Source organism: Aerococcaceae bacterium zg-252, assembly GCA_016237705.1.
GTDB classification, from domain to species: domain Bacteria; phylum Bacillota; class Bacilli; order Lactobacillales; family Aerococcaceae; genus Globicatella; species Globicatella yangjingiae.
In genome coordinates, this window is sequence record CP066204.1 from 1,033,700 (window position 1) to 1,091,370 (window position 57,671).

Sequence of the window (57,671 nt, forward strand, 5' to 3'; positions counted from 1 at the left end):
TTGCTTACTTTTCAGACGGATTCCTACGTATTCTTGATACAATTCATTCACTAAACGTTTCATTTCAAGTATCGTTTCCTGCCCTATTTGAATAGTCTGAATCGATTCTAGCGAATGAGTAGCTAAAATACGTGCAAAATGAATGGCACGTGGATGAATATTTAAACGATAACGATCTTCATCAAAGGATAATTCATTGATAATACCACTATGTTGAATACTAAAATCAAAGACACCAGTTGTTCGTTTAGAAAATTGACAATATTGCCAATTCAAATGTGCCCCAAATCTTGGTAACAATTGCAATTCTAAATAAATCATAATGACATCTGGATTATCAGCCTTATTTAAACGTTGCAAAGTAGAAATTAGTAAATGGAACAGTGCTTCATCCGGTAAAAAATCTTCGATGACAGCATCGATTAATTGAACAAAATAACTAGCATACGCTTGTAATGCCAAATCTGACTGTAATTGTCTAGGGAAAAATCTTGTTGTCCCCTCACGAATAAATGAAAATCCCGATTCATTTAAAGTGCCGATATAGTCATTAACACTCCAAGGGACTAATTGTGAAGCGAGTGAATGCGTGGCACTACGTCCATTTTTGATGAAAAACATTCGTTTACCATGGTGCTTAGTAAAAAGTTTTAACAATAAATCATGGTCACGATAAGGACGTTTGAATAAAACCACTGCATCAAAACGTTCTAACACGTGACCACCTACTTTCATTAATAATCTTCTTTTTTATAGCCAAAATCGCTAATATACGTTTGACGATTACGCCAATCTTTTTGGACTTTTACCCATAAGTCTAAATACACTTTATCATCTAACAAATGTTCAATATCACGGCGTGCCATTTGACCAATTTTTTTAATCATACTACCTTGAGCCCCGATAATAATGCCCTTTTGACTCTTACGTTCTACAATAATCGTCGCTTGTACTTCCACTTTATCATTTTCATTACGCTGCATACTTTGCACTTGAACGGCAACGGAATGCGGAATTTCTTCTTTTGTTAATAATAAAATTTTCTCACGAATAAATTCAGCGACAACAAAATATTCTGGGTGATCCATAATTTGATCCGCTGGATAATATTGTGGCCCTTGGGGTAAAATACCTTTAAGTGTATCTAACATCTCTGGCACATTATTGCCCTCAGTTGCACTAATTGGGAATATTTCATCAAATGATTGTTCTTCGATATAACTCTCAATAATGCCCAATAAATCATCTGGCTGCACCAAGTCAATTTTATTAATCAATAAAAATACTGGCACTTCCAAATTTTTCAAACGTTCCATAATCAAACGGTCACCAGGACCAATCTTTTGGCTCGCATTTACTACGAATAATACAGCATCGACCCCTTTTAAAGCACTATATGCTGTATTCACCATAAAGTCACCTAATGCGTGCTTAGGCTTATGAATACCTGGTGTGTCGATGAAAATAATTTGAGCTTCATCATCCGTATAAACACCTTGAATTCGATTGCGAGTGGTTTGGGCTTTATCTGACATAATCGCAATCTTTTGTCCAATCAAACGATTTAATAATGTTGATTTACCGACATTCGGTCGACCGATAATGGCGACAAATCCTGATTTAAAGTTTTTTTCTACCATAGTTCCCCCTGTTTATTAATTTATCCATGCGTGAAAGACTGTCATTAAATGTGGCACAAAAATAATCATACCAATAATAACAGCAATCAACGCACTCAATGTAACAGCAGCAGCTGCTATATCCTTACTTCGTTTAGCTAATTCATGCCATTGTGTTCCGACCACTAAATCGACCACATTTTCAATGGCACTATTTATCATTTCAAGTAATAAAACCAATCCGATTAATAAGATAATAATACACCATTCTATCGGAGAGAGTTTGAAAACTACACCTAATAATAATACGAATACTGTAATCAATAAATGTAAACGAAAGTTAAATTCCTGTTGCCATAAAGTTTGAAATCCGTCTTTAGCTGCCTTAAATGCTGAAATTCGATTGACATTTGCCCAATGTTTTGTCGGCTTATCGTGTAAGGCCATACTCACTTAATACCTCTTCTTGTATTGCGAACATTTCTTTTTCTTCTTCGGGCGTTTGGTGGTCATAGCCATTTAGATGTAAAAAGCCATGTACGACCAAAAATGCTAATTCACGTTCAAATGAATGTCCATAATCTTCAGCTTGTTCACCGATTTTTTGATATGAAATGATAATATCACCGTAGTGTTGTGGAATATCAAAGATTTCATCTTCTTGTTCATCTAATTTAAAGTCCCAATCTTCTTCGCCCTCATTAAGTGCAAAACTTAAAACATCAGTAGGACGGTCAATATTACGATACTGCTTATTCAAGGCATGAATCGTTTCATTGTCTACAATGGAAATATCCACTTCACTTTCTTGATTTAATTGTAATTTTTGTGCGGTTAAAGCAATCACGTCTTCAATTAATTGGTGATGTGATTCTTTTAAGTAATTTTCTTCATCTATTAAGTCGATAATCATGTAGACTTCCTTTCTTGTTTATAACATTATTCCGGATATTCGACACGTGTATGGAACATACCTGCCACGCCATTGATAAGTGATTGCTTGATGATTTTTAATTCATGAACGGTTAAACCACAATCAGCAAATTGATTCGCCTCAATTTTATTATGAATAATTTTCGATACTAAAGCGTCAATGGCTTCAATACTGTATTCTTTCAATGAACGTGACGCTGCCTCTACGGAATCAGCTAGCATAATAATCGCAATTTCTTTCGATTGCGGAATTGGACCAGGGTATGTAAACTCACTTATATCGACATCTGCATTTTGTTTTTTAGCTTGATAATAAAAATATTCGACACGTGTTGTGCCATGATGTTGGGCACAGACATCAATAATACTTTTTGGCATCTTGTATTCATTAAGCAGTTTAATTCCCTCATTGACATGGTCGATAATAATTTTGGCACTCTCATTCGGTGAAACCATTTGATGTGGTGAAACCATGCCGGCTGAAAGGTTTTCGACAAAAAAGAGTGGGTGCTTAATTTTACCGACATCGTGATAATAACTAGCGACACGTGTCAACAATGAATTACCACCAATAGCCTCCACTGCATTAGCACTCAAGTTTGCTACTAAAATACTATGATGATAGCTACCCGGTGCTGATTCAATAAGGTGTTTTAATAAGGGATGATTCAAGTTGGCTAATTGATTCAATGTTAATTCAGCTTGGTCATCTAGTAATTGTTCCCAATACGGTTTAATTAAAAATAAAATTAAATGCGTTAAACCAACACTCGTTAGCATAAAGAACACCATTCGAATTGTTTCTGCTTTAAGAAAATCGTATTTAAAAACTAATAATACCGGCACGATAACTACAATATGCCACAATAATGACGAACCAAATGAATAATTTTTTAAAGTATCATCCTGTTCAATACGTAGCATCGACGTTAGCATTGTATAAAAATAGAACAAAATCGTCAGCAATAAATTCATCGTATCTGTTTGTCTATTGATAAAAAAGAGTGAAATTAAACTAAAAAAGATAACTGCTAGTAATCCTGTTCTTCGGTCTGTCTTAGGTAAGATTAATACCGGAATCACACTTGCTGGAAATAGCAATACAGCATTTTTCATTCCATTCAATTGCGTAAATTGTAGCCCAGTTAATAAAGTAAAAGCCACCAAAAAGACTAACGCATACGCTGTTAAACGCATATTTCCGTCTTTAACGGTTTGGACTTGCTTATTATCCCAACGTGCAAACATCACATATAAGAAAATCGCATGAATCAATAGCACAGCAATAAACGCATAAACACTATAATTCGGTGTTTGCTTATCTAAAATACCATAAATATTTAATATGCGAATCATTTCAGCGTCGGCGACAAATCCCTCTTGCACCAATACTTGTCCTTGTAAAATATAACTACTCTGTACTTGGTTCGCTGCATTTTCACGTGCAACTTCTGTCGCCTCTTGGTCATAGACAACGGTTGGCACAATCAATTGCACGACCAATGCTTCTAAAATTTGACGCTGTGTCGGCTTAGTGGTTAGAGTAGCAATTTCTTTAGTCGTTGTTTCGAGTGCTGCTACCACACGTTCTGCCGTCATTTCAATGGCTAATTTTTCTGAAACAATATTCGTAATCATTCTTTGAATTGTGATAACTTCTTCATCAGTCGCAGTCAGTAAAGATAAATGGATATTGTCATTTAAGTTATTCGCAAACTGCTTAATCGACTCATCTTCGGATACAAATATTTGATGATATAATACAATAATTTTTTCCTTTTCATTGAGTTGTGCAAATTGCACTTCTTGAGTATCAGTACGCTCACCTACCCCAACTTGAGAAATAAATGATTCAGTGTTCGGCAATTGTTTCGCCCATTCTAAAATGGATTGGGTAGAATATTTTTCTTTTTTCAATTGACGAATACTACTGAAATACTTTTCAATCAGTGATAATTGTTCTTCTCGAATATTGGAGCGATATGAATAAATATCAGCGACACTGTCACGAGCACGCTGCTTATTTTCATTGGTGCGAAACTCATCAATCGTAGTATAAGGTGCACGTATCGTGACGTCCGCAACTTCATTGGCACGAATATTATAAACGACAGGTTTAACACTTGAATAGCCTAAAATAAAAAGTGCAAGTGTTAATAAACTAATAATAATGGGACGATAAATCATGCCCAGTTTTTGCTGAATATAATGCAGCGTTCGATTCACGTACTCCTCCTCCTTACATCTATTCGATTTCTTCTAAATCTTCTGTGGACTCCGTTACCTCTTGAATTGAGTTCATTTTGCTATATGCTTGAATAATAGCCCCTACAACAGGGTGTCTTACTACATCAAAGGCATCAAATGAAACAATCGCAATTTGTTTAATGTTTTTTAACTTGTAAGTGGCATCAATCAAACCTGACTTCACACCTTTTGGTAAATCGATTTGTGTCTGGTCACCATTGATAATCATTTTAGAGCCAAATCCTAAACGTGTTAAGAACATTTTCATTTGTGCAATTGTTGTATTTTGTGCCTCATCTAAAATAACAAACGCATCATCCAATGTTCGTCCACGCATATAGGCTAAAGGTGCAATTTCAATGATTCCACGATCCATTAAACGATTCGTTTGCTCCGTACCTAATACAGTATATAACGCATCGTACACTGGACGTAAATATGGGTCAACTTTCTCTTTTAAATCACCCGGTAAAAAACCTAAACTTTCGCCTGCCTCAACGGCTGGTCTTGTTAGAATAATTTTCTTCACTTTACCCTCTCGCAATGCCTGTACTGCTAATACGACCGCTAAAAAGGTTTTACCAGTCCCAGCTGGTCCAATACCGAAAGTAATATCATGTTGATTAATATGCTTAACGTACTGCAATTGCCCATAGTTTTTTGCACGAATCGCACGTCCGTCAGCTGCACGACCAATCACTTCTTCATATAAATTGATAAAAAATTCTAATTGATTGGATTTCGCCATTTTAATGGCAGTGACAATATCCATTGTTTTAGGGCTAATGTTACGTTCTAGTAGATGAACAATCATCAATAAAATATCACGAACATCGTACACAGCCTCTTCTTGCCCTGTAATGGTAATCATTTCACCACGTACAGATAAACTCACTGGATACTCCGACTCTAACATTTTTAAGTGTTGGTCTTGATTACCGATAACAGCAATCATCCAATCATGATTGGTAATAATCACTTGTTTTGAAATTTCTGGTTGCTTGTTCAAACAATCACCTCGTTTAAATTATTGTTATTTACTTAATAATTCCTTTACAACTTGGTTAACGACTTGACCATCAGCTTGCCCTTTTAATTGTGCCATTGCTTTACCCATAACAGCACCAAAATTTACTGCCGTCGCATCTTCAAATGAAGCAATAATTTCTTGAATTTTAAGTGTTACTTCTTCTTTTGATAATTGAACAGGTAAATAACGCTCTACAATTTTAATCTCATTCAATAATGGTTCGACTAAATCCATTCTTTCAGCTTTTTCAAATTCAACTAAAGAATCTTTCCGTTGTTTCATTTCACGTGCAATAATAGTTAATTCTTGTTCAGCTGTTAACGGTTCTGAATGTTCAAGTTGTTCCTTTTGCAATGCAGCTTTTAACATACGAACGACTTTTAATGTCTCCTTGTCTTGTGCTTTCATCGCTGCTTTTAAATCTTGTGTAATTTGTTCTGTTAATGTCATCTTTTCCCTCTCCTATTCATCTAAATATCGTGCTACAAAGCTACCATATTAACTTTGATTAAAGCTCGGCATTTAACTTGATTGAGCGTTAAAAATCAATTGTAATAAATACTAAACTTATTAATATTGTAACGTATTTTCAATGAAATGAACATAAATTCGATACATTTTTATCCTATTTTTTGCTAATTATATGTAAAAAGAACCAATTAAGCATGAAATTCATCATTCTTAATTGATTCCTTTGATTATCCTTGTTTTTCAAATTTTAATGTATAGTCATGACTAATCAGACCATTTGGTGCTAAGTAATTGATACCGTATTTTTCTGTTAATTCTCCTGTTGCCTCAACTGTATCAGCGATTCCAGCCCATGGTTCTAAGCAGACGAAACTATCTTTTTTAGGATAGGAAGACCAAATACCGACCAAATCCATGCCTGTTGGCGATAAGGTAATTTTCACTTGATTATCTGGGTCATTTAAAATTACATCGGTCCCTTTCGCAATGCGATAAATTTGTGCATCTTTTTTAAATGTCTTATGTAAAATTGGATTATTATCGACTGTCGCATAGCGTGCTTTTTTCAAATCAATTTGTTTACCAGCTAAAGGAATATTCAAGTAAGAACCTGCCGGTTTAAAAGTATAGCTCACATTTTGAAATTCAGGCTGCCCTTTTTCAGGACGATGATGCGATACATTAAAACCTGGGTGACCGCCTACACTATAATAGAGTGGTTCATTCGAACTTGGATTTAACACTTCATAACTAATCGATACTTTATTTTCAAATAAAATATAAGTAATTTGAAAACTAAATTCAAAAGGATAAACTGCTAATGTGTCATCATTGCTTTTTAAATAAAAAGTTGCAGAGGTATCAGTGACGGCTTGAGTATTAAATGCCATTCTACGAGCAAATCCATGTTGTGAAAGTTCATAAGTTTTTCCTTGATAAGTATATTTATCGTCTTTTAAAGCCCCTACGATTGGAAATAAAACTGGTGCTTGCCCAGCCCAAGAGCGTTTATTGCCTTGCCATAAAAATTCATAGCCAGTTTTATTATCTATTACTGATACCATTTCTGCCCCTAATTCACGAATCGTTAAAGTCAAATACTCATTTTTTAACGTTATCACCTGTCATTCTCCTCTACAAATTTTTTATTGCGATGACTACTAAACCGATAGAAAAAATAGTTTACTTATAAAATATAATGACTTAAATCACGATTTTCGACAATCTTATCTAATCGTTGTGTCACATATTTTTCCGTAATTTGAATTTCTCCCATTTGCATTTCAGCCGATTCAAATAATAATTCTTCTAACACAGTTTCCAAAATAGTATGTAAACGACGAGCTCCGATATTATCCGTTGTTTCATTTAATTGCACTGCATATTCTGCCATTTTATTAATCGCAGTCTCATCAAATGTTATTGTAACTCCCTCTGTTGCGAGTAAGGCTTGATATTGTTTAATAATCGCATTTTTCGGCTCTTGTAAAATACGAACAAAATCATCTTTCGTCAAATCATTAAGATTAACACGAATTGGGAAACGTCCTTGTAATTCTGGAATCAAATCGGACGGTTTCGATAAATGAAATGCCCCACTACCAATAAATAAAATATGATCTGTATTGATAATACCATACTTCGTTTGCACTTGACTACCTTCGACAATCGGTAAAATATCACGTTGAACACCTTGACGGCTAACTTCACCGGCATTTTGATTTTTAGTTGCGATTTTATCCATTTCATCAATGAAAATAATCCCATTTTCTTGTGCTAATTTTAAAGCTTTTTGATGAATATCTTCTTGATTGACAAGACGGTCTGCTTCTTCTTCAGTAAGTAATTCAACAGCTTCCTTAACCGTCACCGTACGTTCGATTTTCTTCTTAGGCTTTAAAGCATTTAAACTTTCTTGCATATCCATCATTTGTTCCATAGCTGGATTTAAACTATTCAATTGTAGCTTTTTCTCTTCTAGCTTAATCGTCACTTCATGTTTATCCAATAAACCGTCACGAATTTGTTGGCGAATTTGACGACGTGAACTTGCTACTTCGTCCGATACAATTTCTTCCGGCTCTTCATCGACTGCCGGTTGCATCATTTTAAACATATCACCAAACATACCTAATCCATTATTAGCCGGTGCTTTCTTTTCAACTTTTTGTCCTGGTCTTAATGCTTTCGCAATCTTCTCAATCGCTTTCGCTTGAGCTTGGTCTTTTACTAATTCATGTTGTTGTGCTTTCACGATACGGATACTATTTTCAACCAAATCACGCACCATTGATTCCACATCACGTCCAACATAGCCGACTTCTGTATATTTGGTAGCCTCCACCTTAACAAATGGTGCTTGAGCAATCGTTGCTAAACGGCGAGCGATTTCTGTTTTACCGACCCCAGTTGGTCCAATCATTAATAAGTTTTTAGGCTTAACTTCTTCACGCATCTCATCATCTAATTTTAAACGGCGAATTCGATTGCGTAATGCAATCGCTACGGCACGTTTTGCTTCATCTTGTCCGATAATATATTTATCTAATTCTTGTACAACTGTTCTTGGTGTTAATTGATTCATATTCTTCACTCCTTATTCTGGTTCGTTCGGCTTGGCTTGACATCCACTTCAAAAGTCCACTCTGTGCGTTGTAACGCACGCCGTTGACTTTCTCCAGTGATTCAAGCCATAGCAGCCTCACTCACACTATGTTTTATTCTAGTTCCAATGAGTTGAAATGTCGTTCGTTTTGGATAATTCCTTTATGCGTTTCTCATACGCACTCACTATGCTTTACGCTTCTTCGACAATAATTTGGTCATTGGTGAAAACATCAATTTCTCCGGCGATTTTTAATGCTTGATACGCAATATCTTTTGCAGTTAAATCACTTTCTTGACGGACTAATGCACGAGCAGCCGCTAATGCAAAATTGCCACCCGAACCAATCGTTAAAACACCGTCATCTGGTTCAATGACCTCACCAGTACCACTCACTAATAACATTGTTTCTTTATTCATAACAATTAATAAGGCTTCTAACTTTTGCAAACCTCTATCAGTACGCCATTGTTTCGCAACTTCAACTGCTGCTCTCGTCAACTGACCTTGATGTGCTTGTAATTTTTCTTCAAACATTTCAGATAGCGTAATCGCATCAGCAACCCCACCAGCAAACCCAATCACCACTTGATTCTTAAAAATGCGGCGTAATTTACGAGCACTGCCTTTCATAATTACTTTTTCGCCCATTGTTACTTGACCGTCACCAGCCATTGCTAATTGATTGCCTTTTTTAACAGCACATATTGTTGTCATTTTATTCTTCCTTTCATTCTTTCGTTTTTCGTATTGCACGTGGATGTGCATTTAAGTAAGTTTCTCTCATTTGTTGCGTTGATAAATGCGTGTAAATTTGGGTCGAACTCAAATTTTCATGTCCCAACATCTCTTGCACACTTCGCATATCAGCCCCATTATTTAATAAGTGCGTAGCAAATGTATGTCGTAGTTTATGTGGATACATCGAAACATGCAAGCCAGCAGCTTGTTTGAGTGATTCCAAAATTTTTCGTACTTGCTCACTCCTGAGTGGCTGCCCTTTTTCAGTAATAAACAAGTGTCCAATATTATCTTGCGTTAAATAGCGTGGTCGCCACTCTTTTACATACAACTTAATCGCAGCATTCGCACTATCGCTCATCGGCACAATGCGTTCTTTGTTACCTTTACCGATGACTCGTATCATTTGAACGGATTGATTTACTTGTTTTAATTGCAAGTGACATAACTCACTGACACGCAACCCCGAACCATATAATAGTTCTAAAATCGCTCGGTCTCTTACAATAGTGTCAGTATCCAATTGATAGGCAGTATCCAATAATTGTGTCATCTCTTCTTCGTAGAAAAATTCTGGTAAACGTTGCTTTTTGCTCTTATAATGAATTAATTCCAATGGATTATAATCAATCGCATCTTCTCTCATCGCATATTTGAAAAAGGAACGTAAACTTGATAGTTTTCGAGCAATAGTATTTGAACTAAGCTGTAATTCATTCATTCTCGCAAGATATAGACGCATATCTTGATAATCAATTAAATGGATACTAGTATCACCTGTCTGCTCGAGAAATTGATAAAAATCGTATAAATCTTTTCGATATGCCGTCACAGTATGGTCAGAGTATCGGCGTTCATTTGTCAGATAATCAATAAATGATTCAATTAACTGTTCCATTGTTACGTCACTCCTTTTCTCACTTGGGCAAAATGCTCTCGCTCACACTATGTTGTATTCAGGCTCGTTCGAGCTGCCTTGACGTCCACTTCGTAAAATGCTAGGAGTGCTCGTGCACTCCGTCGCTTTTTTCTCCAGTGATTCAAGGCAAAACGCTCTCACTCACACTATATTGTATTATACATCAAGTTTGGTCAAAATTCCATAAAACTGAATTTCTACGCTCATTCAGCAATACTTTTCTTCTTGTTTCACCATAAGCATTCATTCTTATTATTGAATTAAATCCTTATTACTAATGCCTCCACACTCGTCGCATTCTAATATTTCCCAAACATTGCTTTAATCACGATTTGGAAATGTTTTTCAGTGGAAATACAAGATATAACATCATGAAGCCTTTGAGATGTAACATAGATACAAAAAAAGGCTCGTACTTTCAATTTAAAACTGAAAATACAAAGCCCTAAGTAATAAGCAGTTCACACGTCACTGCTGTACACATTTTTTCTAAAATTCTAAATAGTAATTCCTAGTCTAAACTTCAATTCTTAAAAAAGTCACATCTGTTTTACTATAGTGAGATTCTTACTGGCATTGCAGGAATTTTTGCACTATTGTAGAGATTGACCCGATACCAACCGGTGCAACCCAGTTCTGCGGTGATATATGAAATGTTCTGAATAGGTAACCCCTCCAGAATAACAGTATCTCCTTGAGCTTTTGCTGTTATTTCTTCCATATTCAAGTATCCAGCATTTGTCAGAAGTCTTAGACCTCCCAGCTTATTAGGGGATATTTCGACTCCATCAGGAGTATTCCCAGCAAGATATAGCCCATCGCCAGTATTTTCAAAATGCATAATCAGCTTTTCATCAAACTTTTCTAGCCTGGTCAGCGTTGGAGCTTCACATAAAATATCCTCCCCATAAACCTTCGCCATAGCTTGCAACGCTAGTCGGTAACCCACTGGCTGCTTTTTCTTTGGGTGAATATCCCACTCCATGCCAATATCTGAGATAACTGCCATACCAGTACCAGAAACGGTCTGAGATACTAGATGCTGTGCCTTTCGAATAGTGACATAAGATTCGCCTACGCACTGCATCCATTGACCGAAAGGTGCCAACTGAACGAATAGAAACGGTAATTCATCCTGCCAAAGGTGACGAAAGCAGCGTATCAATGCCGGGAACAATGTTTCGTAAAGCTCAGGGTGTTTGTCCCCATCCGACTCTCCTTGATAAAATAAGAACCCTCGAATTCCATAAGGAGCAACCTGACACAGCATGCTTTCATATAGACCACAAGGCCTTGTCTCGATTTTTGGTCCAATCACTGGCATTTGTGCAGAAAAATCGAAGGTACTCATATCAATTTCCTGTCCAGTAAGGGTCTTGATAATTTCTGAAAAAGGCATTCCCTGCATCAGCATATCAGAGACGGTATCCATAAATGGATCTACCTTCCAAGAAGCGGGATTGATTTCAAATTCGGCATTATAGCTTGCTAAATCCAAATTGGCAATAGCTTTTTGATATTCATCTAGATATATCTGTCCGCCTCCTTCACGAATCGCTTCCTCGCTCATCCAGGCACAAGCGGGGGTACCGCCCCAATTACAGCCTATAATCCCCACAGGGCAATCATACTTCACTTGAATTTCCTTGGCAAAGTAGTACCCCACAGCGGAAAACCATTTTAAATCCTCCGGGATAGCTTTTCTCCACTGAGCAAAATTCTTTCCGTAATCAGCCTCGTCAATTTGTCCTAGATAAGAAACCTCAGGATAGTCAAAAAAACGGATATTATGATTAGTACAGGTCTCTTTTTCTACAGGAAAATCTGCGTCATATCGCATGAAAAACTCCATGTTGGACTGTCCAGCAGCAAGCCAGACTTCACCTACTTGAACGTCTTTCCATTCTATAACCTCATTTCCTGCGCTAATAACAACGATTTCAGAAAAAGAAGTATGTAGCGGTGCCAAAGTGACGCACCACTTACCACTATCATCGGCAATGTCGCTCGCTGTCTGCCCTTGAATCGTAATGGCAACCGTCGCTCCAGGCTCTGATTCGCCCCAAATTGAAATATTCTTCTCCCGCTGTAAAATCATATGATTTTGAAATAGTATTGCTGGTTTTATCATTTTATTCTCACTCCGTATGATGTTAGATTGAGGGGGAAAAGTCGTAAATTCTAAAAAATCGAAGGATAAGATTGTTGTTAAATTAGCATCTTTAATTCCAGTTGTTAAAATTTATGGACTTTTTGCCCTGTCCCAATCTAATATTAAAAATTACATACTCAACAAACTTCCGAGATAGCCAAGACTTTCCTTTGGAGAACGTTCCATTGTATCACGATTTACAGAAACAAGACCAAACTGCATCTGATACCCCATTTGCCACTCGAAATTATCTAAAAGGCTCCAATAGAAATAGCCTTTCACTGGAATTCCATCCTCAATACAATGAACCACTCCATCTGTGGCAGTCTGAATAAAATTCATTCTACGGGAATCATCAGCGCTAGCAATACCATTTTCCGTAACAATCAAATTACCCTTGAAATCTTTTGCTACAGCACGAATAACATTCTCCAACCCTTGAGGATAATACTCATACCCCATTTGAGTACGCTCAGCATTCTCTGGAACTCCCAAATCTTCGTCAGGTCCAACTAAGGTACGAGTATAGTTTTGCACGCCAAGAAAATCATCATCTTGAATGAATGGTACATAGTGAGTAAATTCTTCTTCCCATTCTGCTTTGGCAAGCGCCTCTCCGCCATCCACGGGTTGAAAATCATGAAGACTTAATGTAAGTCCCACTTGAATATTTGGATACATAGACTTTATAACTTTTTTTGCAGCCTGGTGGCATTGCATGGTCAACATGTCACTATGCTCACTTCCTCCAAGATTAAAGCAATGTGGCTGAGAAGTTCCAAATATCGCCTCGTTCTCATCTGCTTGAAATTTCATATTTTCCATCATTGCCTCTAAATTTAATCCCATTTGAATTTTACCATCATCCTGACCAGATGTAGCTGCTTCTGCTGCCTGCTGCATCATCTTCATATATTGACGAGAAATCGCAGCAACCTGAAGTCCCATATTAGCTTCATTGATGGTGCATACATAAGTAAGTTCACTACCTAGTGATTTTATGACATAGGTAACATATTTTTCAAAATCCTCAACAATCGTATCAGCCTCCCAACCACCTTTACGAATAATCCAAATAGGAGAAGAAAAATGGAATAATGTTACTACTGGTTCCAATCCATTTTCACGGCATGTCTGAATTACATTACGATAATGGTCAATTACATTATCATCAAATACACCTTCCTCCGGTTGAATTCGAGCCCATTCAATAGAGAATCGATACGCGTTGAGTCCCGCATTCTTCATTAGTTTAATATCTTCAGCATAGCGATTATAATGATCACAGGCAATACCACTTCTTTCTTTATACGTAGAATGTGGCATTTGTTCCTGTGCCCAACAATCAGAATTTGTATTATTACCTTCCACCTGATGAGCTGCAGTAGCAGCACCTAATAGAAAGTTTTTAGGAAATTTTGACATAATTATTTACTCCTTTTTATAATTTTCATAACATTTAATTACTCTGTCACTTCAAACTCTGCCTTCAAATCTGCAGTGCTGTCACTTCCAACCCACAGCTCAAAGGTTGCTGCATCCTGTACATAACATTGTTTTGCTGTACTATAATACTTAAGTTCTTGTGAACCTATACTAAAAGTGACTGTATCTGTCTTACCACTAGGAATCATCACTTTTTAAATCCTTTAAGTTCTCTACTCGGGCGTGTGTCACTTCCCCAACGTTGATGTTCTACCTCTCTACCGTCTCTCGCAGAAGTGTTTTTCACCTATATTGACCATCTGTTCCAGCCCCCATACCTGAGTCAACTGTGCGAGTTTATCCTTAACGCTCATTCTATTTAACAGATCGTTAGTTCGTTCTTCAACAGTAAGATTTGGATTTTTATAAGCAATATATTCCTTATCAGCCATTATTTTATCTCCTTATATCCCTCTAAATATTTATGACATTTTAAAAATTGGATTTTAACAATTGCTAAATTTCCAGTTTGAAAGTTTTCAGCACTCGTTCATCGGCACTTGGACCTACTAAAAAATCATATTCTGTATGTTCTAATATCCAAGAATTAGAATTCTCATCATAATATTTTAATTCTTCTAACGGAATCTCAATTACAACATTTTTCTCTTCCCCAACTTGTAATTTAACGCGAGAAAATCCTCTTAGCTCTTTAATATGACGCTCCACCTTAGAATTTGGAACAGATACATATACCTGAACAATTTCGCTCCCATCTCGATTACCTACATTTTTTACTGGCACTTCTATTAATACTTTATTGCATTCTGTCTTCGCACATACGTTTCCATATGCGTACTTCGTATAGCTTAATCCGTAACCAAAAGGATACGCTGGTCTATGACCATCTCTATCAAGCTTACGATACCCATGATCATACTCATAGTAAATATTATTAGCTTTGAAGAAATCAATTTCTGGCAAATGTTTTTCTTCCTTCGGTATTGAGAATGGAAGTTTTCCAGATGGATTCACGTCACCAAAAAGAATTGAAGCAAGGGCACTTCCCCCTTCCATACCTGAATACCAGCTATATAAAATTGAAGAAACACTATCCTCCCATTCATTCGTAAGAATCATACTTCCACTAACCAATGCTACTATAGTATTCTTATTTAACTTTCCAGCTACTCTAATTGCATTAATTTCTGTTTGTCTTAAAGATAATGACTTTCTGTCTCCTCCAACAGGCTTTCCATCATCAGATGTATAAGAGGTATTATTACTTTTATTTGCTACTTTGCTCATAAGCATTCCTATAAGCTTATTTCCATTATTGAAATAGCCTTGAGCCATTAGTGCAGGTGAATTAATATCACTATCTGGCATTACATATTCGCCCTCATCATTGTAATCATTTCCTGCTATCACTATAACTGCATCACAATTAGGAGCAATTGTTTCAATTTTATCAAGCTCGTCTTCATTAACATGAATTACCTCTGTCTTTTCCCCTAGTACTTTTTGGATTCCTTGCAAAGCAGTTACAACATATTTAGGATATACATTACTACTTCCATGATCTCCTGTATTCGCCTGGACAGCTAAATGCCCAATTACTAACAATTTCTTAAGATTTGAAGGCAGTGGTAATACATTATTGCTGTTCTTTAAAAGAACCATTGATTCCTCTGCAGCTTTTTTAGCAAGCGCTATATGCTCTTCACAAGAGACAAGTGATTTGTTATATTCCATTGGGTCTTCTGTGTTCTCAAATATAAGCTGTGTCTTTAAAACTCGAAGAACCGCTTGATCAATTACCTTCTCATCTAGTTTCCCCTGTTCCACAGCACGCTTAAGTTCTAAACCAAAATGTACCGGAAGCGGCATTTCCATATCCATTCCTGCTTCAATTGCCTTGCTTCCATCACGCAGAGCAAAAATAAAGTCAGTAATAGTAAATCCTTCAAATCCCCAATCATCTCTCAAAATTGTAGTAAGTAAATGTTTAGATTCAGAAGCCTGAACTCCACGAAAACGATTATAAGAGCCCATTAATGATGCACAGCCTTCATCAATACACTTTTTAAAATGTGGTAAATAGACCTCTCGCAGAGTTCTCTCACTACAATCTACATCCACATAGAAACGACGATTTTCCATATTATTGACAGCATAATGTTTTGCACATGCCATTACGTTATGCTTTTGCACTCCTGCAACAAGTTTCGCTCCCATCTCTCCTACTAAGTACGGGTCTTCTCCATAAGACTCTTGGGCACGGCCACCAGCCGGATGCATCAACAGATTAATACAAACTCCAGCAAAATAATTTGCTCCCTGAGCTCTTGTTTCTTTTCCTATTGCTTCACCAATTTCTCTTTCCAGTTCTCTATCAAAGCTTGCAGCTCTTGCTATTGAAACTGGAAAACAGGTTGAGTTTCCCATTACAACTCCACGTGGTCCATCCGTAAATGCAATTGGCGAAATTTTTAATTTCCTATTACCATGCGATTCTATAGGCACAGGATTATACGTTCTTTTATACTTTATACTGTCTCTAAGCATTTTCCAATTTCCACTTAAAAACATCACCTTATTTTTAAGAGACATTTTGCTAAGATAACCTTCTGCCTTTGCATTAATCTGTTCATCTGTTAATTTGCATTTTTTATTAAACATTTTACTTTCCTTTCACATCATTACTGATTACGTCTAGCCTCTAAGTCAGCACTAATCTGTGGCATCATATCATCTAACGTATAGAATTTCATGAGCACAATTATTACAACAAAAAATACAGCTGGAATCCAACTATATAATGCTACAATAGCATTATTCGCTGCAGCAGACTGAACAGGTAAAGTTCCATCAAATCCTGCTGTGCCCATAACAAATCCTGTTATTATACTTGATAAACCCGCACCTACTTTGCTTGCAAATCCATTAACTGCAGAAAATGCACCTTCTACTCTATCTCCGTTCTTCCATTCACTGTAATCCATGCAAGAGATAACCATTACAGGTGCATAGAAAGATAACGGAAGCGCTGCTAAGACACCTAGGAGATTTCCAACAATGATAAGTCCCATGTTAGCACCAGCCAGTCCTTTGATTGCGTTTCCAAAAATACCTAGAACAGCACCTGCACTTACTACTTTTGAGAAAGATAGTCGTTTCAATATAGCAGGCATAAAAATCAATACAAAAGGAGTAATAAGAGAGATTAGTCCAACTACGCTAGCCTTTGTAACATCTCCAACAATATACTGAAAATAATAAGTTCCTACAGTTCCAAGGCTATTAATAAAATTATACAATAGTACCGCACCTGAAAGTAAAAATATGAACTTATTACTCTTTAAAGCATTAATCAGTGTTTTCATGTCTACTCCCTGATTTTGTGCAGCAACAACATCTGTACGTTCTTTTACAAACAAAAATCTTCCTATTCCAATTATCCCTAGAGGCAATGCGAAAATTGCAATCATCTTCTGCCACCCACCAGAACTTGTTCCAAGAGTTCCCATGAGAATTGGAAATACCGTTGATACAAGTACTGAACCAAACATGATTATTATACCATTCACAGAGACCAAAATATTTCTTGCCATATCGCTTTTCACTGCTCTACTAATATATACACTTTCTGATGCATTCAAAAGTGTAGCAAAGACTGAATTAGCTAACGTATACGTTGCAAAAATCCAAATTGACTTTCCAACTATGCCTAAATCTGGACAGGAAAACATCAGTAATGTAGTTAACCAAACAAAAATAATTGATACTTCATATGGTCTTGCCTTACCAAGTTTTGTATTCGTGTTGTCTATTATATATCCCGCAATCAAGTCTGTGACACCATCAAATAATTTACTAACTAATAAAATTGTACCTACCAATGAAGCAGACATAGCTAAAATATTCGTGCAATAATATGTCAAATATCCTGTTATAATTATATTACAAGATAAAGATACTCCTCTTGTTGACCACGCTAAAGCCTTATACCAAGGCAATTTATCTGATACAATGTGATTCTTTTCCATAATTTCTTCCTCCAGCAAATTTATTTAAAATGATAAATTATTTTATGTTTAGATTTTACGAAAAAGCCCTTTCACTTTATATCATTATAATGATATAATTATAAATATAATGATTTCAAAAGCAGTAAGGTGGTACTATTTTATGTATACAAAACTTTCTCAATTAAGATCAAATTACATAGAATATCTTCAACGTGAAAAAAATTCGCTAGTTAATAAGGATGAACATTTTCAAAAAGCGTCAAAGACAAATTTTCCTTCTTCATTCCTATCGGAATATCAGCTATATAATTCTGAGTACAATCGCGAACATACTCCCTATGCCAACGAAATTGCAATGATGATTGCCATAAGCAATGGTGATTTAGATGCTTATTTAAAGACTGCTGAATACTCTACTCAGCAAAGTTTGGGGCAATTATCAACCAGCTTTTCAAAATCTCTAGAATATCAATGTGTGATAGGGATTTCACTTTTTGCCAGGGCTGCAATTCGAGGAGGCGTTGATTCATATACTGCATATAATCTAAATGACCTATTTTTGCAACGAATCTCAGAATGTCATGATGTAGATAGTTTCTTAGCTGTAATGGAACATGCTGTCCATACTTTTATAGATGAAGTAAATAATTTAAAGAAAAGTGAAAATACTCCTGCTTACATTAAAAAAGCTAAACAATATATTAGAAATCACATTAGCGAGCCCTTTTCCATACAAGATATTGCAGATTCATTGGAAATAAGCAAGGAACATCTCATGCGACAGTTTCATAGATATACTGGATATACAATTAGTAAATCCATACATTACGAACGTATTCATGCTGCCCAAAACATGCTTACCTTCTCTGATTTCTCAATAGGACAAATCTCTAACTATCTTCAATATCCATCTCAAAGTTACTTTGGTCGCATTTTTAAGGAAATTGTCGGCTGCACTCCTAGTGAATTTCAAAAAAACCACCTATCAGATTTTTGATAGGTGGCATATTTTATTATACATTTAATCTATTTGGCATATTCGACAACACGCGTTTCGCGAATCACCGTTACTTTAATATTTCCAGGATAATTCATCTCGGATTCAATACGATTACGAATGTCACGTGCAACTTTCGCTGCTTGTGCATCATTTAATTGTTGTGGTTTAACCATTACACGAACTTCACGACCTGCTTGAATTGCAAAACTATGCGATACACCGTCAAAACTATTAGAAATTTCTTCTAGTTTTTCTAAACGGCGAATATAATTTTCAAGCGACTCACTACGTGCACCTGGTCTAGCTGCAGATAAAGCATCAGCTGCGGCTACCAATACTGCGATAACAGATGTTGGATCGGTATCCCCATGATGAGCTGCAATTGCATTCACTACAATCTCAGGTTCTTTATATTTATTTGCGATTTCAGCTCCGATTTCAACGTGAGAGCCTTCAATTTCATGATCTAATGCTTTTCCTAAGTCATGTAATAAACCGGCACGTTTTGCCATTGCAATATCTTCACCTAATTCGCTAGCCATTACACCAGCCAACTTAGCCACTTCAATACTATGTTTTAAAACATTTTGCCCATAACTTGTTCTAAATGATAAACGTCCTAAAATTTTAATGATATCAGGATGTAAAGAATGAATACCAACATCAAATGTTGCTTCTTCACCAATTTCCCTAATTTTTTCATCTAATTCTTTTCTCGCACGGTCAACCATTTCTTCAATACGTGCAGGATGAATACGTCCATCTTGAATTAGTTTTTCAAGTGCAATTTTTGCGATTTGACGACGAATTGGATCAAAACCACTTAATACAATCGTTTCAGGAGTATCATCAATAATTAAATCAATCCCTGTCAAACTTTCCAATGTGCGAATATTACGTCCTTCACGTCCGATAATTCGCCCTTTCATGTCATCGCTTGGCAAATGAACGACTGTCACTGTATTTTCAGCTACTAAATCAGTTGCACTCTTTTGAATTGCTTGTAAAATAATACTCTTAGCATTACGGTCAGCTTCATCTTTTGCCTTTTGTTCAGCATTTCTTACTAATACTGCAATTTCGCTTGAAAGTTCTGCTTCTGTTTCAGTCATGATAATATCACGAGCTTCTTGACGAGATAAAGTTGCTACACGTTCTAATTCTGCTTGTTGCTCATTAATCAATACTTGAACTTGTGCTTCTTTTGTTTCTAACGCTTCTTTTCGTTTCGTATATTCTGATTCTTTTGTTTCAAGATTTAATTCACGTTTGTCGAGATTATTACTTTTAATGTCTAAATTCTCTTCTTTTTGAATTAAGCGATTTTCCAACTTATTCGCTTCATTCCGACGTTCTTTTAATTCTTGTTCTATTTCATTTCGGTACTTTAAATTTTCCTCTTTAGCATCAAACAACGCTTCTCGTTTCAATGTTTGAGCTTGAAGAATCGCAGCATCAACGATAGCCTCAGCATTTGCTTTTGCTCCGTCAACCTTTTTTTCATCATTTTTCTTTTGAATGAAAACGCCTAAAACGAAACCGATAATTAAAGTAACGATTGCGAAGGCGTACGACATAAAGTCCATATGAGTCACCTCCGTATCATTATTTATATGTTATTTTCAAATAGATGAAATTAAATCAACCATTCTGTGTATTCACACAATTATTATTTTAGTTCTTTTCTAAGAGAATGTCAATGAAATGGAATGCTTTGTGAAAAGTTAATTTACATATTTCAATCATTACGCTTATCCAAATGATAACGATTTATTAGTTGTTCTGTTTGCTGCTCCAATATTTCTTTATTGGACGAATGTTTATTAATCAGCATTTGTATATCTATCATTGAATCAATAATATCTTCTGTCATTGCTCTAAGTGATACAGACGGTAAATTTTCCCAAAAATCCAAAATATTTGTCAGCACTTGTAAATGGTGAATAGCATTTTTTACCAAAGATTCAAGCAGTACACTTTGCCCTGCTCGTCCAAATAAATATTGATACACATTTAAAGGAAGATAGAGCCAACTCTTAACATATTGCATTGGGAAAAGGCTGTACTCCATGTCGACATAATAAATCCCCTCTGTTAATTGAATGTGATTTTCTGACAAAATGGACGTTTTATAGGTCAAACTATGCATCGCTAAACGTTTAGTTGGGAGAATAGACTGCTCGATTCTGGCTATGGCACTGTCCAGTGGTTGTTTTAATGTGGACTGTCTATACGTGGGGTTTTTTAATGAAAAATCGGTCACCACCATATCAACATCAGTATTACTTAGAGCATCTAATAAATTTTCAAAAGCAGCAGTGTCCACCCAATCATCACCATCCAGCACTTTAAAGTACTTACCTTTCGCATTAGCAATTCCGCAATTAATGGCAGAGCCATGACCACCATTTTCTTTCGAAATTAAGCGAACTGACGCACCTGGCAATTGCTCAATACATTCCTTAATAATATCGACCGTTTTATCTGTACTACCGTCATTGATAACTAAAACTTCAAACCATTTCCAATAACGTACATCACTATCGAATAGCGAATCAATCGCACTCGCAATATAGCGTTCAACATTATAAGCAGGAATAACAACTGTTAAGATATATGTATTGTCACGCATTACACCTAATCTCCTTTCACTTACTATTATTTTACTACCTTTCAAAAACGTTCTCAATATAGTCATTCTAACCTAAAAAGAGAGCTTAGTCATGCAACCAAACTCTCCCCTTTTTATTTAGAAATTATTTTCTTCACATTAGCAAATGTAATTAGCAGTAATAGGATTAGCCCAACAATATTTAAACAAAGTAGCACTGGCGACAAATTTCTCGAGAAATTATGGATAGCAACACTGAGTAGTCCAACGGATACGACTAAAGAAACTAGATTTTTTATATTCATATAAATACTTCTCCTTACTTAAATATTAATAATACATAATTAACAATTGAAATAATAACTAACAAGTATGACGAACCCCATAATTCTTAATATTTTTTACCGCTTTGCATTGATTCCCCTTTTGGATTTCAATGACCTCACATTAACAATATAATACACTTGATAGTACAACTCACCTCATTATACTCGTCTTTTACGTAATATTTAATCTATGATATAGCGGTTACTGAATTAAAGATATTATCATGATCGAAAATACAAAATTCATAAATTACCATTTATATCAAAATAACCAACACCACGATATTACTTTTTTCTGTATATGTATAATATACATCACAAAAAAATCGTTGGCAACAAAATATACTTAAAACGCCCAGAAAAATTTGACTACCCTCTTTCTAATATGCTATCGTAAAGTTATTAAAAATAAACTTCGTACAACACATAGTTTAACATGCACCACAGGAAAACATCTTATGAACGTAGACATCTATCCTGGATATTATATAAGTGAGTAAGCACTTCAATAGCTATGTGAAAACGATGTTCTTTTCAACTGCTTGGACCTAGGAAAAGGAGAAAACTTCAATGAATGAAATAATAAAATTAAAACCCTTTACCGAGCTAAATCTCAAACACATTTGGGAAATCGGTTATAGAGAGCACTCTCCTGAATGGAAAAAATGGGACGCACCTTATTTTGACGATTATAAAGCATTTGCTACCTTTGATTCTTTTAAACAATCTAATGTATATCATTTTCTAAGTTCATCTTCAGTCCAAGGAATTTTCATTTCAGAAAAGCCAATCGGTATGGTTTCTTATTACTGGGAAAATGAAAAAACTAGATGGCTAGAAATCGGCATTATTATCTTTGATTGCAATTATTGGAGTGGAGGGTATGGTGCTCAAGCATTACTTCTTTGGATAGAGTATATTTTTTCCACTATTACAAAATTAGAACATATAGGTTTAACTACTTGGAGTGGCAATCAACGTATGATGCGAGTCGCTGAAAAAATTGGTATGACAAAAGAAGCTCAAATTCGAAAAGTCAGATTCTGGGAAGATGTCTACTACGATTCAATTAAATACGGCATTCTTAGACAAGAATGGAAAGCACGATTAGAATAAATTTAGAAACAGTTAAGAAATACGTTTTATCCGAAATGTAGTTTCTTAACTGTTTTATTGTCTCTACAATCATTATTCCTTGATAGCCGGCATATTTTTGTCTTGAACTGTTTTACACAGCAAAACAGGAGCTCCTTACGAACTCCTGTTTATTCGCTATCTTAATTTTACTACTCTTTGGAAGTATGCCGCTTGCCAATTGCTAAAGCATCAGCCTCAGACATCTCAATTACTTTTGAAAAATTAGTATTTCTTGGCATATTATCCTTAGAGTACCAGTAAACATCTGCTTTACCACGCCGTGCGATATGCACCACTTCAGCTAGATGCGATTCTACTTCAGCATTGCTATTGGCATCTTGAGCCTCTGTATCAGTAGGCACAAGTGACGGTTCAGCCATTCCAGTTAAATAATCAATAATAGCATTTTGAGAATAGTTTTCCAGTGTTACTGTTGTAATTCCATATTCATCAGAAAATTCCTTATCACTTCCAAGCGTTATTGGAAGAAGATTTCCCTCATCGTCAATACCAACATACTGAAGAACTATTTGTCGTGGCACGAGTTCATCATCCGTATAAACCGGCACTACTTTGTAATCTAACCAATAGTTCGGATGAAGTGCCAGCCAATTATCCAAACGATTTTCGTAGTAGAGCATTCCCTCGGGGTTACTGTCATCTGTACCGTCATAATTTCCAATATTCGTCCAAGCAGTTAATTGAACAAGATTTCTACCCTCATCGGTCAAGCCACTAAACTGATAACCGATAAGATGACCTCTATGAAATAGATAGGCTTTCTTACCCTCGCTACTATAAGCCATTTTATAGTTATGCCAACCTTGTGGGTCAAAATTGATACGTGGTTCTCGCTCTTTAGTCGGTTCATCTTTATCTTGTAATTGAATATGAGCAGAAGTTGCTCGACCTAATGAATCGAATTCTCCGAGTATCATTTGTTTCTCTCCAGTTGGCTCAAGAATATCTAAAAACGAATAATCCCACTGATTCGCTTTAACATTTTGCGTCAGCGTTAAAATAGAAAATATGGACACGCACATCAATACTATCAATCTCAAAAATCGTTTCATCTTATACCCCTATTCCAGCATCATTAACAAATATATCGCTTTCAAATTTTGATAGTTTTAGTATAGCATTCTCTCCAAAAAATTTGAAGTGCAAGACTAAAAAGAATTGGCAACTGGTAATAGTTATATAAATATACCGTTGCCTGTTAAATAATTCTTTTTATCCACCTTATGTCAGTGCACCCATTTATTATTATCCATAATAAACGGTTTAGCTAATCCCTCACCTGTATAATCTGCATATTTCGTCAACAAATACTGGTAACAATCTTCTTTAGTTTTAAATTTAATGGCTTGATACGGCTCTTCAAAGGAAAGTTTCTCTACAAATAGAAATCCGTCATTCATTGGAACTAATACACCAACATGCCCAATAAAAAGCGATTCTCCGTCTAAGTTATCATGTAAAACAACCGACAACATTCTTGCATTATCGCTAAACTTGAATTGCGACAGAAATTGCTCCATTTTTGCTGCATGAATGCTCACATCTGTCGTCTTTTCTGTTTGCACTCTTGAGAACAAGCGATTAAAGTCTTCTTTGTCTTCAGCACTAAACAATTTTCCATTATCAATGGCATCATTATCAATAAAAAGCAGTGCATCATCTTTTGTAATTTTAGGAATTTCAATGTTGTTTTTCAATAAGACATACGAGTTAATCCGACAGTTTGTACCTACAAAATCACTATGCTTGGCATTCCATAATTTACTTATTGTTTCAACATCGTACTCTGTTTTAATAAAAGGAGCAAACTCTCCCTGTAAACCAACCGAATTGACGATTTCGTTGTACTCATTGACTAATTTAAAGAATGATTCCACACTCTCTTTATCCAAATGTGCAGACAATAATGTTTTCACTTCTTCCACACTACTCTTGCTATCTAAATTGGTATAAGTCGCAACCGACTGTCCTGTTTCTTGCGATGTACTCACTACTGTTGTTTCTTGATTCGCCTGTTTTTGTTCCTGTGAACAACCACCTAGTAATAAAAGTGCTGCGATACAAAGACTTAGTTTGGCAACTTTGTTCATGTTCTTCTCCCTTTCAATTTGATTTATTTTATCAATAGTTGAATTTAATGACATATAAAAAATTTCTCTCTATAATCAAGAACCTAAAAATCTAATGACTTCAAAATCGAAATCCAAATTATTTAATATTATCATTCACCATATTAGTTAAAATAAAAGAAAAAAACAAGTTAACAATCCCGGATTTAATAGGATTGTTAACTTGTATAAGTAGCTGATTATCTACCACGTTCTTCGACGTATGCACATTATATGAACTTATACTAAATGACAAACGTTGATAAAACAACATTTCAAAAGAATAATAAACGCCATTAAAAAGCACAAAATGTCAAAAAACGTATTCAATTACGTATTCAAAAAAAGCATGCCTGCCAGCGTGTTATTTTTTTATTTCACAAGTACATATCTTACCTTATTAATTAGCACTTTTGAAAATTACTATTTTTCATCAATAAAATTAGTTGATTTTTATATAGGTAGTGCTATAATAAGGGTGCAGTTAACAGGAAATGTAGGTTCATTTCCCTCCGGTGAACATAGTTTAAGAGACCTTCCCAAGCTCTTATCTCGCTCCCTGTCACCGCCTAAAAGCCCCAGTTCAGGGGCTTTTTTGTATGCAATAAAAAAAACGAGGGACAGACCCCTCGCTAAAACATACTTTATGGAACCTACTTCCGATTTTCCCACATCGGCTTCTTATGTTTATTTTTAAAAGTGTTTTAATTATTTACAGAAGCAATCTAAAAACCATCTACTTATTTTCTTTTTTGAAGAAATGAGCTAGCTCTTTTACAATCTGAATTGCAGTTAACAAGATTGTTAAAATGGTTTGTAGGTTCATTACACACCTCCTCTAAATAAGAAGAAGTTCCACGATTTAAATTATATCATGGAGTAATATAAAATAATATGACCAAACTCTACTTATTATTTCCACTTCACTACTTCCTAACCAACTTCCACTCCACACCATTAATCACTAAGTCATAATCATCATCCAACACCTTGGCTTTACCAGTCTCTTGCGAAATTGTGGCAGCTGGCTTATCTGGTAATTTTGTTTGTGTACTCGCTACTTGTGCAAATACTCGCTTACCGTCAGTTGTTTTAACTGGGAAATAACGTCTATCACCTTTATAGGAAATATAACTAGCCCATTCGTAACCATTCGCTGTATAAATACGGTCAATGATTTTAGTATCACCTTTCTTCAACGTATCCACAACAGACGCTGTGCCAATCGTATCAGAATGAACACGCAAACTGTCGATAGTACATTCATATGTGGTCGGTGCAATCGTTTTATAATCAGCAGATGAGCCGCTATCTTTTATCCGGTAAAAATGCAATGGTGTTCCACTTCTACCGTCAATTTGCGTAATCGTAATACCATTATCATAATAATTGCAGTGGATAATTTGCGTAGGACTGTACACCATTCCAGTATGCCCACCACTACCTAGTGACTGACCTTTTACACCAGAAACAAACAAGTCTCCTTTTCTAATCTCACTACGACTAATCGGTATCAACAGCTTGCCTTCCAACGCATACAAGGTTTCAGTATTCCCTAACCATGTATTTCGTGGAAGAATACCAGCATAAATCAATGCAGAATAAACTGATGACGAACAGTCATAGCTATTTGGACCATTTCGATAATCCATTGAATACGTTACTTTACCTTTTTTACTTTCAAACCATTCAATGGCTTTTAATGCTTTACTCATTACTCCTTCACCCTTTCTAAAATTAGTGTCATATTTCTCTAAGTTGTATTTATCTATTAATTCAATTAATTTTTCTTCGTACCTTGTATCAGTCGCATAAGTACCTTCTAAATACCCTGCTTGCTCCCTAGCTGATTTTGCACTTAACACGTACGCATAATACGTTTTGCTAAATTCTGTATCAAACATTGCTTCGTGGTGGATAACAGAATCCTCATGACTATCATACGCTCTGAATTTTGCCTTAATTGTATACAACTTCCCTGTACCGTCATCTTCTTGTGTATTAAATACAGCTACTTTTCCTTTGTATCCGTCATGTGTTTTAATACCAAATAAATTATAATTCGGTGCATCTGCTAATTTAGATAGTGAACCACTATCTGGCTTCAATCCGCTTTCAAGTATAAATTGCGCTATCGACACGCTAGGATAAATATTCCTTGCGTGTTTAATGATTAATTCAACGATTGTTTCAAACAATATTTTCAACTCCTTTCTGCATACAAAAAAGACACCCCAGTAATAGGATGTCTTAATGGAAATATTGGATAAATAATTGGTTGGTCGGCACCCCAACATCTCAGATACCCTTTCAGGTGCGGCAGGAGCCCTTTCTGCCCTCAACTATTTATACTATACTACACAGTATAGGCTTATTCCCATTTTTTGTCAAATCTTTTTAACCTTCCGCTAAAAGTACGATTTTTTAATTTCTTTTCAGTAATTGGATAAACTGAAGGAATATAATAAAATTCTTTGTTAGTATGTAACTTTAATGCCATTAATACATTGTCATCAAACTCTTTAACGAATTCTAGCGATAAATTATCTTTATCGGAACCAACCCCGACAAAATCCGGATTATTCAATATTTCATCTAATACACTCAGATATTTTATCGCTTCAGGGTGTCGTCTTTCCACATGTTTTCGCAAACCCTCAGAATGTTTGAAAACTAATTTAGTGGGTAATTCAACATTTAATAATTTACTTATTTCATCACTTATTTTCCCTACAAAAATATGATTATCACTATCCATAGTATCCCTCCAATATTTCCATTAACAATTATAGCACATTTCTACACTTTGATTCTATATAATAAAACAGACAGCACCATGAATATAGCACCGTCTGTTTCAAATAAATCTACTCTACCCCAATACGTTGCTTAAACGCCTGATGCAACCCAGTAGACGCTAAACCGCTAAACCCACCGTACACCACACCTGTCAAGGACGGTTCAATAATACCACCCATGATACATCCTATAATTAAAACAAATACAGGAATATAGCCATTTAATCTATCTGTGCGTGGTGTATGCTTAATAACATAACCAATCATCAAACAAAATAGCGTAATAATTGGCTGCATTGGTAAACTGTTAAACTCCATTTAAATACCTCCTCTAATTTATCGGTAACTTCTCAATTTGCTCATACATGATATGCGTTCGCCCATTACCGCCCAGTGCCGTATAGGCTTTCATCATATCGTCTAAATCCCGTTTTTCTTCCACGGTGATATAGCCTCGGTCTCGCACTTCGTAACACAACTTATTAATTTCACATCGCAATATCGCAAGCACCCCTTGCTTCAACAATTCTTGTTCTTCCGATTCTTTCACAACTTGTTCACGTTTTTCATTTAAATGCTTTTCGTAAATCTTCGTCAATCTACGAATCGCCCAACCCATGAACGAGAACGAACCTAGCACTAATACTTCAATCAAATGTTTGATAAAAAACGCATGAAACGCTGAAATAAAATCCATTACATCACTCCAATCTAAAATAAAAAGGCTAGTCTTTCGACTAACCCTCTGCCACGATTTCAACTAACTTATTGTCCACTACTTTGAATCCCAAGTCTGCCAAACAAGATTCAACTTGTGCTTTCAATAGTTTTGGTACACGTTTAAACGTGTACGTACCGTCAACAATTCGTACTGCCATTAACATTGCTATCATCTCACTCACCCCCTTCAATTGTAACTTCTGTATCAATGTGTTCTTTATCCTCTTCAATCGGTTCATCAACTTTTTCTTCAGTTGGTTCATCTTCTTCATCACCACTCTCTAAAGCCGCGATTCGTGCTTCATGGTCATACACCATTTCCGTCATTTCAACAATTGAGCTTTGCGATAATTCAGAACGTTCTTTCAACTTCTTCAATTCCGCTTCAGATTCTTTCACCGTATCTTTAAGCTTGTCAGCTAGTTCTGCCACTTCTTTCGCTTTCGCTTCGGTGATTTCCACTGCTTCGTTGACGAACTTGCCTTGCATGTAAGTTCGATATTGCCATTCCAAAGCTTTATCGATGAGTTCTTTTTCGGATAGTGAATCCCAATCACAAAGCGATTCATCAAAATCTGCAGTAATAATCTGCAGGTTCCCACTTTTGGCTTCAATCTGTACCACACGTCTACCTTGTTCAGAATTGAAATAGTTATAACTCTTCTTGAACATCTTCTTTTTCCTCCTCTTTCGTTGGTGCTGTTAGTTCTTCTATCTGTTTTGATAATTCTTGATTGACCAATCGTGTATAATTCAAGTTATTTCTTAATTGTTTATTTTCTTGCGTCAAGTCTTCAATCGTTTGTAAATACGCTACTTCTACCAAACTAATTTTTTGTTCTTCCATTTAATTGTTCCACCTTTTCATTTAATTCTTGAATGCCTTTCAGCGCCAACATCACTGCCCTATGTAAATCAATGGATTCTGTTTCGCCTTTATGCCGCAATTTTCCTGATTCTTGAGCAATAAGTCCAATATCCACATAACGATTATCTTGATTCATTTTGAACTCTTTGAACTTTAATGCTTCAATTTCTGATATCGCATGTACTTGCGTATCGTAAATATCGTGCTTAATCCGTCTATCCGATGCTTGATGTAAACCTCCAACTGCGTCAATACGGTAATTAAACACCACAACACCATTATCGGTCGTCTCTGTCCTAAACACATATCTGATATGTTCTTTACCAAGAACCGTCTTTGAACCTTCTTTAATCTTCACTTTGTCGCCAGGATGTAACGTTGGCCATGCATAACCCCAACCGTTAATTCGCTTAAATTCAGCTGCGGATTCGTTCCATCGTGACGCATTAAAGTTTTTGAAACGCCGTTCCAATATTCCAATCGGACTATCACCACTCTGCACGGTGTAATATTCGTCTGTCGCAACGGTTAAATCCGACTTCTGCATAACGTTAAACCATGCGTTTTTTTCTAAGAGAATACCCGAACCGTCTTTAACAACATTATTTCCGATAGCGAACACTGGCTTATTGCCCCATTCGAATTGAAGTTGCCCTTTTGTCATCGTCAAAGACGTATTGTCAATTCCGTAAGTTTTAAACTCCGGTAATCCCGTCATACGTGCGTAATTTCCTGCATTATCTTTTGCATAGATTCCTGAACCGTCCAACTGAAGGCTAGCGTTCACTGCATTGAAACCGGCTGAAATCAACTCTGCTCGGTTACCCGTTATTTGATTCGCATTCAATCGAATCGTATTCACAACCTCTGCACTTAACGAACCCGTCGTTATCTGATTGGCATTCAACCGAATTGCTTTCACAATTTCCGAACTTAAACTTCCAGACGTTATTTGATTGGCATTTAAACGAATCGCATTCACAATTCTTGTATTTAAATTACCTGTTGTGATATTCGCAGCATCCAAATTAATCACACGGACATTTGCTGCATTCAACGTGCCTGTTGTAATCTTACTAGCATCCAACGTATCAATCATTGCGGACTTAATCGTCCCATTTTGAATAAAGGTAGTCGTTGGTGTTACCATGAGCTTGTTATCACCAGAACGAATCAACGTGCCACCTGTCGTCACATTAATCGCATTGATGATTTCTCTACCGCTCATTTTTGAGTTACCTGCTGCAGTGGTTACTCTATCACGAACTGCTAACCAAATCGAATCACCGCTGTTGCGAATGATACCTTCTAAATCGCCACGTGCAACTTTCTGGTCAATCAAACCTGCCAATTGCGTGATACGGCTGGTCATATTTTTTTGATTATTATTAACGGTAGATTCCAAACCACTAACCGTTTGCGCTAACTGAGAATGATTCTTTTCCGCATCTTGAACAAGTCGTTTAAACCCATTGATGTTCTGGGTCATCTCACTAAGACTATCGTCTACAGAACTTTTAATTTCACGTTTAACGCCATTCACAGTTTCAATCACAGTATTAATCCTACCAGTTACCGAATTCGTAATCTCACGTTTAAAGCCGTCTACAGTTTCAGTAATTTGATTCACACGACCGTCTGTCGCTTCAATACGTCTTGTGAGCCCCTCGGCTGTTTCTGTGACTTCGTTTTTGTATGTAGTGAAATCACTACCACTCACTAAGTCTTCTGGTGCTGGTGTCCAGTCAGTCGCGATACTGCCACGCTCCAATTTCAATCCAGCAACCCATATCGTCCCCTCGTTGGTCCGTTCAAGGCGCGGTGAGATATTTCCTGATTTCGTCACTTTGAACGTCACATTGACACGTTGCCATTCATCTGAAACAGGCAAAATCTTAGTAGAAACATCTGTCGTTGCTGGATTTCCTGTGCCGTTATGAGTTGAATAAAATCTAATTGTTTCATCTGTTTTATCCGTTTTTACATAGGTACTAAAAGTGTATACTTCGCCCACTTTCACTGGCACAGCCTGCGAAATCCCCTGCCACAAGCCACTACGTTTTTTAACAACCAATCCTTGATACGTTTCTGCATCGATTGTCCAATCGCCTTTGTTAAACCATTCTCCGCCGAAATCTTTCGTTTTAAGAAACAGATTCCGTCCACCAATCTTCAGATTATCGACTTTCGCTTGCGTGCTGATTAATGTTTGCTTGTACCCATCTACGGTCGAAGTCACCGAATTAATCCGCCCGTCAACGTTTGTTAAATCTCTACGTATTCCGTCCGCTGTGGAAGTAAAACGATTTTCCGACTGCGATAACGCATTACGCAGCCGTTGTTCAATACCACTCGCCGTTTTCATAAATTCAGCTGACAACGTCCCGTTATGATATTCTTCTAACATTCCTCGTGCATTCAGTTTAATCTTGCCCCAAAAATCACTCTCGGTGTCTTTCATCTCAAGATTAATTTCTTTTAAATCTTTAAAGATTCCCGACAAATTTCCTTCATAAACTTCAGGCGGCGCAAAGCTCGTCATCTCTGAACTCTTCTCAATCTGGATCTTCTTGAATTGAGTATCTCCCAAGCAATCGGAAAAAATATCCACACTCGATGTTTCTTCTGTTGCTGTGAACGTATAATAATAGCGCCCGTCTTTAAATTCTAAAGCAGGCGCATCTCGTTGATTAATTTTTATTTGCATTTAATCACCTCTTCATTTCGGTAAACCTTTGACAATTGTTGTGCCAGAACCGCCATCTACGACCAAACCACTTGACGTACGTGAAACATAGTAACGAGAATCTCCAACTTCAATAGTTTTATCATCTGTTCCTTGCATATCAAAATCTTGACGTTCACCGTTCGAGTCGATAATCATAAAGCGAGAATAATTTTGTGGTAAACGCGTTACTAACGAACCTGCAAACGACAACGTGCCGTTAAATAGTTCTTCCCACGCGCCGTTATCTTCTTCTGGCTTCTCCCAAATCTTTTCACCACGATACCAAACAGCTCCAATTTCATTCCCACCATAAAACACTTGCTTCGTATTTCTAAAATCTGCCATCGTCATCGCTTACGCCCTCACTAAATACAATGTGTTCTCCGCTTGTGTCGTAGGAGGAGCCGTCACTACTTGCACATTAATCGATGTCCCGTCTGCCCCTTTGGGTCCAGGTGTACTTTGAACATTACGCAATTCTTGTTTCGTGGCATAAGTAGTGTTAGCAGTGGACTGAGTGAGGTAATTTTTACTGTTAAGAATAGTTTGAGTGACATAGCCTTTATTGTTCAAAGTAGTATTGGTGACGTAGCCCTTGTTGTTTAAGGACGTTTCCGTAACGTAGCCCTTACTGTTTAAGGTGGCATTTGTGACGTAATCACCAGTAGGTTGTTTACCTGCTAAAGCTTGTGTTAGACCTGTTATCTGATTAATTACATGTGTATGTTCCCTTTCAGCATATGATAATGGATTAATCAATTCAGTAATTCCTACTTCTTTTCGCATAACACCAACGCTTGTGACCGTACCAAATTTACCATTATCATCTAAAAAATAATCAATATTCGGACGTATCTTATCGTATCCAACTTTTTCAGCTAATGCACTCGTATACACAACGGGTACATTACGCAACTCTTCCTTCGTCGCATACCCCGATAAATCAACATTTTGCGCTCTGATTTGATTGATTTGTTCTGGTGTTAAATCCTCAAATCTCAATGGGTCGCCTTTTTGACCACGCTCCCCTCGTTCCCCGCGCTCACCTCTTGCTCCTTGAGCACCCTGAACTCGAATCCAAGTATAGCGTGAAGCGTCCGTACTGCCCGACTCAACATTATCGTTATAGATACCAATATGCGTTCTATTCGTACTGTCCGTTAGCGAAAAGTTTTGAATACTTTGAATTTCTTTAGTAATAGTAACTGCTGGGTCTTCTCCAAACAATCGTAAATTCAATTGATGTGTCCCAGCTGCAAGTTCTTTGTATAACCACTTATCACCTTTGCCAAAACGCACGAGCGTTTTAGCCTGTAATGTTACACTCGAATTTTCTTGAGCTAGATAGGTAATAGTCGCATAAGCAATATGAACGTATTGACTATCTCCTTTATCACCCTTCGGACCAGATACGCCACGTTCACCTGTCGCCCCTTGCGGACCAATTGAACCTGTTGCACCCGTCGCACCCGTCAAGCCGCGTTCACCACGTTCACCTTGGGGACCCGTTAAATACTTCAACGCACTAAACCGATTCGTACCGTCACCGACCTTTAAAAAACCAGTGTCCGTTTCAACACCAATCTCGCCCTCAAGTAAAATCACCTCACTTGCTTGCCATTGCGCTTTTGTCATTCGCTTATGTTGTACTCGCATTGGTACTGTTTCTACCATTAACTTACACCTCCGTCTAATATTAATTCTGGATTTTCTGACCACTCGCCTTGATACGCCATAGTTCGATTTCCTTCGGCTATTTCACGATACTCTGTTAAAATATCAATCGTAGTATCTTTTTCAATTCGCACCTCTTGCGAATATCGTTTATACCAGCCTGACGTCATCAAAACAGTGTAGTCACCAGGCAATACATCAACCGTCTTACTGCCTGTTTGAACAGTCGTCAGCTTGCTTGAACTTGGCGTTAACGTTATCGTCACACCACGCACTGCTTCTCGACCAAAGTTAAAGTTAACTTTCGCTTTCGCTAACAATTCACACAACGCTTCAAACGATATCGTATACGTCTGTCCCTTCTTAAATCCACCGTCATTAGCCTCTATCGTAATATGGTCATCTGTAAATAATAATTTACGGTCAACCTCTCCGATAAGAATATTCTTACTGTAACGAGGCTTTCCGTCATTACCAATCATTTCAGCATTGACACGACTGGACTCTCTCACCGATTCGATTTGTGATTTCAACGCATCAAAATCTAGTAACTCCAAATTGATTTTCTTAGTGATTGCTTCAATTTTTTCTTCTGATAAGTCCAACGATTTCAATTCTTCACGGAACTTTTCTAACTCTTCTTCGTTACGTGCGTGGATTTTCTCTATTTCGGCTTCGGTGGTTTTTAGGTGGTCTTCGACTTGTTTAAATTTCTTAGCTAGTTCAAGTTCGAATGTTTCAGTATCTATAAGGACTTCCCACATCTCTCCGTTCCAGCGTTTCATTCGAGTATACTTACCGTTTTGTTCAAACCAAATATCATCAACTTTATGCTCCATATTAGGATCTGGTGTGCTAAACCAAATACGATTTCCTTTACCGTTAATTAAATAAGGCGGTAGCTCCGCCTGCGATTGCTTCTTCACGCTATTCTCAATCTGATTTAGTCGAGTTGCCACGTCATCTGCAATCGCACTTCGTAAACTTGTGCCCACTGAACCAATCTCAACAGAAATATTGCGTTCAAGCAATACGTCATATTCAATCGTATTTACTTTTGCATTATCAGACGTAATCCCAATTGTTGGATAATAAATTGGTAATCTGTCACACAGTTCGACTTCTTCCATAATCTTCATATCTGCATAATCTAAGGTAGTTGATAAATCGATATAAGAAATTTTCGTCTTAATCTTAGGCTCACCAATACGATTATTTTTAACATATCGCTGCGCTAACTTCCGTAGCTTCTCTTCAGTAGGTGTTTCGTTTTCTTTGAAACTTGTTGAGAAGTCAACAGTTAAAATACGTTTATTAGCAAAATTATTCGCAAAAGCCCCTTCGATAATCAATTCTGGCAAAGTAATGATTTTCTCTTCGTTACTTTCTTGAGTCGTATAAATAGTGTAAGGATAGATAGCGGTATAGGTTGATTCGATATCAATATCCGCTTCAGCAGAAAGAATATTCCGTCCATACTCCAATACAGTCGGTGTTTTTCTTCCTAATTCTTTATGAAGTTTAATCGTCGTATTATCAAATTCATACTCGCCACCCCATACATCAAGGATAGAACCCGATGCACCACCTAGGGCTAATCGAGCGTTTTGAATGTTTTGAACATTCCACTGCGTACTATTAACCGTTGTAATATCTGACCATACATCAAACTGAAAATCACCAATTAAATTATTTTTCCACGCTACTAAAGCAGCCGTTGCATCACCATTCACTTTTGCATTCACTTTTACCGCTAAATGTTCTGTCTTATGACTGATATGTTTAGCGTGTATCTTGATTTTACGGCTAGAAGTATCTTTGATAATCCGGCTGATTTCGAACGTTTGATTCTTCGTACGAACTCCCGCATCGGCTTTAACTTTCATCTCTTTTTCGAAAATACTCGCCATTTCACCATTAATCGGATACTCCATATAGAGTGAATAATTACCGTTTCGTTCTCTCGTAACGACTGCAGAAATCGCATCTATTTCGCCTAAGCCATACGTAGTAAATGTTTTTTCATTAGCATTGAATAAGATAGGTTTCATAATTTCACTCCTACATACGTCGTCATTTCAACCGTAAAATTTCCAGTCCAAGAAATAGTGTTACTTCCTACATCCAAGTAAGGCAGCGTATATTCTGGAGAACGTACCACTTTATCCCAAGCAGCAGTGACCGCTCCGGAATACACCATATTTTTCTGCATATCTAGTACCAAATTATTTTGAACATTAATCACTTTCGTCTTACGATTATTAATCGTTAACACACATTCTCCATTACCAACTAACTTAATAATCGGCTTAGCTTTCATATTACCTGAATTATTGATGACTTCACCATTTCGAACGCTCTTTGACACCAAGCTAGTCTTCAAAAACTTAACCGGATAAACTAAAAAATTAAGCTTTACTTCACCGAATTGTCGCAATATCTCTTCAATCGCAAAGGTTTCAATAAAAGCTGCTTTATATAAATAATTAGCATCCCAAGACAATTCAAGGTCTTTATAACCATCAACAAGTAACCACTGGCTGATTTTTTCACCAGCCACGGTTAAGTTATCTTTGACAATTAATTTGCAGGGAAAGGACTTTTCAACCGACTTTAGACGATTATTACTTAATAACAGGTCGCCATCTCTTCCCGGCACCTGGACTCGTTCGATGTCACGGCCAGTTGATTCACTAACCACTTGATTCATGATTCTCAGTCCCATATCCTTGCTTGAAACGCCATTAAATTTAAAATATGCCATTAAGCCATTCTGCCCCCTTCCTGTGTTGTATAATAAGCTAATTCACGAATTAACCGTTTCATGTTTTCCGGTGTAAAGAAATCATCTCGGTTCCCACCATTTGCATTTAATGTATAGCTGTTGTAATTGGTCGTTCCAGAACCAACTCCATTTAACTGCATACCGTTGCCTCGAATACTTCCGCTAAGTTTCGCATTACCAACACCAATTAAATCTTCAACTTTATAATGTGAAACAGAATCAATCATATTCCCCATACTCTTTTCCAATTTATCAGTATGTTGATTAACCCCCATTGCGACCCCCTCCGGGATATAGCGACCAACAGTTTTAGCAAATAATCGTGAAGGCGAATGAATCATCGCCCTTGCTCGTGCTGCACGATTAGCTTGCGCAATCATTGCATTAGCGGCTGCTGTTATAGCACCTAGTGCCGAATACATACCCTGCGCTAAACCATTGGCAATCTGTGCACCAATACTCACAAACATCCCAACTGCCCCTCTAGCTACATTTGCCGCACTATTCAATACGCTACGCATTGCACTTGATACTTGACCTTGTCCACTTTGAATCGCACTCGATAAATTCTGCATACTCTTTGTTCCAGCTTCTCGTCCAATACGTGCCATATCGTCACTTGCACGTTGGAATGTTTGTTTAACTGAATTCATCCCCGATGTCACTGCTTGATTAATTCCAGTCATCGCTTGTGTAAATACCTGTTTAACCATATTTAATGCAGCAGTCGTTACCGTACGCATTGTATTCAAGGCAGTTTGCCACGTCGAAGTAATTTTAGTAACTGTCGTTGTAACATTTGTACCAATTGCGGTCATGGCAGATGTAAAAGCATTTTTAAGCTGCGTAATAGCAATTCCTAGCATGTTTAACGCTGTAGCAGCTGTTGTCGCATTCGTGCCAATCTCCGTTAGATTTGTCTTAATCTTACCTAAATTACTACCGATAGTAGCTAAATCTGGTAACTCCGATAATGATGTCTTCACAGCAGATAATCCCGTACTAGCGTTATCTGCGTTATCTTTAATCCCAGCTAAACCGTCTTTAATTGCAGTGAAATCAGCACCTAATGTCGAAATATCAGGCAATTCACCTAGAGCACTTGCTAGTTTGCTGACACTCTCAGCGAAACCACCGACATTAGCCGTCAAATTGATCCCCGTTAATGCTGCACCTATCGCTGTTAAACCAGCACCAATTCCTAATAAATCAACACCATCTAAACTAGCCAATGCATCCGCAATCGTTTGAAATGCTTCGCCAATTTCTTTGGCAGTATCACCAATTTCATCAATGATGCCTCGAATACTTTCACCTAAACGAGAAAATGAATCAATCACCTTTTCAATGGTTTCACCGAATGTCTTAATTAATCCGGAAATCTTCTCTACAAAACCAGAGAACTTCTCAACAACATTGCCAACACCTTTAGACACAGCGTTCACGATTTTTACAAAACCATTACTAACCGCTGTGACAATCTGTGATATAGCCGTTCCTACTTTTAGTGCAATATTGCCTATCTCTTTAGCAAGTGGTACTAAAGCAGTAATAACATTTGCTACGCCTTCACTAATCGCTGCAACAACTTGAGCTAGGCCATTTGCAACCGCCGTCACGATTTGCGAAATCGCCGAACCAACTTTCAAAGCAGTGTTTCCGAATTCAGCCACTAACGGAACCAAGGCTGCGATAATGTTAGCGGCACCTTCACTAATTGCCGTTACGATATTTGCAATAGCCGTTCCTACAGAATCGACTAACCCACTAAAAGCCGTAATAATCTCTGGTAGTCGACTAACAACCACTTCAACCATATGTGTAATCGCTGGAATAAATGGTGCAATCGCTTGAACAATTTGAACAACAGCATCTGCAATAATTTTCACAACACTTATAAAAACATTACCGATGATTTCAGCTAATGGTAATACCGCTGTAATGATTGTTGCTACTGCCGTTCCAATGGCTAATGCGAGTTCAGCAAATGCACTACCGAGCGCTGTAATAATTGTCGCTAAGCCATTCCCTAAACTTTCCACAATCACTGCCACAGCTTCGCCTAAGCCCTCAAGAACGAGTTTAACCCCTTCACCTTGAGTACCGAGCAACGCTAAACCAGCACAGACTAGTGCAATCGCTGCACCTAATGCCAACACGTTTGCGACCGGAATGCTTGCTATCGCAGACCCTAAACCTTTAAATGCAGTCGCTAAACCAGTTCCGATTCCTTTCGACGCTGTCGCAATACCTGAACCTAGGCTCTTAAAAGTAGCGGCAAGTCCTGTCCCTATACCTTTTGCAGCCGACGCAATCGACGGTCCTAATGTTTTAATGACACCACTAACTCCTTGAAGCACTGTTTTTATTGCTGTTCCTGTCGATTTAATCACATTGCCGATTCCGGTAAACACATTTTTAATCACAGAGGCCAGTTTAGAACTTGATTTCCCAACTTTCCCTAATGCGCTCTCAGCACCTTTTTTAAATAATCCAAACGGATTGAATGCTTTAAGAAAATTAAATGCCTTAAATCCAACTATAATCGCTTTAATACCAGCAACTAAACTGACAAAACCAATCGCAATGCCTTTAATTGTTCCCGGACTTAAACTAGCTATGAATTTAGCCACTGCGCTAACCGCTTTCGATATAGCTGCTACAACATCCCCAATGACCTTACCAAGACCAGCAAAATTTGTTTCTCCACCTTTAAAAGCAGAAAACACATGTTTAAGGGCACCACCCAAATCTTTTAAAGCATTCACAAACGCAATAACTGCACCACTATCCGTAAAACCTTTGACAAACTGCTGAACTTTTTGCGCGACCTTGCCGATAGTTTCGCCAATTTTTCCGATGATTTTTTCAACATCGATTTTTGCTAAAAATTTTCCTAGTCCCTCTGCGATTTTAGTAAAGTCGATTTTTTCTAATGCATTGGATAACGCAACTACTGTTTTAATCCCAAAATCATTTAGTTTATCAAAAACTGGCATTAATTGATTTGACAAGCCCTCTTTCAAACCATCGACTGCTTGGTCAACAGTTTTAAATTCCGTTGCTAATTTTTGAAACCCTTTTGAATTCCCAACCTTTTGAACAGCTTCAAAGAAGTCTTCTGTTTTGATTCTTCCGTTTTGCACAGCCATAATCATTTCATCTGTGGATAATCCCATTTCTCTAGCAACCGCTGAAATCCCAGCTGGTGTTTGCTCTAACATCAATTTAAAATCTTGCCATGAAACCATCGGCTTAGCAGCCATTTGAACACCTTGTTGGCTTAATGTTTTCATCGCTTGGGCTGGATTTTCTGCTGCAGCTGCTAACCCACCAAACCCTTTTACTAGTTCTGATGTATTCTTCGTACCAACTGCTGCTAACTGACCATAAGTGTTGGCCATATCTGATGCAGAGTACACTGTTTGTGTAGCGTAATCTTGCATTGATTTTTTTGCAGCCTGTATCTCGCTATCTGTTTTACCAATAATTTGCATGTTCCCCTCAAACGTAGACCACGCTTTTTTAGAACCCGTAAGTTCACCATAAAGTTCTGAAACACCGTTGGTGATAGTACCAATCCCCTTACTAATCGCAGAACTCACAAGATTAGCACCCAAAACAGACTTGAACACACTACCAACTTTTGAAACACCGCCACCTAAACCAGACAAAAGCCCCTTCAGCCTACCAACGCCAGCTTCTGCCTTATCACCATCTAAGTCTACCTTTATCAATACTGAACCGTCTGCCACCTAATCACTCCTTTCTAATAAGAATCATCAGGCAACCCATATTGATTTTGAAGCTTTCGCATCTCCTCTTTGTACTTAGCATCATCATGCTTCGACGGTTTCCAAGAACGAATACGCAACACATTCATGAATTTTGTATTATCAGGCAACCCATTTAACAATGCATTAAATTTTCGCCAGTGAAGATTATCTTGCTTATCAATTAAATCAATACCATATGCCTGCATAAAACTCGCATAAATATAATCACTATCGTGCTTAAAACTAAATAAAGGACGCTCATCTCCGATATCATCCTCTTCCTCTTGCTTGAGTTGCGGTAATGGATTCCCCATTAAATCATATTCAATCGGCTTCACCTTGTCCGTTTTCGGTTGAATATGCTCTTCGATTACCAACTGCAACACTTCTAGTGCCTCTTGTGGTGCTAATACTTCTTCAAAGTTAACATCCGTCAATATCATCAAACCAACATAGCCTTTAATAATTGGAAATACCTCTTTGTCCGACAACATTTCAATTAATTTAAAAACACGGTTAAACGATAAATCTAAAGCATACGTACCACAATCCAGCACCAGCTCATCTTTTAATGGTCTTGATAAATCCATTAGGATAAATACTTAGACAAGGTATTATGCGTAGTTTCCGTTTGTGCTTTATACTCATCTACAATGCCAAAAAACATTTCTAAAAAGATATTCAACGCTTGTACTGTGGATTCGCCAGCAAACGCATAAATCTTATCAAACGCTTCTGCATCAAATAATTCTGTGATAGCCACTTTCAAATCTGATTTAATCTCTTCAACAATCTTTATATCTTGTCTTTCAGCATATTCTTCGCCACGGTCTTTAAAACTATTCGCACTATTTTCAAATCGCTTTAAACTCTCATCGTTTGCCACAAATTCAAGTTGAAACTCTCCAAAATCTACTGGAATAACATTTCGACGCTTTATAAATTTAACCATTAATGATTCACTCCTTTATCAAAACAAAAAGGGAGCGTAATGCCCCCCATAACACTTTTATCCACCAACAACGGCACTTTCTTTTGGCAACTTAATCCAACGAATGGTGCACTCGAATTTTTCATATTCCGTTGCATCGCCGTCTCCAGCTTTAATTCCAGAAACATTGGCTACACCGACATGTTGCATTTTACCGTCGGATGATACAACCTTAAACCAAACGCGTCGGTCATCTCCGATTTTGTATCGCATGCCTGCAATAATTTTTTGTGCTTCATCTTCAGGGTCATACACACCTTCAAACGAATACCCTGCTGAAACACTAATAACCGTTTCTTCAGGTGTTCCGTCACCGTCATAATACCCCGTATCATCCGTATCTTCATCGGTTTCATCATTAGCCGTTGCGATATACTTAGCTAATAACTTAAATTCAATTGATTCTGCATTTTCTTCACCTTTGTAAGGCGCAATATAATGTTTGCGTAAGGCATTTTTTCTTCTCATTTAATTTATTCCTCCATTAATTTCTAATTTTGCTGTTACATCCACCACATAGACAAAAAAGCCCTGTTCGTCTTTCTCATTCAAGAAAGGCTTATCTACCGTCAATCCTAAGAAGAGATAGGCATTCTGTTCACTTGGCAATTCTAAAAAAGGGTCAGACAACGCAGATTCAATCAACCATAAGGTCGCATCACATGTCTTTTGGTCTTTAGATTTAATCGCAATTTCAAACGGCAAACTCATCTCAGTGGTGCCGTCCATATACGATTTTTCAACCTTTCCCCCTGGCAGTGAATACACAACCAAGTCTTCCTGGTCAGATAAAAAATCTAGCCGAGCCACTAACGGTAGCGACAAAGTATTTAAATGTTGAATCAACATTAATTGAAAATCATTCTTTTTCAAGGATTCACCCCCATTGCCCTCAATGCCACGATACCCCACTGCTTCTTAGTTTCAGCAGGAACTTTTTTATCCCACCTAGCACTTGTGCCCGGTGTCTTTTTATACTTTTTAATCTCTTCCAAATTTGCAAAAAAACAACGCCGTTGTTTGTCCGTGTAAAACAAATCATTCTTCTTACCATAATAGACACGTCTAGCATATACCGCTGAATATTTTACACCCTCTTTAGTAGCACTAGCGGATGCCCTTAAATCGCCACGATAGCGTGGTACATAACGGTCCATATCTAACAACGCCTGATTAATCATCGCAATTCGCCCACGAACAACTGCAGCAGGTCCCACTTTAGCTTCTAACTTTTTTAAATCCACTTTAACTTCAACGCCCATTACACTACCTCCAGTTCATAGCTAAACACTTTCGGTTGAAACGGATGCATATTTATTTGAAACCCAGTTACTTTGTATTCACGTTGCCCATCAATAATAATGGCATGTAGCCAATCATAATCCAAGTCAATCGATACATATTCCGGATAAATAAAAATCACTCCTTGATGTGAGCGTGTACTATTTTTAACATAATGCTGAACAGATACACTCCGGTCAAAACGAACAGGAGAAAGGTCAAACGGTTCACCGTAAGATTCCTTCCCCCACTCATCTCTCCCCACTAGCAACTTCACTTTTAAACTATCTACTAACCAACGTTTATCGATCATAAGACACCCCAGAATAGCCAAAACCAGCAAGTTTCAGCAAGTTTTCAGCATCAGCTGATAAATTATACCGTCCACCCATAAAATCGCTAGAACGGTCACTCAGCGTCACAATCGTGCGTCCGATATTAAAGTGAGACGCTACAATTCTATCTTCAACTGATGTAACACCCGTTTTATCCAGATATGCCATTTGAACTGCTAGCGCTCGCTTAAAAAGCTCCTTACGTTCCGGAACATCTGTCTCAAAATCGACATGATTGTAGAAATTGTTTGTGTATAAAATTAAGGATGTTTCAGCAGGTAAATACAATTGGCTAAACGTTTGAGATAACTCAACCCCAAACCTTTCCAACTCTTCTTCAGTTAAATAGACCATAAATAATCCTCCCCTCAATGCAAAAAGGGCGGATTATTCATCTGCCCCTTCAACTTCTTTTTTAACTTTACGGCTTGGTTTCTTTTGCTTTTCTTCCGGTTCTTCTAGTGCCGTCAGAAACTTACCTAAAGTCGGATGGATGGCTTCAGCACGGACATTAATATCATCTGCTTTCACTTTCTCCATTTCCACCACATCACCAGCCGTGTACTCTTCTTTTTCTTTCTCCAAGAAAAAGTTAACGTTCACTTTATGCTTCATTTAATCACCTCTTATAATCCGGCAGAGGTTACTTTAACAACGGCTTTTTTGTTGTCATCTAACATAAACGTACCACCTTTAGCAGCTGCTTGTAATTGAACACCATCAAAGTCAATGGCTTCAATTGTTCGAGCTGTCGTAATACCAATGAATGGAATCACGATACCATTAGGTGAGAAGATTGCTGCTACTCCTGTTTCAAAGTATTGCGCTGGTGTTTCCTCCAACGTAAAGCCTTTGTATTTTAATAAGCCATTGTTATCTAATGACACTGATGACCCTTTAGCCGTTGTGTTAGCAGGCATATCAATAATCGCATTATACAATTCTGGACGTAAATACACCGTGATTGGCGCTGTCACCTCGTTATTCACATAATAAGCATTAATATCATTGAATAACTTCTTAACATTCGCTTCAGTAAAATCAGCTAACGTCTCAGTCTTACCAGCATTATCCGATAAATATTTACCAATACGCTTATTAATTTTTCGTGTTTGTGCTTCTGATTGTAATTTGAAACGGTCAGCAACTGCCGCATCTAAGTTGTTGTTAACCGTGTAGCGGTCAATTCCTTCATGGATTGCTAAAGTATAGTCATACTCCACATCCGTATCCGCATAGATTACCTCAACTAAATTACCAAAACGGGTAGACTTTGCTGTTCCTGTTCCCATACCAGTATTAGCATCCGTACTATATTCACCAATAACCACTGGTGTGTTGTTTGTCTTAACAGAAAAAGCTTTCGCATTCATTTGAACACCGTCCAAAATTTGAATCGCTGATGTTGCACCAGAGAACGCTTTTCTTACTTCGAATACCGTTGATAATACACCTTTATATTGTTTTTGATACGTACGTACCGCTAAATTTTGATTTGTATTTGTCATTGTTTTACTCCTGTTCTATTTGTAATTGTCTATAACATCCTGGAATGGGTCTTTTGCCTTAACCCCCATATCCACCGATGGATTACCCTTTGCTGAAAAGGTCGGCTTCACTTCTTCTTGGCCACCACTAAAGTGTGGATATTTCTCTAGCACTTTTTGAATCGCTTGGTCAATCGTTGTTTCATCACTCACCAAACGTTCCGCTAGCGCCACCACATCTTCAACAGAATCAGCAATCACCCCTTGTTTTAAAGCAGCATTTTCTGCTTCTAAGGATTTAATACGGCTATCCGCATTCGATAATGCCTCTTCTTTTGATTTTAAAGCCTCACTTTGCTTTTCAGCTTCCGACTTTTGCGACTCCTGCCAATCTTGATAGGCTTTCAAAGCATTTTTAGCCGCTTCTGCATCTTCAAAGCCTAGGTCTCTGATCGCTTTAGAATAACCACTATTATGCTCTTTAGTCCCAATACGATTGACATCTTCTTGAGTAAACACCTTTGTTTCCTCAACTTCCAAGTTATTTTGATTGGTTGCTTGGTCAACACTTGTTTGTTCTTCTGCCATTCTAGGCCCTCCTATATAGCGATAGGTCGCTTATTTCTGTTCTTTAACGTCTGCAGATAAAGACATAAAATTGCGTACACAAAAAGCACCTAACTGTTATAGTTACGTGCTTTAATTAATCATTATCTCCATAAATGATAGAATCGTAAATTTTATACAGCTCAATCCCAACATCATTAACGACATCTTGGTTTATCATTCCATCGTGCACAATCGCTAAATCCAGCGCATTCATAAAATCGTCATATGTATCTATGTCATTAAAATGAAAAATAACAAATCCATCCACAATATCAATAGAGTAATTAGTGCTCACCGCAAACTCAACTTTAAAAGAAGGTGCTTTTTCATTAATAAAATTATATTGTTTTTCTGTTATTTTGATTTCCATTAACACTACCTCCTTTTTGTTTGCGGAACAGTTTGTATCAATTGTCCAGTAATATTATTTACTGTCACCTTTGCATATTCTCCGTAGTACACAGTTACCGTTGAGTCGCTATTACTAGGACGTACTCTACCATTTTTTAGTGCATCAATAACGTGTTCTACTTCAACACCACTCCTAAACTTACCAGTTTTAGGGTCTGCATTAGTCCCTAACAACCGTTCAATAAAATGTTTACTCTGAGATTTAATCACAATACCGTCTGAAGTTGTTTGCCCTACTATTTCTTTTTCTACCCGATTCTTATACTTTACATAGTCACCAAAACTAGAAAATGCTGAAATCATATTGGATTTCCGGCTAGTAAAATAGTCTTTCAAGAATCCATATCTCTCACTATCATTATACTTCATTTTAATCAAATCATCGAGTGATTTCGGCACATTTTTATCACCCAGGACATCTTTATAACGTTTGTATCGCTTAGCCATTCGCTCATATTCAGCTTCAGGAATAACATTCTTATAGTCAGCTTTAACTCCTGACTTATGATACTTCACACGTTCCATATCATACCGCAAGAAATCATGTTTCTTAATCCAGCTATCCAAAGCACCACGCAACTTAATATCATTCAACTTATATTTTTGAATCAAGCCTTTATCACCTAATTGCTCAGCGACATGTAACATCTCTTTGTTATAACGAATCTGTCTTTCTAACGCCCGTTGCTTGGCTTCCACATTCGCATTTTGTATCGCTTGTTCTTCGGTTAAATTTTTCAACTCATCGGGTAATTCGGGTTTGTAGTTAACACCAGGTATAAACGGTGTCATCACATGGCCACAGTTGATACCTAGACATCCACCAGGCTCACCATAACCATAATCAAGCAAGGATAATATTCTTTCTCCTGCTTCCGTTCTCGCAAGTCCTTTGGTCACGATTTGCCCCTGCAAAGGCGCACACATTTCTCTAGCGCTTGCTTTAACAGAATAATAAAAAGTATCGATGCCAACTTCTTCAGCAGGTTTCTCTCGCATTTCACGGTACGTACGATACACGGTTGATTTAATGACATTCCTTGCATAAACATCTGCTTTCCAACGCTTACCACCCCTATCCGTAAAACCAGTAAATCCACGTTTAAACATTGACATCGTCGCTTCGGATATCGCTTGTTCAGCTGATTTCGTACCCGTCACGACACTTGCGACGGATTGCGTGACAATGTCTTGATACATCGCTCTTGACGCTTGTGGCAGTGACGTATTAATTAAGTTATCCACTTCTCTAAACGACTGACTTGCTAGTGCTTGTAAAGCTCGTTGAACTTCATAATTATCAACATTTGTACCGTCTCTGCCCATATCTTCTAACAACTGCTGCTTAGTATCCTGATAGATTTTATACCCTTCATCTGCAATGATTTCACGGAACTTGGCTTCAGCAATACCACTAGCACGAACAATCAACTTCACATTAGCTTCATTCAACAAATGCAAAGCATTCAACTTCTCCAGTTGCCAAATATAGGGTGTCTTATTAAGATTTGCAGTCCCTCTGGCTCGCAACTTCTTAATAATTTCATCGAATAAATCCAACGTCAGTTGATGGTAAACATCCGCAATTTGATTAACGAATGCATCCAACTGTTCATCATTTTGAATAAAATCCCATTTCATGATTATTCACCATAAACGTCAATATCTTCTTCACTTCTAACGTTGTTGGATTGCTGAACCATTTCGTTTTTAATTTCATTCAACATCTCAAGTGCTTTTTCTTCCGTCACTCCGTGCAACTTCATAATTGCTGTCTTAGAACTAGCAAAACCACTAGCCACCATTTGCGACCAATATTCTAATTCTTTGGATTTATCAGTAAAGACACCATCATCTAAATTGATTGAAATATCATCAAAGTTAGGAATCACACCATGATATAGCCCATACAAACTACCTAACTCACAGATAGAAATAATCAACTCTTTCAGTGAATGTTCAACCAGTGACACAATACTATTTCGCATTTGATAGGTATCCGAGTTTTCAGACACTACTTCAGTGGCTGTCTTCATCGATTTACCATCAAACGTAAACATACCAGCAGATACACCAATCTGCATTTCAAATAATGATAAGCCCTCATTAATCGCTTGAATATAACTTTCTGAACGGATTGGAGTTGTTAAATCCGTGATACCAATTTGCTTATCAATATCACCGCCACCAATTTGAACAAAGACGTTTTGGTCAGGGTCAAAGTGTTTTCTCAATACTTTCTGATTACCAAAATGGTCAACCACCGTCTTAACCGTTTGCTCAGGCACCGCCACACGACGTTGTCCCATGCGAACTTCCCAAGTAAATTCATCAAACGTTCGATTCAAAAAATCAATCGTTGATTTAGCATTATCAAATAACGACAATCCCAGTGGACTGTTGATATTTTTGTTATTCATCCCAGGTGTTTTCAGATACGTAAACAGTGGACGTGATAACTTGCTCAATGGCACTTCGTCTTTCAAGCCTTCGTACAACTCAGACAATGGCACGCGCTCACCGACTCTATCTTCTGTATCGGACTTATAAAGTTCATTCGTCACAATATAACTATCCTCTTGCCACTCGTGAAACTCAATCAGTGAGTAGTACTTTTGCTTACTGCCTTCTGACTTCACCGACCGCATAATAATCGCTGCGCTTGATACATCTTGTGTATTAGACTGCAGCGGTAAAAACACCGGTGCTTGAATAAAAGCCACTTTAATATCCTTGCCGTCCACATAAGGCCGCATTGCCATACCGCCTAGCGCTAACGCACTTTCAAGATACCGTTCAAAGTTTTTATTAAATCGGTCATTCTTCAATACCTGATTAATAAACTCATTGGCTCCCTCATCGTCAATTTTAAACTCTGCTTGTTCGTTGAATACTAGGCTTGCTATCTTCTTACAAGCAGTACGCCCAATTGGCAAATGATGAAATTTACGTGTATGCGCATCGCCGTCCGAGTTCAAGAATTTAACATCATCAAAGCTACTTTTGTAGTACTTTAAGTTATTCAATATTCGGTTATATTCTTCCGACGTCACTGCAATTTTCGGATGGTCAATAAAAGTATTTAATGTCGTCACTGTCTCACCTCCATATCTAAAAAAGTTCATTATTTTATTCCACAATCCCATGTGTCCATCACCTCCTAAGCTTTCAAGCCTAGCAATTTAGCGTTATCTAGGATTACATACTGAAACTCGTCACACGTGTGGTCATTTTCTTTAACGACTTTAGGGTCATCTGTATGAATCGTTTTCTCATCAAAACGATACGTCTTATGTTCTTCAATAAACACCTTATTACTTTCAGTATCCAAATAATAAAAGCGTCCTTCTGCTAGAAGACTAATCACCGTGTCAACCATCGTGATTTTCTTCTTCTTAGCCACCGGATGCCACCGTTCTTGATAATCATGGAAATATTGATTACGTAACGCCCCTTCAGCGCTATCAATCGTCTTATTCACTTCCGGAACACCCGCATATCGCTTCAACACTGATAATCTAAACTCATGAATCATCTTAGATAATTCACTCGGTGCTTTCTTAATCGATTGTCCTAGTGGTGAATAATAAAACGTATCTAACCGTATCAAATTTCCTTTACTGGTATAGCCGTAAGCACCACAAGCCGTTGCTGATTGTTGATGTCCGCCATCTAAACTAAACATAATACCGATTAAAGGGTCGTCCGACGGTAAGGATTCAAGCGGTTGAAACATCTGTATGTTGTACACATTCGTTCCCATTCCGATGACTTCACCAAGATACATCCATCGATAATATTCAATATCCGTTTCTTTGTATTTTTCAATCTTCCGCTTCATCTGCTTAGATAAAAAGTTAAGTTCATCATCTAAGTAAGTACTGTGATGTATTAAATATTCATCGTCTAGTTCCTTTTCTGTTATCCATTCATTTATCCAATCAAATGGATTCCTTGGCGGATTATAACTAAAATATACTTTAACTTGCTTATCATCTGGTAATTCTTGTCGAATAAACGTATCTTCTACCACGTCAATATCTTCACGTCCTGCAAACTCCGCTAGCTCCTCAAACCACACCGCATGAACATAGCCATTTGCGATAATCTGCGATTTTAGCTTCATCGGGTCATCAACACCATAGAAATAAAAACCCGTTTGTGTTCGCTTATGAATAATCTGCAAAGGTGATTTTTTAAACTCAAACTGACGTTCTTGTTTCAACGCATAAATTGCCCATTTAATTTGCTCGTAAACTGACATTCGCAAATATTTTCCAACTTTACGCAAAACAATCACATTCGCTTTGTCATCACTCAAAAATTCGCATACTAACTGAATAGAAATGACCGATGATTTAGTTGAACCGCGCCCACCTTTTAAAACTTTGTGCGTTTTAGGTGAGAACAACACCTCATCAAAAGTCGGATTAACCAAAGCGGCTAAATTAAGTTCGCTCATCAATCGCACCTCTATCAAACACAAAGCCTGTGATAGTCATTTCATCCTCTTGATTTTCAGCTTGTAATTTTTCAATTTCCAATTTGAGTTTCTTATCAGCAAGTTCAATATCTCTAAAGGCCATATTATTCATACCCTCAATCGCACCTAAAAAGGCGTTAGAGTTTGCTTGTCTAACACCTTGTTCTTCAATATCTGATTTTGCTTGGTTTTTTAACCATTCATATTCACTGAAAGCCTGTTCCCTAGACCATATCGCCATGTTTGATGCAGCGTCTTTTGCTTGCTTTAACAAGTCGCGATACCTAGCCTGAACCTCATCACTATTAAACAATTTAGAAGCCCTATTATCAACGGTTGTTTCTTTCCACCTTGTAGCTTGTTTAAAAGCTTTTAGATATGCTTGTCTCTGTGTATCACCAGCGACTAAAAAAGCCACAAAGTCTTGTTCTTGTTTATTCAATTCTCTATCCACCCATTTAGTCACCTCGTTTCCAAAATAAAAAGCCGACAAAGTCGACTTGAAAAATATATACTACACCCAAGGTGCACCCGTCGAATACGTTCCTGCGCTTATAGACGACGGGAATTAAAAAGGAAGTCAGCGGAACTCTTCAACGTTCCACAATACTATAATAACATTTTTTTTAATGCTCTGAGTCCGTTTTTCGTCCGTTTTATTTATCTAACCTCAAATCGTCCGCAACATTCTCAAAAAATCTATCTCTTAACTGGAACCCCTTAGTTCTCCCGCAGTTAATAAGCATATTATCAACTAATCCTTGCATCTTATATCGTGGATATCGCTCAATATATAATTCCTCGATAATTTTTTTAGTATCGCTATCACAATTATTTAGATTATCTTCAATCACTCGCTTATTGCGTTCCAAAGCCGATAGGCGACGGTCTTGTTCTATCGTGATTAACATATTTGTCATACTGTCTGACACTCGATTACCACGAATACCTGAATTTAAATCATCCTGCTTACTCGGAATACGTAACTCCAATTCTCGCTCTTTGATATATCTGTCTATATTCGGATAATCTTTTAGAATGTCTTTTATATAATTAAATGTGCTTTTCTTCAAATAACCACCACCTGTTAATTACAAATCTTCAATACTTCTTCATTCAGCATTTCATTTATCTCTAAAATTGATGCTTCCTCTGCCCTTCCACGTCTTAAAATCACAGTCAAATAATCTCTGTTCCTACCTAACATTAAAGATATTTCAACTTTAGTGAGTTTCAGTTTCGAAATCAAACTATCTAAACGTTCTCTATCACATTCAAATTGCACATACCGAGTTCGTTCAGCCCTGCTGTCATCCTCACTTTCTTTATAAAAAATATCTCTCAACATTATTACTCTCGGACTGTAATCAATTTCTTCAACTGGTAGACTTGACAGATGCAAAACTTCCCACCACAAATCCACTTTTTCTTTCGCTCTCATTTTATCTACGCCCTTTTTGCTTTCGTGGAAATGGGCGACGTTGTTCTAAACGTTGGATTCGATTACCTAACGAACTGATAATCCCTCTAACTCTTAATTGTTCATGGTATAAATCATCGAGTGTTTGTTTTGATTGAAATATATTATAAGCGTTATGTTCCATTGTTTTTTCAATCTTTTCTATTTTATTTCGTAACATAGTCACATGAACAATTGTTAGATACAACGCCACCGCTAACAGTAGATATATTATTAAAATAAAAATCAATTCCATTTACTCACCTTAATATCTTTCATGTTGCAAGTGTGAAATCATCTCTTTTATTTCTGCTGTCGTTTTATCCTGTTTCGCTTCAAGAGTAGCCACTCGACACGCTAATTTATTTACCATAGGATTAGTAATTGTTTTAAAAGAGATACCGCTTTTGATACCGCTTATTTTATTTGCGTCAAGCGTAATACTTCTTACATCACTCGCATTAATTTCACTGACTGTATATTCAGCTTCAACTTTAACAATTTCAGTGTTGAACGCTTTCGCTAATGAGTCGTAATGTTCCCTATTTGGTTCATAATCTTTTAGTGGCAACTTCAACGCACACCCTATAGAATTAACCCATTTACCATAACTTGCTAAAGTGCCATTATTATTCTGATATTCCGCTAAAAACATTTTACCGCTGCGGTCTCTAAATACTATAAACGTTTCTTTCATTTTCAATTTCTCCTTTAAATCTATTCGAGTTTAAACAATTTTTCTGTTACAGCTATTTCAGCAAGCATTTTTTCCTTTGCCAAATTATAAAAATCTTTTTTAATTTCAAAGCCATAACTAGGTCTACCCAATTCTGCACTCGCTCGCAAAGTTGTACCACTACCAGCACATGGGTCTATAACGACATCTCCTTCATCTGTAAAAATTTCAATCAATTCTTTTAACATCGCAACAGGTTTTTGTGTTGGATGAATTTTTGGTATTTCCTTTCTATTATCCGTTTTCCATTCGAACCAGTTTTTTATCATTCTTCCTTTCTCAGTTTCAGTTTTACCATTTCTAAATTTAGGTAGTTTATCACGATATAAAACCACTGCATATTCTGTCGCCCCAACAATTTTCATGTTCGCTTTCAAAACTTGAGAAGAACTTTTTTTTACAAAAATCAACGGGTAACTATTGTTGAATCCATACTGCTTGCCATATTCAATAACCATTTGCATTTGCTGAAATGCACAGAACACAATCATAGCTGGTGCTTGATTCTTTTCTTTAGGCTCTTTTTTTAACATTTTTGAGCAGAAGTGCATAAATTCAGCGATTCTAAAATCATGGTCTGTATCAAAGAACGCTTTACCAGCTAATTCACTCTCTCCGTTCTTGTTGTCCCCGTCTTTATACCACATGGGGTTACTTGCGTACGCATTATTTCCCAAATTATAAGGAATATCAGCAATAACTAATTGCGCTTTCGGTATGTTGTACCGTTTAAAATTTTGGTGGTGGTCATTATATAATTCTACTTTCATTGCACTCACTCCTTAATCAACTTCCGTCCAACAATAAATCTGATTATCTTCAATATGCCGTTTAAACGGCAACAGCTGACAATACGTCTGCGCATAATGCGGTTTAACATCGTCACCGTATTTCACTGTGGAAACCAAAACAGGCTTACCGTTAGCTTCCGTGATTTGTTCTACTAGCGGGTCACGTTCTGGTGCTGGCTGTTGTTCGTGTTTAAAAATTTCAGTAATCGTAACACAAATAATAGCAACTATCATAAATATAAACGACCATTTGTAATATTTATCGCTCATCTATTCCACCACTTCCAATCGCTTTGTCGTTGTATATCTGCGACAATCAAGCTCGATAGATTCAAGATAGCTTTTACCGCATTCACAACATTGCGTTTCATCTTCAAAAGTTTCGTGCCAATCTTCACAATCCAATTCATGAGCATATCCACAATAAGGACAATAAGAAATACCATCGTCGTATTCTTCGATTTTTCCCCATTCCTCAATCTGCTCATTAACATATTCTACGCTTAATGCTTTGCACATTCCGTTTCCCCTCCACAAACTTCAATAATTCTTCTGACGGCTCTGGTACACGTCTATCAATCAATTCATCAATCGTGATGCCGAATAAATCGCAAATCTTGATTGCTGTATCTATATTAAAGCTCCTCTTCCCTGTTTCAATACGGAAGATAGCACTTTCGGACATTCCTGTTAACTTTGCTATGTCCTGTTGCGTCATTCCAAATTCTTCTCTAATTTCTTTTAAACAATTTTTCATCGTTTTACTTCTCCTCAATCAGCCAGTTAATATTCTTTACTGCTTTTTTCAAATCTTCCACACCATTTTTTTCATAAGCACGCAATAAATATTCAACAGCCGAACACCAGCGATGTGCTGTTATCCCCGTTAAAGATTTAACGAAACCCTCCAACACATCTTTAACTTCAATACCATTACTACCAACGTAGTGTTGTGGACTATTCACGTTATCCTGTTGTTTAATATCATGCTCTGTCTCGCTTTGTCCTACCTTGTCCGCTTTCTGTGCCTTCTTCTCACTGATATTCTTGCCCCAGCATTCCGTACAAATGTTACGTAGCTTATTACCTCTCTGCCGTGAAAATTCATCAGGTAGTTTAATCTGATTGCACTTTTTACAAACTTGCAGCGTTCTAACATCCGTATTAGAATCACGACTTAATATTCGTACTTCACTTAACCGAACCGTCTTGCGATGGTCGTTTACCTGTATCACGCACGTATTCACCAACACCGATATAACCTTTGCTGGCTCGTTCTTATATTCAACGATATATCCAGTCTTTACTTCTTCCATTGCTCCACCAATTCTTTCAAGCGGTCAGGCTGAAACCCAGCCCACGCTTTATCAAACGACCCAGGCACCACCACTGGCACACTGCCAAATTTGTGCTCTTTCAAATCATTTTTCACCGCTTCATCATTTGTCACGTTAATCAAACTGTACGGAATCTCATTATCATCCAGAAACTTTTTCGTATGATAACACTGGATACAATTATCTTTTGTATAAACGGTTATTTTTTTCATTACGCTTCACCGTCCTTAATAAACACACCGTCAACCGTCTTACCTGTACGCTTTGAAATCACATCATAAGCTGACTGCAGGCATTCTTTAAGATTTAAATCTAAAGATAAGGCGATACCGCGCAAATCTTTCAAGAATTTGTTTAAAAAAGCATCGGGACAGCCTTGCGTTAGCACTACATTACCCACTTGAATACTGCTCAATGTGTTAGTACCAAATGCAATCCGCTCATTCGGACTTAATGCTGGAAGAACCCTATCTAATTCCAATTCCCAATCCAACTCATTACCCGTCCAGTGCGCCAAACCAATCAGCACCACCAACGTATCACCAAGCCCGTCAATCATCTCTGCTCTATCATTTTTCAGATAAGCCCCCACGAACTCGCCAAATTCAGCGACTAAATATAATGACTGTTTTTCAATATCATTCGTCTGTTTTTCTTCATGCCATTCAATGACTTTTTTTACTAAATCGTTCATTTGTTTCACTCCTGTTCTAATAATACCGTCCACACTTCTTCACACACTGAACACGATAAATGCTAGGTAATCCTCTGTACCCCTCGCCGTTCCTTGCGTTCTTTAACCACTTTTCCAGCGACTTGATGAACTGAAATGCTAATCCCTCTGTTTCAAAAAATCCCATAATCTCTCGGCTGATTGAATCTTCAACCATGTACTCGTAATCTTTCTTTAATCTAACTTTCATGCAAGCACCTATTTTTAAAATGGCAAATCATCTTCCTGAATATCAATCGAACCACCTTCAAAATCGCTAAAATAGCCATTATTTGACGTGTTAGCAGTTGGCTGATAATTTATTATATTACCCACACTGTTTTCACCCCTAGATTTTGATTTAGCGTTGTCTAGGAAGTAGATTTCAGATACTACCACCTGCGTAACATAAACACGCTGCCCTTGTTGGTTTTCATAATTATGTGTTTGAATACGACCAACCACTCCAATTTGTGACCCCTTGCTCGTATACTTCTCTAACACTTCAGCAGTCTTTCGCCACGCTTGACACTGAATAAAATCAGCTTCCCTTTCACCATTTTGATTTTTCACACTACGATTGACTGCTAAAGTAAAATTAGCTGTTGCTAGCCCTGATTGCGTATAACGTAATTCAATATCCTTCGTCAACCGTCCAATTAATTCCACTTGATTCATAGTCATCCTCCAATCACTTCAATCTCCACCCTTGGATTTGCTTTATCCAACACAAACTCATCCACAAACCCAATAATGTGTTTTTGATTGTCATTCTCTATCAATTTCGCCTTTACCATTCCGTCCAAAATGAATTTCTTAGCAAAAGCGATGTTATCTGCGTCTTTGCGTTTATTTTTCGAGTACCAAGTAAATTTCAACTTTGCAGGAGTCGATATAATCAAACCGCTATTTTTCGCACTTCTAGCATAAAGTGCACATAAATTCGTCTGTTTCTTTTTAGCTTTAGCTGCCAAATGACGATTCGCTCTTTCGATGCTAATATACTCGTTTAACGACATCAATTCACCCGGTATAACGAGCTTATCCATCGCTATCATCTCCACTCATTTCGAACAACTCAGCTAGACGATTACGTAGCTCTTCTTCTCTTTCGGCACTAAGTTTCTCAACTGGATTTTCTGCGTTATCCGGTAATTCTTTAGCCCAAGACGGAACTACTTCCTCCCGTTGATGCTTACCGAACTTGCTTTTATTCCGCTTACGGTTTAGTTCATACGCTCGTGCTTGCTCAATCGTTGTAATGTTTTGATTTGCCCAATTATTTAAAACGGCTTTAGCATAACTAAACTGAGCTTTGTTATCTAACGCAATTTTCATAGCTGCAATCACTAATTCATGTGATAAACCACCCACCCATTGCATGATTTGGTCAATCAAATAAGAATTTGCTACTCCAAAATTTTGTTGATAAAACGCAATCGCATTTTGCTCCACCGCCGCCACATTTTGCTTTTGAACATCATTGTGCGACTCCCCTATATTTAAATTATTATTTATAGTGGTGGTACTATTATTTACTTTATTTTCCTTTACTTTACTTTCCTTTACTTTACTTTGTTGCATTAATTCCGACTTTTTGGGGGTTTCTTCCGAATTAATCCCCATTTCTTCCGAATTAATGTGCTTTTCTTCCGAATTTATTCGATGTTCTGCTTTGACAACCGTTTTTCGTTTCGTCTGCCGAACCATCTCTTCAAATTGTTCTTGAATCCCTTTTGAAGTTAAAATTCCGTATTTTTGGAAGCTGTACTGGTCGAATAAATCGAGCTTCAAGCAATACTTTAAAATTTCGTGAACGGCACCCTCAGACACAGCAACCTTGTCACCAATATCGAAGCACATATCATCGTCAAATTTTAAATAGTATCCTTTATCTCCATAAATCATCTGCATTGCCACAACCCACACAGCATACCCCGTACACCCATGTGCATGCAGCAAGCGTCTGATTTTTCGATTTCCATACGCATCCGTATCAAGTGGAAAGTAATCAAAGCCTTCTCTTATCGCTCTGGCCACTTGCTTACACCTGCTTTTATAATTTTGATTTTACCTTAGTTGGAAACAACTCCTCTTGTTCCCCAATAATTTCACCTGTTGCTTCATCCACTTCAATATGATTAATCGCTTCTGCTGGGTCAAATGGCGCTTCAATTACTTCAGCTTCCGCAATCTCTTCTGGAGTAACATCCTTAAAGATGCCATTTCCATTATCATCAAAATCTTCTAACACCTGTTCATCATTGACGACACCTTTTTGATATTCAATGGATAAAATACCCCATTTACTAAT

Annotated in this window: 66 protein-coding genes and 1 pseudogene (2 of these 67 running past the window's edge); 2 read left to right on the top strand and 65 right to left on the bottom strand. The window is 37.3% G+C overall.

All coding sequences use genetic code 11. The features are described 5' to 3' along the window. The 17 genes from recO to JDW14_05005 all read right to left on the bottom strand — a co-directional run. Positions 1 to 735 carry the 5' portion of a DNA repair protein RecO gene (gene recO / locus JDW14_04925; GenBank protein ID QQD66440.1) on the bottom strand. The gene continues 84 nt to the left of window position 1, outside the view, so the window shows 735 of its 819 coding nt (coding positions 1-735); its start codon is at positions 733 to 735; the stop codon falls past the left edge of the window. Further along, the gene (gene era, locus JDW14_04930; protein ID QQD66441.1) at positions 735 to 1,640 is read right to left on the bottom strand and encodes a GTPase Era; all 906 of its coding nucleotides are present in this window, start codon (positions 1,638 to 1,640) and stop codon (positions 735 to 737) included. Before era ends, recO begins: the two co-directional genes overlap by 1 nt. Positions 1,641 to 1,655: 15 nt before the next feature. Then, a complete protein-coding gene (locus JDW14_04935; protein ID QQD66442.1) occupies positions 1,656 to 2,072 on the bottom strand; it encodes a diacylglycerol kinase family protein in 417 nt (138 codons plus the stop codon). Beyond that, complete coding sequence (gene ybeY / locus JDW14_04940; protein QQD66443.1) at positions 2,050 to 2,532, bottom strand: rRNA maturation RNase YbeY; 483 nt, start codon at positions 2,530 to 2,532, stop codon at positions 2,050 to 2,052. Before ybeY ends, JDW14_04935 begins: the two co-directional genes overlap by 23 nt. A 26-nt stretch (positions 2,533 to 2,558) precedes the next feature. Continuing rightward, positions 2,559 to 4,778, bottom strand: coding sequence for an HDIG domain-containing protein (locus JDW14_04945; protein QQD66444.1), 2,220 nt, complete (start codon positions 4,776 to 4,778; stop codon positions 2,559 to 2,561). 19 nt (positions 4,779 to 4,797) lie between these two features. Then, on the bottom strand, positions 4,798 to 5,754 hold the full coding sequence (locus tag JDW14_04950; GenBank protein ID QQD66505.1) for a PhoH family protein: 957 nt from the start codon (positions 5,752 to 5,754) through the stop codon (positions 4,798 to 4,800). A gap of 78 nt (positions 5,755 to 5,832) precedes the next feature. Continuing rightward, positions 5,833 to 6,279, bottom strand: a complete 447-nt coding sequence (locus JDW14_04955) for a GatB/YqeY domain-containing protein (protein QQD66445.1) — start codon at positions 6,277 to 6,279, stop codon at positions 5,833 to 5,835. A 248-nt stretch (positions 6,280 to 6,527) separates the two neighbouring features. Further along, positions 6,528 to 7,421: an aldose 1-epimerase family protein gene (locus tag JDW14_04960; protein QQD66446.1), complete on the bottom strand. Its 894-nt coding sequence runs from the start codon at positions 7,419 to 7,421 to the stop codon at positions 6,528 to 6,530. 65 nt (positions 7,422 to 7,486) lie between these two features. Next, positions 7,487 to 8,884: an ATP-dependent protease ATPase subunit HslU gene (gene hslU, locus JDW14_04965; protein ID QQD66447.1), complete on the bottom strand. Its 1,398-nt coding sequence runs from the start codon at positions 8,882 to 8,884 to the stop codon at positions 7,487 to 7,489. 213 nt (positions 8,885 to 9,097) lie between these two features. Continuing rightward, entirely contained in the window at positions 9,098 to 9,622 is a 525-nt protein-coding gene (gene hslV / locus JDW14_04970; protein ID QQD66448.1) for an HslU--HslV peptidase proteolytic subunit, read from the bottom strand. 13 nt (positions 9,623 to 9,635) lie between these two features. Further along, positions 9,636 to 10,544 (bottom strand): tyrosine recombinase XerC, encoded by a 909-nt coding sequence (gene xerC, locus JDW14_04975; protein ID QQD66449.1) that lies wholly within the window; start codon positions 10,542 to 10,544, stop codon positions 9,636 to 9,638. Positions 10,545 to 11,118: 574 nt separating this feature from the next. After that, positions 11,119 to 12,696 carry a hypothetical protein gene (locus tag JDW14_04980; protein QQD66450.1) on the bottom strand — a complete coding sequence of 526 codons (1,578 nt, stop codon included), beginning with the start codon at positions 12,694 to 12,696 and terminating at the stop codon, positions 11,119 to 11,121. A 150-nt stretch (positions 12,697 to 12,846) separates the two neighbouring features. Then, complete coding sequence (locus JDW14_04985) at positions 12,847 to 14,142, bottom strand: family 1 glycosylhydrolase (GenBank protein QQD66451.1); 1,296 nt, start codon at positions 14,140 to 14,142, stop codon at positions 12,847 to 12,849. 38 nt (positions 14,143 to 14,180) lie between these two features. Beyond that, positions 14,181 to 14,351, bottom strand: a complete 171-nt coding sequence (locus JDW14_04990) for a fibronectin type III-like domain-contianing protein (protein QQD66452.1) — start codon at positions 14,349 to 14,351, stop codon at positions 14,181 to 14,183. A gap of 69 nt (positions 14,352 to 14,420) precedes the next feature. Then, on the bottom strand, positions 14,421 to 14,594 hold the full coding sequence (locus JDW14_04995) for a hypothetical protein (protein QQD66453.1): 174 nt from the start codon (positions 14,592 to 14,594) through the stop codon (positions 14,421 to 14,423). Between the two features lie 64 nt (positions 14,595 to 14,658). Then, positions 14,659 to 16,824 (bottom strand): glycoside hydrolase family 3 C-terminal domain-containing protein, encoded by a 2,166-nt coding sequence (locus tag JDW14_05000; GenBank protein QQD66454.1) that lies wholly within the window; start codon positions 16,822 to 16,824, stop codon positions 14,659 to 14,661. 20 nt (positions 16,825 to 16,844) lie between these two features. Then, positions 16,845 to 18,191, bottom strand: coding sequence for an MFS transporter (locus JDW14_05005; GenBank protein ID QQD64699.1), 1,347 nt, complete (start codon positions 18,189 to 18,191; stop codon positions 16,845 to 16,847). A gap of 142 nt (positions 18,192 to 18,333) precedes the next feature. Here JDW14_05005 and JDW14_05010 point away from each other — a divergent pair, with 142 nt between their 5' ends. After that, positions 18,334 to 19,170, top strand: coding sequence for a helix-turn-helix transcriptional regulator (locus JDW14_05010; GenBank protein ID QQD64700.1), 837 nt, complete (start codon positions 18,334 to 18,336; stop codon positions 19,168 to 19,170). Positions 19,171 to 19,199: 29 nt separating this feature from the next. On the opposite strand, the gene rny is transcribed toward JDW14_05010, so the two are convergent. After that, the gene (rny, locus tag JDW14_05015) at positions 19,200 to 20,759 is read right to left on the bottom strand and encodes a ribonuclease Y (GenBank protein QQD64701.1); all 1,560 of its coding nucleotides are present in this window, start codon (positions 20,757 to 20,759) and stop codon (positions 19,200 to 19,202) included. Positions 20,760 to 20,911: 152 nt separating this feature from the next. Beyond that, on the bottom strand, positions 20,912 to 21,805 hold the full coding sequence (locus JDW14_05020) for a glycosyltransferase family 2 protein (GenBank protein QQD64702.1): 894 nt from the start codon (positions 21,803 to 21,805) through the stop codon (positions 20,912 to 20,914). Between the two features lie 875 nt (positions 21,806 to 22,680). On the opposite strand from JDW14_05020, the gene JDW14_05025 reads away from it, so the two are divergent. Further along, positions 22,681 to 23,226, top strand: coding sequence for a GNAT family N-acetyltransferase (locus JDW14_05025; protein QQD64703.1), 546 nt, complete (start codon positions 22,681 to 22,683; stop codon positions 23,224 to 23,226). Positions 23,227 to 23,396: 170 nt separating this feature from the next. Here JDW14_05025 and JDW14_05030 read toward each other — a convergent pair whose 3' ends face one another. From JDW14_05030 to JDW14_05255, 46 genes and pseudogenes are all read right to left on the bottom strand, one after another. Continuing rightward, positions 23,397 to 24,320, bottom strand: a complete 924-nt coding sequence (locus JDW14_05030) for a DNA/RNA non-specific endonuclease (protein ID QQD64704.1) — start codon at positions 24,318 to 24,320, stop codon at positions 23,397 to 23,399. A gap of 174 nt (positions 24,321 to 24,494) precedes the next feature. Then, positions 24,495 to 25,358 carry a DUF4300 family protein gene (locus JDW14_05035; GenBank protein QQD64705.1) on the bottom strand — a complete coding sequence of 288 codons (864 nt, stop codon included), beginning with the start codon at positions 25,356 to 25,358 and terminating at the stop codon, positions 24,495 to 24,497. Positions 25,359 to 26,302: 944 nt separating this feature from the next. Next, complete coding sequence (locus JDW14_05040) at positions 26,303 to 27,574, bottom strand: glucosaminidase domain-containing protein (protein QQD64706.1); 1,272 nt, start codon at positions 27,572 to 27,574, stop codon at positions 26,303 to 26,305. Positions 27,575 to 27,747: 173 nt separating this feature from the next. Then, a complete protein-coding gene (locus JDW14_05045; protein ID QQD64707.1) occupies positions 27,748 to 28,134 on the bottom strand; it encodes a hypothetical protein in 387 nt (128 codons plus the stop codon). A 109-nt stretch (positions 28,135 to 28,243) separates the two neighbouring features. After that, a complete protein-coding gene (locus JDW14_05050; protein QQD64708.1) occupies positions 28,244 to 28,492 on the bottom strand; it encodes a phage holin family protein in 249 nt (82 codons plus the stop codon). 13 nt (positions 28,493 to 28,505) lie between these two features. Then, positions 28,506 to 28,871: a hypothetical protein gene (locus JDW14_05055; protein ID QQD64709.1), complete on the bottom strand. Its 366-nt coding sequence runs from the start codon at positions 28,869 to 28,871 to the stop codon at positions 28,506 to 28,508. 40 nt (positions 28,872 to 28,911) lie between these two features. Continuing rightward, positions 28,912 to 29,067 carry a hypothetical protein gene (locus tag JDW14_05060; GenBank protein ID QQD64710.1) on the bottom strand — a complete coding sequence of 52 codons (156 nt, stop codon included), beginning with the start codon at positions 29,065 to 29,067 and terminating at the stop codon, positions 28,912 to 28,914. A gap of 1 nt (position 29,068) precedes the next feature. Further along, the gene (locus tag JDW14_05065; protein QQD64711.1) at positions 29,069 to 29,566 is read right to left on the bottom strand and encodes a hypothetical protein; all 498 of its coding nucleotides are present in this window, start codon (positions 29,564 to 29,566) and stop codon (positions 29,069 to 29,071) included. Next, complete coding sequence (locus JDW14_05070; GenBank protein QQD64712.1) at positions 29,547 to 29,741, bottom strand: hypothetical protein; 195 nt, start codon at positions 29,739 to 29,741, stop codon at positions 29,547 to 29,549. Before JDW14_05070 ends, JDW14_05065 begins: the two co-directional genes overlap by 20 nt. Next, entirely contained in the window at positions 29,722 to 32,469 is a 2,748-nt protein-coding gene (locus JDW14_05075) for a carbohydrate binding domain-containing protein (protein ID QQD64713.1), read from the bottom strand. The genes JDW14_05070 and JDW14_05075 overlap by 20 nt, the downstream gene beginning before the upstream one ends. Before the next feature lie 12 nt (positions 32,470 to 32,481). Further along, the gene (locus JDW14_05080) at positions 32,482 to 32,841 is read right to left on the bottom strand and encodes a hypothetical protein (GenBank protein QQD64714.1); all 360 of its coding nucleotides are present in this window, start codon (positions 32,839 to 32,841) and stop codon (positions 32,482 to 32,484) included. Positions 32,842 to 33,876: 1,035 nt separating this feature from the next. Next, positions 33,877 to 34,164 (bottom strand): annotated as a pseudogene (locus tag JDW14_05085) (collagen-like protein). Further along, positions 34,164 to 36,215, bottom strand: coding sequence for a phage tail protein (locus JDW14_05090; GenBank protein QQD64715.1), 2,052 nt, complete (start codon positions 36,213 to 36,215; stop codon positions 34,164 to 34,166). The pseudogene JDW14_05085 and the gene JDW14_05090 overlap by 1 nt, the downstream one beginning before the upstream one ends. Next, a complete protein-coding gene (locus JDW14_05095) occupies positions 36,212 to 36,928 on the bottom strand; it encodes a phage tail family protein (GenBank protein QQD64716.1) in 717 nt (238 codons plus the stop codon). Before JDW14_05095 ends, JDW14_05090 begins: the two co-directional genes overlap by 4 nt. After that, complete coding sequence (locus JDW14_05100) at positions 36,928 to 40,704, bottom strand: tape measure protein (GenBank protein QQD64717.1); 3,777 nt, start codon at positions 40,702 to 40,704, stop codon at positions 36,928 to 36,930. The genes JDW14_05095 and JDW14_05100 overlap by 1 nt, the downstream gene beginning before the upstream one ends. Positions 40,705 to 40,718: 14 nt before the next feature. Further along, positions 40,719 to 41,315, bottom strand: coding sequence for a hypothetical protein (locus tag JDW14_05105; GenBank protein QQD64718.1), 597 nt, complete (start codon positions 41,313 to 41,315; stop codon positions 40,719 to 40,721). Next, entirely contained in the window at positions 41,315 to 41,677 is a 363-nt protein-coding gene (locus JDW14_05110; protein ID QQD64719.1) for a hypothetical protein, read from the bottom strand. The genes JDW14_05105 and JDW14_05110 overlap by 1 nt, the downstream gene beginning before the upstream one ends. A 57-nt stretch (positions 41,678 to 41,734) precedes the next feature. Beyond that, on the bottom strand, positions 41,735 to 42,184 hold the full coding sequence (locus tag JDW14_05115) for a phage tail protein (protein QQD64720.1): 450 nt from the start codon (positions 42,182 to 42,184) through the stop codon (positions 41,735 to 41,737). Then, complete coding sequence (locus JDW14_05120; GenBank protein ID QQD66506.1) at positions 42,185 to 42,565, bottom strand: minor capsid protein; 381 nt, start codon at positions 42,563 to 42,565, stop codon at positions 42,185 to 42,187. A gap of 20 nt (positions 42,566 to 42,585) precedes the next feature. After that, positions 42,586 to 42,978 (bottom strand): capsid protein, encoded by a 393-nt coding sequence (locus JDW14_05125; GenBank protein QQD64721.1) that lies wholly within the window; start codon positions 42,976 to 42,978, stop codon positions 42,586 to 42,588. Next, complete coding sequence (locus tag JDW14_05130; GenBank protein QQD64722.1) at positions 42,978 to 43,310, bottom strand: capsid protein; 333 nt, start codon at positions 43,308 to 43,310, stop codon at positions 42,978 to 42,980. Before JDW14_05130 ends, JDW14_05125 begins: the two co-directional genes overlap by 1 nt. Further along, entirely contained in the window at positions 43,300 to 43,686 is a 387-nt protein-coding gene (locus JDW14_05135) for a hypothetical protein (GenBank protein QQD64723.1), read from the bottom strand. Before JDW14_05135 ends, JDW14_05130 begins: the two co-directional genes overlap by 11 nt. Positions 43,687 to 43,719: 33 nt before the next feature. Continuing rightward, on the bottom strand, positions 43,720 to 43,947 hold the full coding sequence (locus JDW14_05140) for a hypothetical protein (GenBank protein ID QQD64724.1): 228 nt from the start codon (positions 43,945 to 43,947) through the stop codon (positions 43,720 to 43,722). An 11-nt stretch (positions 43,948 to 43,958) separates the two neighbouring features. Then, a complete protein-coding gene (locus JDW14_05145; GenBank protein QQD64725.1) occupies positions 43,959 to 44,840 on the bottom strand; it encodes a phage capsid protein in 882 nt (293 codons plus the stop codon). A gap of 15 nt (positions 44,841 to 44,855) precedes the next feature. Further along, positions 44,856 to 45,407: a hypothetical protein gene (locus tag JDW14_05150; protein ID QQD64726.1), complete on the bottom strand. Its 552-nt coding sequence runs from the start codon at positions 45,405 to 45,407 to the stop codon at positions 44,856 to 44,858. Between the two features lie 115 nt (positions 45,408 to 45,522). Then, the gene (locus JDW14_05155) at positions 45,523 to 45,798 is read right to left on the bottom strand and encodes a hypothetical protein (GenBank protein QQD64727.1); all 276 of its coding nucleotides are present in this window, start codon (positions 45,796 to 45,798) and stop codon (positions 45,523 to 45,525) included. A gap of 5 nt (positions 45,799 to 45,803) precedes the next feature. Next, positions 45,804 to 47,480: a phage minor capsid protein gene (locus JDW14_05160; GenBank protein QQD64728.1), complete on the bottom strand. Its 1,677-nt coding sequence runs from the start codon at positions 47,478 to 47,480 to the stop codon at positions 45,804 to 45,806. Positions 47,481 to 47,482: 2 nt separating this feature from the next. Next, positions 47,483 to 48,985 carry a phage portal protein gene (locus JDW14_05165; GenBank protein ID QQD64729.1) on the bottom strand — a complete coding sequence of 501 codons (1,503 nt, stop codon included), beginning with the start codon at positions 48,983 to 48,985 and terminating at the stop codon, positions 47,483 to 47,485. Positions 48,986 to 48,999: 14 nt separating this feature from the next. Beyond that, entirely contained in the window at positions 49,000 to 50,301 is a 1,302-nt protein-coding gene (locus JDW14_05170; protein QQD64730.1) for a PBSX family phage terminase large subunit, read from the bottom strand. Next, positions 50,288 to 50,776, bottom strand: coding sequence for a terminase (locus JDW14_05175; GenBank protein QQD64731.1), 489 nt, complete (start codon positions 50,774 to 50,776; stop codon positions 50,288 to 50,290). The genes JDW14_05170 and JDW14_05175 overlap by 14 nt, the downstream gene beginning before the upstream one ends. A gap of 202 nt (positions 50,777 to 50,978) precedes the next feature. Then, on the bottom strand, positions 50,979 to 51,395 hold the full coding sequence (locus JDW14_05180) for a transcriptional regulator (GenBank protein QQD64732.1): 417 nt from the start codon (positions 51,393 to 51,395) through the stop codon (positions 50,979 to 50,981). Between the two features lie 14 nt (positions 51,396 to 51,409). Further along, complete coding sequence (locus tag JDW14_05185; GenBank protein QQD64733.1) at positions 51,410 to 51,763, bottom strand: hypothetical protein; 354 nt, start codon at positions 51,761 to 51,763, stop codon at positions 51,410 to 51,412. A 1-nt stretch (position 51,764) separates the two neighbouring features. Beyond that, a complete protein-coding gene (locus tag JDW14_05190; GenBank protein QQD64734.1) occupies positions 51,765 to 51,926 on the bottom strand; it encodes a hypothetical protein in 162 nt (53 codons plus the stop codon). Positions 51,927 to 52,046: 120 nt separating this feature from the next. Further along, complete coding sequence (locus JDW14_05195; GenBank protein QQD64735.1) at positions 52,047 to 52,478, bottom strand: hypothetical protein; 432 nt, start codon at positions 52,476 to 52,478, stop codon at positions 52,047 to 52,049. 20 nt (positions 52,479 to 52,498) lie between these two features. Beyond that, the gene (locus tag JDW14_05200) at positions 52,499 to 53,287 is read right to left on the bottom strand and encodes a site-specific DNA-methyltransferase (protein QQD64736.1); all 789 of its coding nucleotides are present in this window, start codon (positions 53,285 to 53,287) and stop codon (positions 52,499 to 52,501) included. A gap of 12 nt (positions 53,288 to 53,299) precedes the next feature. Then, the gene (locus JDW14_05205) at positions 53,300 to 53,542 is read right to left on the bottom strand and encodes a hypothetical protein (GenBank protein ID QQD64737.1); all 243 of its coding nucleotides are present in this window, start codon (positions 53,540 to 53,542) and stop codon (positions 53,300 to 53,302) included. Positions 53,543 to 53,578: 36 nt separating this feature from the next. Further along, positions 53,579 to 53,827, bottom strand: coding sequence for a hypothetical protein (locus JDW14_05210; GenBank protein ID QQD64738.1), 249 nt, complete (start codon positions 53,825 to 53,827; stop codon positions 53,579 to 53,581). After that, positions 53,796 to 54,065: a helix-turn-helix transcriptional regulator gene (locus tag JDW14_05215; GenBank protein ID QQD64739.1), complete on the bottom strand. Its 270-nt coding sequence runs from the start codon at positions 54,063 to 54,065 to the stop codon at positions 53,796 to 53,798. The genes JDW14_05210 and JDW14_05215 overlap by 32 nt, the downstream gene beginning before the upstream one ends. Before the next feature lie 4 nt (positions 54,066 to 54,069). Beyond that, positions 54,070 to 54,624 (bottom strand): DUF3310 domain-containing protein, encoded by a 555-nt coding sequence (locus tag JDW14_05220; protein QQD64740.1) that lies wholly within the window; start codon positions 54,622 to 54,624, stop codon positions 54,070 to 54,072. Next, entirely contained in the window at positions 54,612 to 54,857 is a 246-nt protein-coding gene (locus JDW14_05225) for an NrdH-redoxin (protein ID QQD64741.1), read from the bottom strand. Before JDW14_05225 ends, JDW14_05220 begins: the two co-directional genes overlap by 13 nt. Next, positions 54,857 to 55,339, bottom strand: coding sequence for a hypothetical protein (locus JDW14_05230; protein QQD64742.1), 483 nt, complete (start codon positions 55,337 to 55,339; stop codon positions 54,857 to 54,859). The genes JDW14_05225 and JDW14_05230 overlap by 1 nt, the downstream gene beginning before the upstream one ends. Before the next feature lie 16 nt (positions 55,340 to 55,355). Further along, complete coding sequence (locus tag JDW14_05235) at positions 55,356 to 55,568, bottom strand: hypothetical protein (GenBank protein ID QQD64743.1); 213 nt, start codon at positions 55,566 to 55,568, stop codon at positions 55,356 to 55,358. A 14-nt stretch (positions 55,569 to 55,582) separates the two neighbouring features. Then, complete coding sequence (ssb, locus tag JDW14_05240; protein ID QQD64744.1) at positions 55,583 to 56,035, bottom strand: single-stranded DNA-binding protein; 453 nt, start codon at positions 56,033 to 56,035, stop codon at positions 55,583 to 55,585. Positions 56,036 to 56,037: 2 nt separating this feature from the next. After that, positions 56,038 to 56,406 (bottom strand): RusA family crossover junction endodeoxyribonuclease, encoded by a 369-nt coding sequence (locus JDW14_05245; GenBank protein QQD64745.1) that lies wholly within the window; start codon positions 56,404 to 56,406, stop codon positions 56,038 to 56,040. Next, positions 56,399 to 57,397, bottom strand: coding sequence for a DUF4373 domain-containing protein (locus tag JDW14_05250; GenBank protein QQD64746.1), 999 nt, complete (start codon positions 57,395 to 57,397; stop codon positions 56,399 to 56,401). The genes JDW14_05245 and JDW14_05250 overlap by 8 nt, the downstream gene beginning before the upstream one ends. 16 nt (positions 57,398 to 57,413) lie before the next feature. After that, positions 57,414 to 57,671 carry the final stretch of a recombinase RecT gene (locus JDW14_05255; protein QQD64747.1) on the bottom strand. The gene runs 678 nt beyond the window's last position, so 258 of the gene's 936 nt are visible here — the last part of the coding sequence; its start codon lies beyond the right edge, outside the window — the gene reads right to left on this strand; the stop codon is at positions 57,414 to 57,416.

What these genes read in the sequence shown, in the direction of transcription:
- era (QQD66441.1), bottom strand. Translation starts at nt 1,640, where the DNA reads ATGGTAGAAAAAAACTTTAAATCAGGATTTGTCGCCATTATCGGTCGA.
- ybeY (QQD66443.1), bottom strand. Translation starts at nt 2,532, where the DNA reads ATGATTATCGACTTAATAGATGAAGAAAATTACTTAAAAGAATCACAT.
- JDW14_04950 (QQD66505.1), bottom strand. Translation starts at nt 5,754, where the DNA reads ATGATTGCTGTTATCGGTAATCAAGACCAACACTTAAAAATGTTAGAG.
- JDW14_04955 (QQD66445.1), bottom strand. Translation starts at nt 6,279, where the DNA reads ATGACATTAACAGAACAAATTACACAAGATTTAAAAGCAGCGATGAAA.
- hslU (QQD66447.1), bottom strand. Translation starts at nt 8,884, where the DNA reads ATGAATCAATTAACACCAAGAACAGTTGTACAAGAATTAGATAAATAT.
- hslV (QQD66448.1), bottom strand. Translation starts at nt 9,622, where the DNA reads ATGACAACAATATGTGCTGTTAAAAAAGGCAATCAATTAGCAATGGCT.
- xerC (QQD66449.1), bottom strand. Translation starts at nt 10,544, where the DNA reads ATGGAACAGTTAATTGAATCATTTATTGATTATCTGACAAATGAACGC.
- JDW14_04980 (QQD66450.1), bottom strand. Translation starts at nt 12,696, where the DNA reads ATGATAAAACCAGCAATACTATTTCAAAATCATATGATTTTACAGCGG.
- JDW14_04985 (QQD66451.1), bottom strand. Translation starts at nt 14,142, where the DNA reads ATGTCAAAATTTCCTAAAAACTTTCTATTAGGTGCTGCTACTGCAGCT.
- JDW14_04990 (QQD66452.1), bottom strand. Translation starts at nt 14,351, where the DNA reads ATGATTCCTAGTGGTAAGACAGATACAGTCACTTTTAGTATAGGTTCA.
- JDW14_04995 (QQD66453.1), bottom strand. Translation starts at nt 14,594, where the DNA reads ATGGCTGATAAGGAATATATTGCTTATAAAAATCCAAATCTTACTGTT.
- JDW14_05000 (QQD66454.1), bottom strand. Translation starts at nt 16,824, where the DNA reads ATGTTTAATAAAAAATGCAAATTAACAGATGAACAGATTAATGCAAAG.
- JDW14_05005 (QQD64699.1), bottom strand. Translation starts at nt 18,191, where the DNA reads ATGGAAAAGAATCACATTGTATCAGATAAATTGCCTTGGTATAAGGCT.
- JDW14_05010 (QQD64700.1), top strand. Translation starts at nt 18,334, where the DNA reads ATGTATACAAAACTTTCTCAATTAAGATCAAATTACATAGAATATCTT.
- rny (QQD64701.1), bottom strand. Translation starts at nt 20,759, where the DNA reads ATGGACTTTATGTCGTACGCCTTCGCAATCGTTACTTTAATTATCGGT.
- JDW14_05020 (QQD64702.1), bottom strand. Translation starts at nt 21,805, where the DNA reads ATGCGTGACAATACATATATCTTAACAGTTGTTATTCCTGCTTATAAT.
- JDW14_05025 (QQD64703.1), top strand. Translation starts at nt 22,681, where the DNA reads ATGAATGAAATAATAAAATTAAAACCCTTTACCGAGCTAAATCTCAAA.
- JDW14_05030 (QQD64704.1), bottom strand. Translation starts at nt 24,320, where the DNA reads ATGAAACGATTTTTGAGATTGATAGTATTGATGTGCGTGTCCATATTT.
- JDW14_05035 (QQD64705.1), bottom strand. Translation starts at nt 25,358, where the DNA reads ATGAACAAAGTTGCCAAACTAAGTCTTTGTATCGCAGCACTTTTATTA.
- JDW14_05045 (QQD64707.1), bottom strand. Translation starts at nt 28,134, where the DNA reads ATGGATAGTGATAATCATATTTTTGTAGGGAAAATAAGTGATGAAATA.
- JDW14_05050 (QQD64708.1), bottom strand. Translation starts at nt 28,492, where the DNA reads ATGGAGTTTAACAGTTTACCAATGCAGCCAATTATTACGCTATTTTGT.
- JDW14_05055 (QQD64709.1), bottom strand. Translation starts at nt 28,871, where the DNA reads ATGGATTTTATTTCAGCGTTTCATGCGTTTTTTATCAAACATTTGATT.
- JDW14_05060 (QQD64710.1), bottom strand. Translation starts at nt 29,067, where the DNA reads ATGATAGCAATGTTAATGGCAGTACGAATTGTTGACGGTACGTACACG.
- JDW14_05065 (QQD64711.1), bottom strand. Translation starts at nt 29,566, where the DNA reads ATGTTCAAGAAGAGTTATAACTATTTCAATTCTGAACAAGGTAGACGT.
- JDW14_05070 (QQD64712.1), bottom strand. Translation starts at nt 29,741, where the DNA reads ATGGAAGAACAAAAAATTAGTTTGGTAGAAGTAGCGTATTTACAAACG.
- JDW14_05075 (QQD64713.1), bottom strand. Translation starts at nt 32,469, where the DNA reads ATGCAAATAAAAATTAATCAACGAGATGCGCCTGCTTTAGAATTTAAA.
- JDW14_05080 (QQD64714.1), bottom strand. Translation starts at nt 32,841, where the DNA reads ATGACGATGGCAGATTTTAGAAATACGAAGCAAGTGTTTTATGGTGGG.
- JDW14_05090 (QQD64715.1), bottom strand. Translation starts at nt 36,215, where the DNA reads ATGAAACCTATCTTATTCAATGCTAATGAAAAAACATTTACTACGTAT.
- JDW14_05095 (QQD64716.1), bottom strand. Translation starts at nt 36,928, where the DNA reads ATGGCATATTTTAAATTTAATGGCGTTTCAAGCAAGGATATGGGACTG.
- JDW14_05105 (QQD64718.1), bottom strand. Translation starts at nt 41,315, where the DNA reads ATGGATTTATCAAGACCATTAAAAGATGAGCTGGTGCTGGATTGTGGT.
- JDW14_05110 (QQD64719.1), bottom strand. Translation starts at nt 41,677, where the DNA reads ATGGTTAAATTTATAAAGCGTCGAAATGTTATTCCAGTAGATTTTGGA.
- JDW14_05115 (QQD64720.1), bottom strand. Translation starts at nt 42,184, where the DNA reads ATGAGAAGAAAAAATGCCTTACGCAAACATTATATTGCGCCTTACAAA.
- JDW14_05120 (QQD66506.1), bottom strand. Translation starts at nt 42,565, where the DNA reads ATGTTGATTCAACATTTAAATACTTTGTCGCTACCGTTAGTGGCTCGG.
- JDW14_05125 (QQD64721.1), bottom strand. Translation starts at nt 42,978, where the DNA reads ATGGGCGTTGAAGTTAAAGTGGATTTAAAAAAGTTAGAAGCTAAAGTG.
- JDW14_05130 (QQD64722.1), bottom strand. Translation starts at nt 43,310, where the DNA reads ATGATCGATAAACGTTGGTTAGTAGATAGTTTAAAAGTGAAGTTGCTA.
- JDW14_05135 (QQD64723.1), bottom strand. Translation starts at nt 43,686, where the DNA reads ATGGTCTATTTAACTGAAGAAGAGTTGGAAAGGTTTGGGGTTGAGTTA.
- JDW14_05140 (QQD64724.1), bottom strand. Translation starts at nt 43,947, where the DNA reads ATGAAGCATAAAGTGAACGTTAACTTTTTCTTGGAGAAAGAAAAAGAA.
- JDW14_05145 (QQD64725.1), bottom strand. Translation starts at nt 44,840, where the DNA reads ATGACAAATACAAATCAAAATTTAGCGGTACGTACGTATCAAAAACAA.
- JDW14_05150 (QQD64726.1), bottom strand. Translation starts at nt 45,407, where the DNA reads ATGGCAGAAGAACAAACAAGTGTTGACCAAGCAACCAATCAAAATAAC.
- JDW14_05155 (QQD64727.1), bottom strand. Translation starts at nt 45,798, where the DNA reads ATGGAAATCAAAATAACAGAAAAACAATATAATTTTATTAATGAAAAA.
- JDW14_05160 (QQD64728.1), bottom strand. Translation starts at nt 47,480, where the DNA reads ATGAAATGGGATTTTATTCAAAATGATGAACAGTTGGATGCATTCGTT.
- JDW14_05165 (QQD64729.1), bottom strand. Translation starts at nt 48,985, where the DNA reads ATGGGATTGTGGAATAAAATAATGAACTTTTTTAGATATGGAGGTGAG.
- JDW14_05170 (QQD64730.1), bottom strand. Translation starts at nt 50,301, where the DNA reads ATGAGCGAACTTAATTTAGCCGCTTTGGTTAATCCGACTTTTGATGAG.
- JDW14_05185 (QQD64733.1), bottom strand. Translation starts at nt 51,763, where the DNA reads ATGAGAGCGAAAGAAAAAGTGGATTTGTGGTGGGAAGTTTTGCATCTG.
- JDW14_05190 (QQD64734.1), bottom strand. Translation starts at nt 51,926, where the DNA reads ATGGAACATAACGCTTATAATATATTTCAATCAAAACAAACACTCGAT.
- JDW14_05195 (QQD64735.1), bottom strand. Translation starts at nt 52,478, where the DNA reads ATGAAAGAAACGTTTATAGTATTTAGAGACCGCAGCGGTAAAATGTTT.
- JDW14_05200 (QQD64736.1), bottom strand. Translation starts at nt 53,287, where the DNA reads ATGAAAGTAGAATTATATAATGACCACCACCAAAATTTTAAACGGTAC.
- JDW14_05205 (QQD64737.1), bottom strand. Translation starts at nt 53,542, where the DNA reads ATGATAGTTGCTATTATTTGTGTTACGATTACTGAAATTTTTAAACAC.
- JDW14_05210 (QQD64738.1), bottom strand. Translation starts at nt 53,827, where the DNA reads ATGTGCAAAGCATTAAGCGTAGAATATGTTAATGAGCAGATTGAGGAA.
- JDW14_05215 (QQD64739.1), bottom strand. Translation starts at nt 54,065, where the DNA reads ATGAAAAATTGTTTAAAAGAAATTAGAGAAGAATTTGGAATGACGCAA.
- JDW14_05220 (QQD64740.1), bottom strand. Translation starts at nt 54,624, where the DNA reads ATGGAAGAAGTAAAGACTGGATATATCGTTGAATATAAGAACGAGCCA.
- JDW14_05225 (QQD64741.1), bottom strand. Translation starts at nt 54,857, where the DNA reads ATGAAAAAAATAACCGTTTATACAAAAGATAATTGTATCCAGTGTTAT.
- JDW14_05230 (QQD64742.1), bottom strand. Translation starts at nt 55,339, where the DNA reads ATGAACGATTTAGTAAAAAAAGTCATTGAATGGCATGAAGAAAAACAG.
- JDW14_05235 (QQD64743.1), bottom strand. Translation starts at nt 55,568, where the DNA reads ATGAAAGTTAGATTAAAGAAAGATTACGAGTACATGGTTGAAGATTCA.
- ssb (QQD64744.1), bottom strand. Translation starts at nt 56,035, where the DNA reads ATGAATCAAGTGGAATTAATTGGACGGTTGACGAAGGATATTGAATTA.
- JDW14_05245 (QQD64745.1), bottom strand. Translation starts at nt 56,406, where the DNA reads ATGGATAAGCTCGTTATACCGGGTGAATTGATGTCGTTAAACGAGTAT.